Consider the following 48,516-nt stretch of genomic DNA (forward strand, 5'->3'; position numbering starts at 1 on the left):
CGAGAGCGCCCTGGACAAGGCCCTCGCCGCCGACCCCGGACTCCTCACCCACCTGCCGCTCACCGGACTCCCCGAGCGACTGGGCCGCGCCCTGCCCTCCTGGGCCGCCCTGTGGTGGCGGCAGGACCGCGGCCGCCTCGTCTCCCGGGCGGCACATGCCGGTGTGCCCCTGCTGGCCGTGGGCGGCCACCACGACCACTTCACCGAGGACACCGTCGCGCTGTGGCGCCACTGGGGAGGGCCCTCGGCCCGGCTGCTGCTGGGCCCCTGGGGGCACGGCCTCGTCACCGCCCCCGGACCCGACGCCGGCCCGGCCCACCGGCTGAACCTCGGCGACCTGTACGTGCGCTGGGCCCGGCGCGCCCTGGCCGGCGACCTCGCACCCGGCCGCCACGGCGCGGTCGCGCTCGGCGGTGCCGGACTGTGGCTGCCCGCGGGCACCGAGGGCGAACCGCGCACGCAACGGCTGCGGCTGCTGCACGGCGCCGCCTTCACCGCCGACCCCGGCCGCCCCGTCCGCTCCGACGACCTCACCGTCCCCGCCGACGGGCCCGCCGACCGCTGCCTGCTGCTCTCCCCGCCGCTGCCGCGTCCGCTCGACCTGGCCGGACCCGTGCGGGTCCGGCTGCGGGCCACCGCCCACACGCCGTCCGCCGACTGGGCCGCCCGGCTCGTCGCCCTGACGCCCCAGGGGACCGCCGAGCGACTCGCCGTCCGCGTCCTGCGGCGCGCGGACCCGGCGGGCCGGGACAGCGGGTTCACCGTCGAGCTCGGGCGGCTCGCGCGCCGGCTGCGGGCCGGCACCCGGCTGCGCCTGGAGATCGCCGGACACCACTTCCCGGCCCACGCCCGCAACCCCCACACCGGCGACGACCCGATCACGGCCGTCCGGCTGGACGCCTCGCGGCGCGAGGTCGACCCGGACAGCGTGACGCTGACCCTGCCCGTGCTCCCCTCCCGTCCCACCCCCACCGACCCCGCCGAGGAGACCCTGCGATGACGGCGCTGCCGCTGGAAGCACTCGTCGACCCCGTCTGCGGCATCGTCCGCAAGGTCAAGCCCGTCGAGCACCCCGCGGGCGCCCCGCCCCGCTACACCGCGCTCACCGCCGAGATATCCGACGCCCGCAGACTCGGACTGTGGCCCGCCGACCGGGTCTCCCTCGGCACGACCTTCGGCGACCCCGCACAAGCCCGCATCGCCGCGATAGCCGAGGGAGTCGAGCGGTACTGCGGCAACCGGGTGCCGCCGCCCGGCCACCCCGACGCCCCCCTGCGCGCCACCGCCGCCGAACTGGCCGAGAAGGGCCTGCGGCTCTACGGCCCCGGCGACCTGCCCGCGTACGCCGACTGGCAGTACGCCCGGGAGAAGTTCCCCTACCGCCCCCTCACCGAGACCACCCCGGCCCTGTGGACGCGCGGCACCGAACGGCTGCCCGGCGGACGGGAGGCGGAGGTCTGGGCGCCCGTCGCGCTCACCCACCTCAACTGGCGCCAGGGCGCCTTGCGCGAGCTGCCCCGCACCCACCACCTCAACTACGCCGGGATCGCCACCGGACAGGGCCTCGACGACGCCGTCGACCGCGGCCTGCTGGAGATCGTCGAACGCGACGCCCTGGAACTGTGGTGGCATCTCGACGGCCCGGCCCGCGGCATCGCCCCGGCGAGCGTGCCCGGCCTCGCCGACGACCTGGCCGGCTCCGCGCTCGACGTCCACATCGTCGAGATGCGCTCGGAGTTCGCCCCCTGCATGGCCGCGCTCGTCCACGACCCGCGCCTCGGCCTGTACGCCGCCGGGTTCGCCTGCAAGTACGACCCGGCCGAAGCCGCCCGCAAGGCCGTCCTGGAAGCCGTCCACACCTGGGTCTTCACCCAGGGCCTGACGGACCCCGACGGCTGGGTGTTCCAGGCCGTGGAGGCCGGGCTGCTCGCCCGCGGGCTCTACCTGGAGCACCGCGCCGACGGACGCTACCTCGACGCGTGCGGCGGGCAGTTCGAGCACGTCCGCGACCTGGGCGCGCACGTACAGGTGTGGCTGGACGAGCGTATGGCGCCCGAGGCCCGGCGGTTCACCGCGCCCGCGCTCGGGACCGTGCCCGTCGACGCGGTCGAGCCCGGCAGCCGGGAGCGGCTCCTGGGCGCGCTGCACGCGGGCGGCCACCGCGTGATGACCTTCGACCTCACCACCGAGGACGTGGCCGAGACGCCCCTGCGCGTCGCCCGGGTCCTCGTCTCCGCACTGCTGCCCAACGCCCCCGCCGCCTTCGGCTACTTCGGCTGCCCGCGCCTCGCCGAGGCCGCCGTCGCGCGCGGCTGGCGCACCACTCCGCCGAGCGCGCCGGAGGACTTCACGCTGGCGCCTCCGCCGCACATGTGAGGGCCGCAGTGGAACATCCCCACGAGGAAGGCCCGGTCGACCTCGTCGCCGCCCTCGCTCACGCCCGCTCCGCGCAGCGCCCCGACCCCGACACGTCCGCGGGAACTGCCGTCCGCGCCTGGCCCGGACCGCCGCTGCCCCTCCCCCAGTCCGGCCCGGCGGACCTCGACCTGGGGGCCCTGCTGCGCCTGTCCCTGGCGGCCTCGGACGACTCCGGACGCCTCAGGCCCGCGCCCTCGGCCGGGGCGCTGCACCCGGTCGACACCGAACTGGCCGTGGGCACCGGCTGCTCCCTGCCGCCCGGCCGCTACGGCTACGACCCGCTGCGCCACCGCGTCCACCACCTCGGCCCGCACCCCGACGGCACGCCACCGGGCGTGACCGCCCGGCTCACCGTCACCGCGCGGCGCACGGTCTCCCACTACGGCCACCGCGCCTGGCCCCTGCTGCTGCTGGACACCGGGCACGCCGCCGCCGCGCTGTACCTCGCCGCCCGCGCGCTCGGCACGGAGGAGCCGGACGTACGGCTCGACGGACTCGCCGAGAGCCCGCTGGCCACCGTGCACATCCCACCGCCCGGCGGCCAGGGCCCGGCGCACTCCGCCGACTGCGCCCGCCCCTCGGCGGCCGCCCGGCCGTCAGCGCGCGGAGCCGCCCCGGATCCCGCGTCGGCACTCCCGCGGTCGCCGGACACCCCGTCAGCTTCCGCGGAGCTGCCGGCACGCCGCACTGCCCGACCGCCGTCGGTGGACGACGCCCCCGCTCCTACCGAGGGATTCGTGCGCAGCACCGCCCGATCGCCGTTGCCGGGCGACGCCTCCGCTCCCGCCGATGCATTGGCTCGCAGCACCGCCCGATCGCCGTTGCCGGGCGGCCCGCCCGCTCCCGCCGAACTGCTGGCGCGCCGCAGTACCCCACCGCCGTTGCCGGGCCGCCCGCCCCAGGACGCGCTGCGGGCGGTCCTCAGCAGCGCCGTACGGGCGAGCACCGCGCTCTTTCCCCCGGCCGCCGCCGACGGCCTGCGCTGGAGCGTGGCCGTCGGCCCGCCGCGGCCCGGCCTGGCCGAACTCGCCCCGGACGGGGCGACGCTGCGGCGGTACGCGGCGGGCGAGGCCCGCCCGACGCTCGCCGCCTGGGCCGCGGGACAGGCGTGGATCGCCGACGCGGGAGCCGTCCTGCTCGCGCACGGCTGTCCCGCGGACGCCGACGCCGCGCACATCCGCCGCACCCACCTGGTGGCCGGCTTCGCCGTCCACCTGGCCCATGTCACCGCCCGGCGTCACGGGCTGGCCGCCCGGCCCGTCGGCTCCTGGCAGCAGGCGGACCTCGGCGCCGCGCTCGACGCCACCCCGGGCCGCGACTGGGTCGTCCACGCCCTGGCCCTCGGCACCCGCTCCGCCCACGAGGAGAACACCACGTGATCGTCCACCCCGAACTGCGCCGCGCCGCCGGACGCGCACGGCGCCCCCTGCTCGCGGCCACCCTCCTGCAGGGCGCCGTCACGCTCACCCACCTGGCGCAGGCCGCACTCCTCGCCCTGGCGCTCGCCGCCCTGGCACGCGGCGACACCGGCCGGCTCCCGTGGCTGCTGGCCGCGGTGCTCACCGTCGTCGCCGCCCGGGCCGGGCTCGCCGTGTGGCAGCGACGCACCGCCACCCGGGCCGGAGCCCGGGTCAGGGTGGCCCTGCGCGACGAACTCCTGTCCCACCTCGGCCGGTTGGGCCCCGCCCATCTGACCACCGCGAGGGCGGGAGCCGTCCGCACCACCCTCGTCGAGGGGGTGGAGGGCGTCGACGCCTATGTCTCCCGCTACCTGCCCCAGCTCCTGATCACCCTCACCGTGCCGCCCCTGGTCCTCGCCGCCCTGGCCCTGGTCGAGCCGCTCGCCCTCCTCGGCCTCGTCCCCGCCCTGCTCCTCGCCCTGGCCGGGCCGCGCGCCTGGGACCGGCTCCTCGCCGCCCGCGGCAAGGAACACTGGGACACCTACGAAGGACTGGGCGCCGACTACCTGGAGGCCCTCCAGGGCATGCCCGCGCTGCGCGCCGCGGGCGCGGTCGGCCGTACCCGGGCTCGCCTGGAGAAGCGGTCCGCGGCGCTGCACCGGGCGACCGTCGCCAAACTGCGGGTGTCGCTGGCCGACACCGGCATCACCGACCTCGCCATCCAGGGCGGCACCGTCGCCGCCGCGCTCCTGGCGTGCCGGTCGGCCGTCACCGGATCGACCACGGCGACCGGCACCTACCTGATGCTGCTGCTGGCCTCCGAGTGCTTCCGGCCGGTCCGCGACCTGGCCCGCGAATGGCACGCCGGATACCTGGGCGTGTCCGCAGCGGACGGACTCGCGGCCCTGCGCACCGCCGAACCGGCCGTCCCCGACACCGCAACGGCCCCCGCGCACTGGCAGGCCCCGCCCGAACTGCGCTTCGACGACGTCCACTTCACCTACGACGGAGCAGCGGCCCCCGCGCTGCACGGCGTCTCCTTCACCGCGCGGGCGGGCCGGACGACCGCGATCGTCGGCCCGTCCGGCGCCGGCAAGTCCACGCTCCTGGCCCTGCTCCTGCGTCACCACGACCCGCAGGAGGGCCGGATCACCCTCGACGGGCGCCCCACGACCGAGCACGCCCTCGACGCGCTGCGGCAGGGCATCGCCGTCGTCTCCCAGGAGACCTACCTGTTCCACGCCACCATCGCCGACAACCTGCGCCTGGCCCGGCCGGACGCCACGGACGAGGACCTGGCCCGGGCGGCGCGCGTCGCCGGTGTCCACGACGAGATCGCCGCCCTCCCCGACGGCTACGCCACCGTCCTCGGCGAACGCGGCGCCACCCTCTCGGGCGGACAGCGCCAGCGCCTCGCCCTCGCGCGGGCCCTGCTGGCTGACGCCCCGGTGCTCGTCCTCGACGAGGCCACCAGCTCCGTCGACGAACGCCGCGAGGCGGACATCGTCCGGGAACTGCTGCACGCCGCACGCGGCCGGACCGTTTTGGTCGTCGCACACCGGCTGGACGCCGTCCGGCACGCCGACCGCGTCGTCGTCCTCGACGAGGGACGGGTGGACGCCGTCGGCGAGCACGCCGAACTCGCCGGCGCCGGCGGCGTCTACACGCAACTCGTCGCGGCCGGCCGCGCCCACCGAGGAGAACTCGCCGCATGAGCACCGCCACCCCCACCACCACTCGACCCGCCACCACTCCACCCGCCGCCCCCACCACTCCAGCCGACACCACCGACGCTCCCCGTGCCCCGGACGCCCCCGCGCGGGGCGCGCTGCGCGCCCTCCTCCCCGCCCTCGCCGAGCACCGCGCCATGACGGCACGCACCTGCGCCGTCGCGCTCCTCGAACAGGGCTCCCTCCCCGCGCTGCTGACCCTGGCCGCGCACACCGTCGGCACCGCCGTCATCGAAGGACGCGCCCCTTCCACCGCCACCGTCACCGCGCTCGTCGCCCTCGTCCTCGTCCGCGCCCTGGCGACCTGGCGGGAGATGGACCTCTCGCACGACCTCGCCTACCGGGTGCTGGCCGCCCTGCGGATCCGCGTCTTCGACGGACTCGCCCGCAGCGCGCCCGCCCGGGTCGCGGGCCGGCGCAGCGGCGACCTCGCCGCCACCGCGATGGCCGACGTGGAGGCACTGGAGTTCTTCTACGCCCACACCACGGCCCAACTGCTGGCCGCGGGCACGGTGTTCACCGGTGGCTCCCTCGTCCTCGCCGCGGTGGAGCCGTGGCTGCTGACCGCCGTGCTGCCGGTCGCGGCCCTGCTCGCCGCGGCGCCCTTCGCCGACGCCCGGGCCCGTGCGGCGCGCGGAAGCCGCACGCGGACGGCCGTGGCGGGACTGTCGGCCGACACCGTGGAGACCGTCGACGGACTGCGCGAACTGCTCGCGTTCGGCGCTCTGGAACAGCGCCGCCGCCGACTGGCCGAACGGGGGTGGCAGGTGGGCGACGCCCAGCGCGCCGAGGCCACCTGGGAAGCCGTCGCCGCCGCGGTCCGCGACCTCCTCATCGTGGTCGCGGTCCTGGGCGTGGTCGCGGCGGCCGCCCAGTCCGTGACCTCCGGTCGACTGCACGGCGCGTGGGCCCCGGCGGCGATGACGCTGGCCCTGTCCGTCCTCGGCCCGGTCGCGGAGTCGGCCCGCGCCCTCAGCCAGGCCGTCGCCCTGCGCGCCGCAGCCGCCCGCGTCGGCGCGGCCGTCACGGCCCCCGCCCTCACGCCGCAGCCCGCCGCACCCCGCGTCCTGCCGCCGGGACCGCTGGGCGTCCGCCTGCACCGGGTCCGGTTCGACTACGGCGGCGGGCCCGTCCTGAACGGCGTCGAGCTGACCGTCCGTCCGGGGCAGACGCTCGCGCTGGTCGGCGCCTCGGGCGCGGGCAAGTCGACCTGCGCCCACCTGCTGGCCCGCTTCTGGGACCCGGCCGAGGGCGCGGTCGAGCTGGTGCCCGCCCACGGCGACCCCGTGGACGTGCGGGAGGTCAACGACGAGGAACTGCGGCGCGCGGTCGTCCTCGTGGGCCAGGAGACGCCCCTCTTCCACGGCACCCTCGCCGAGAACCTGCGGCTCGCGGCACCCGAGGCGGACGACGACCGCCTCACCGAGACGGCACGGCTGTGCGGCGTCGACCGCATCGCGCCGATGGACACCCTCGTCGGCGAGCGCGGCGCGACACTCTCGGGCGGCCAGCGGGCCCGCATCGCCCTCGCCCGCGCGCTGCTGGCAGGGCCGAGGGTCCTGGTCCTCGACGAGTCCACCGCCCACCTCGACAACGCCGGAGACGCCCAACTCGCCACCGCGCTGCGGGAGGAGGGCCGCACCACGATCGTCATCGCACACCGCCGCGCCACCATCCGCCGCGCCGACCGCGTGGCCGTCCTGGAGGAAGGCCGCATCACGGAGGAGGGCACCTGGGAGGAACTCACCGCCCGCCCGGGCAGTGCGCTCAACCGCGTACTGGCCACGGCTCCTTCGTGAGCGAGGGGCTCCGGGGACCACTGCGGATGTCCGGTGGCTCGAGGGGGCGGGGATGAGCCCACGGGGTGGGCCGCGGCGAGTACGTCGACGTCCTCGGCCTCGATGAGGACGGGCGCGGCGGCGGCATCGGCCAGGGCGTCACGCGCCTGTAGCGCGTCCAGGAGAGAACGGACGATGTTCGGTGTCGCGGTGGCGCGCTTGGTGGCGCGCCCCGGCCTGCCGGGCACCGGGCCCACCGGCTGCGACGACACGGCCGAGCCGTACACCCCCGCCCGGCAGGAGACGATCACCTCCGTCCCCGGCCGGGCAGGCGGCGCGGATCGCCCGGGAGTTCGCCCGCAACGCCGAACGCACCGACGGCCGTTCCATGATCTCCCTCGGCGCCGGCACCAACCACTGGTTCCACTCCGACACCATCTACCGCGCCTTCCTGGCGCTGACCACGCTGACCGGCTGCCAGGGCGTCAACGGCGGCGGCTGGGCGCACTACGTCGGCCAGGAGAAGGTCCGCCCCGTCACCGGGCAGCAGCACCTGTCCCTCGCCTTCGACTGACAGCGCCCACCCGGCACAGGGCGCGCACCTCCTACTGGTACCTGAAACTCCGACGAGGCCTTCGGGCCGGAGGAGCTGGCCTCCCCGCTCGGCAAGGGCGGTGCGCTGGCAAGGGGTTCGCGGACTGCCTGGGCAGGCCGTGCGGATGGGCTGGACACCCGGCCACCCCTGCTTCAACCGCAACCCGCTCGACCTGACCGACGAGGCGGAGCGCGCCGGCCGGCCCGTCGCGGAGCACGTCGTCGAGGAACTGAAGTCGGGACGGCTGCGGTTCGCGGTCGAGGACCCGGACGACCCGGCCAACTTCCCTCGTGCGCTGACCGTGTGGTGGGCCAACCCGCTGGGCTCCTCCGGCAAGGGCAACGAGTACTTCCTGCGGCGCCTGCTGGGCACGGACGCGGCGGTCCCCTCCGAGCAGACCCCGCCCGAGCGCCGGCACAGGGACGTTGTCTGGCGCGAGGAGGCACCCGAGGGCAAGCTCGACCTGCTGGTCACCATGGACTTCCGGATGACCGCCACCGGCCTGTTCTCCCACGTCGTCCTGCCCGCCGCCACCCGGTACGAGAAGGACGACCTGTCCAGCACGGACATGCACCCCTTCGTGCACGCCTTCACCCCGGCCATCGCCCCGCCCTGACAGGCCCGCACCGACTACGACACCTCCCTGACGGTGGCCGACCGGTTCAGCGAGCTGGCCGCCGAGCACCCGGGCACCCGCACCGACGTCCTCGCGGTGCCCCTGCTGCACGACACCCCCACGAACTCGCCCAGCCCGGCGGGGGTGGTACGGGACTGGAAGACCGGAGCGTGCGAGCCGGTCCCCGGGCGGACCATGCCGAAGCTGGCCGTCGTCGAACGGGACTACGCCGCGATCGGGCACGGGAGGGGCATCGCGGGGGATCGGTGCCCCTGCCTGCCTGCCTGCCTGCCTGCCGGCCTGCCCGCGTGCCGCAGCAGACTCCGCAGGTTCCCTTCCGCACCCCTCCGGCCCTCCTCGGCAGGGACCGTCGGCCGGGGCGCGGACGGTTCCGTGTGTTTGCGACGGGGTTTGTCGGGCCGGGGGCGCGGACGGTTCCGTGTGTTTGCGACGGGGCCTGTCGGCCAGGGCCGAGGCCGTCCCGTATGCCTGCGGCAGGGCCTGCCGGCCGGGACCGTGGTCGTCCCGTATGCCTGCGGCAGGGCCTGCCGGCCGGGACCGTGGCCGGTGCCGCATGCGTGCGGCAGGGCCTGCCGGCCGGGGACCGCCCCGGGGCAGCCTCCCGAAGCGGCGATGTGCCGGATTGTCGCAGCTCATGGTGTGAGGAGGGCCGGGGCTCCCGGTCCTGGTCGGCCCGTTCTCCTTCCCCGGTCCGGTCCGTGCGCGGCCCCGGGGCGGAAAACGGCCCCGACCGCGTTCGATTTCCCAGACGGCGCGGAAGGCGTGGATCCTGGAAGGTGGACGCCCGCCTGGGATCCTCCCCGCACCGCGGGAACGGCTCAGCCCCAGGTTGGTCCTTTCTGCAAGGGAGCCGTCCGGTGATCACATCAATCCGTCTGCCAGGCCGGCATCCGTCACGCTCGGCCAGACCCGGGCCTCCTCATGAGCCGCCCAAGCCGCCGGCGCCGTCACCGAGGCGGTCCTGGACGCGCTGGCTGCTGCCGGTCGCCGCGCTGATCCTGCTGTTCGTGGTGCTGCTGCGGGTCCCCTCCTCCCAGCAGGGCACCTCGCTGTCGTACAGCGACTTCGTCGGCAAGGTCGGCGGCGGCCAGGTCAAGACCGTCGACATCAACGACAAGGGCGCCGTCGAGGGAACCCTGAAGGACGGTACGAAGTTCACCACGCGGATCCCCACCGCCCTGGACAACAGCCGCCTCGAACAGCAGCTGCAGTCCAGGAACGTGGAGATCACCGCGTCCCGGAGCAGCGGCGGCAGCCCCTGGGGGACGCTGCTGGTGCTGTTCCTGCCGCTGCTGCTGATCGTTGGCCTGTTCGTGTGGAGCGGCCGCCGGGCTGCCCGGACCCTGGGCGGAGGGCTCAGCGCCATCGGGCGGGCCCGAGCCAAGATCATCGAGACCGAGCGGCCGACCACCCGCTTCGAGGACGTCGCCGGCTACGAGGGCGTCAAACAGGAGATCAGCGAGATCGTCGACTTCCTGCGCAACCCCGGGCGCTACGCGATCGCCGGAGCCAAGGGACCCCGTGGGGTGATCATGGTGGGGCCGCCGGGCACCGGCAAGACCCTCATCGCCCGCGCCGTGGCCGGCGAGGCGGAAGTGCCGTTCCTGTCGGTGACCGGCTCGGCGTTCGTGGAGATGTTCGTCGGTGTCGGCGCCTCCCGGGTACGGGACCTGTTCGACGAGGCACGCAAACGAGCGCCCTCGATCATCTTCATCGACGAGATCGACGCCGTCGGCAGCCGGCGCGGCGGTGGTGCCCGGCTGGGCGGCAACGACGAACGCGAGCAGACCCTCAACCAGCTCCTCGCCGAGATGGACGGCTTCGACCAGTCCAGCGGCATCGTCGTGCTGGCCGCCACCAACCGGCCCGAGACCCTCGACCCGGCCCTGCTGCGCCCGGGCCGTTTCGACCGGCATGTGACCGTGCCGCTGCCCAACCAGGCCGAGCGGGCGGCGATCCTGGGCGTGCACGCCCGCGGCAAGACCCTGGCACCGGACGTCGACTGGGACGCGGTCGCCCGGGCCACACCGGGCTTCTCCGGAGCGGACCTCGCCAACCTGGTCAACGAGGCCGCCATCAACGCCGTCCGGGCAGGCGGCCCCGTCATCGACGCCAAGGACCTCGACGACGCCCGCGACCGGCTGCTGCTCGGTCGGCGTGAGTCCACCAACGCGCTGCTCCCCGAGGAACGGCACTCCGTGGCCGTCCACGAATCCGGGCACGCGCTCGTGGCGGCGCTGTGCGAGCATGCCGACCCGGTCGCCAAGGTCACCATCCTGCCCTCCGGGCCCGCGCTGGGCGCCACCGAGCAACTGCCCGAAGCGGAGAGGCACCTGTACAGCGAGAGCTATCTGACCGACCTGCTCGCCGTGCGGCTCGGCGGCCGCGCGGCCGAGCTGGTCGTCTTCGGCGAGGGCTCGACCGGCGCCGCCGACGACCTGGCCGGCGCCACCCAGATCGCCGCCCGCATGATCCGCGAGTTCGGCCTGTCCCCGGCCCTCGGCCCCGTCGGATACGGCTCCGGCGCTCCCCGCCACCTCGGCGACGAGTCCACGGAGGAGACGCTGCACCGGCCCTACTCCGAGCAGACCCAGCGCATCGTCGACGAGGAGACGGCCCGGCTGGTGCGGCAGGCCGAGAAACGCGCGGTGGCCCTGCTGCGCGAACACCGCAAGGCGCTGGACGCCCTGGCCGGACTGCTCACCACCCGGGAGACCGTCGACGGATCCGTGGTCCTCGACGTGCTCCGGCGACAGGGACCGCGACCGGACGGCCGCCGTCCCGCCGCAGCGACGGCCGCCACCCCGCCGCAGCCGGGAAAACGACACCCTCCCCGTGAGGGGCGGTGACGCCCGCGGACACGGTGGAGGCGACAGCGGGCCCGCAGCCGAGCACCTCCCCGCTGAGTAGCGGATGCGAGCGGCAGGTCCCGGCGCGGACGGTCGCCGACGTCAGCGGACGGTCGCCGAGGCACACCGACGTAAGGCGCACCGTCACCGACCTGTCACCGGTCTCCGGTGCACGCCACCCCTCGCGGCGGCGAGGACGAGCCCGACGTTCCACCGTGTGCGGCACGCCGTCACCGTCCACCCCGGCTCGATGCGGACCGACGAGGTCCGGCTGCGGTCCGTGCGGGGTCCGGGGGCCGTGCCGAGCCGGCCGACACCTGTTCCTCGATGCCGTGCCGGACACGGACGGCGAGTGCCGCCAGTCGCTCGGAGGCCGTGGCGCGAGGCGCGACCGGCGCCCGGATGCGGCGTGCCGCGGGGGGCAGTTCGGCCAGGTCCGCGGCGAATCTCCCGCGGCACTCGCCGAGGGTGGACCTGCCGCGGGTGCGGTGCCCGTCCCGCATCACCGTCTCCAGCAACGGCCTGCCGTCGTCGGGCGGCGGCTCGCCGGCGAGGCCGATCACGTCGGTGTATCCGGGGCGGCGGAACACCTGCTTCGGGGCCGGTGCCGTCGCCTTGGCCGAGGAGAGCTTCATCACCGGCCGGCCGTCGTACTCCACCATCTTGTAGGCGGAGTCCAGGAAGGGCGCGTCGGCCGAGACCCCGACGCGGGTGCCGACGGCGTAGACGTCGATCGGTGCGCCCGAGCGGACCAGGTCGTCCACGGCGTACTCGTCGAGACTTCCGCTGGCGACGACCCGCACGTCCGGCAGGCCCGCGCCGTCGAGGACGGCCCGTGCCCGCGCCGCCAGGGCCCCGAGGTCGCCGCTGTCCAGCCGTACGGCCGAGCCGGGCCCGAGACCGAGTTCCCGAAGGACGCGCGCCGCGACACGGACGCCCTCCTCGGTGTCGTAGGTGTCCACCAGGAAGGTCACCGGGCCGGGGTGGCACCGTGCGAAGGCGCGGAAGGCGTCTTCCTCCGCGGTGAAAGCCTCCACGAAGGAGTGCGCCATGGTCCCGACGGCAGGGATGCCCACGGTGGTCGCCGCGGCCACGTTGCTGGTCCCGGCGAAGCCGACCATCGCACCGAGCCGGGCCGCCTGGAACCCGGACTGCGGGCCGTGGGCGCGCCGCAGCGAGAAGTCCACCACCGGATGCCCGGCCGCGGCGAGCACGCAGCGCGCGGCCTTCGAGGCGATCGTGGTCTGGTGGCTGAGCTGGTTGAGCACGTACGTCTCGGCCAGTTGCGCCTGCGGAAGGGGTGCCGTCACCTCCAGCAGGGGCTCTCCCGCGAGCACGATCCGCCCTTCCGGCACCGCCCGCACGCTGCCGGTGAACTCAAGGCCGAGCAGAGGCTCCAGATCTCGTGGCGGCCGGTGCAGCGCGGAGGCGAAGGCGTCCACGTCCTCCGGGCCGACCCGCAGACCGGACAGGTAGTCCAGCGCCGACTCCAGCCCGGCGGCCACCAGGAAGCCCCGCTCGGGAGGCAGATCGCGGACGAAGAGGCTGAAGGTGGCCGAGCCGGTCATGCCCTCCCGCACATAGGACATGGCCATCGTCACCTCGTACAGATCGGTGGTGGTCGCATCGGACATGGACGGCACCTCCTCGGCTCTCGCCCGGTCGCCCCCGTCGCCCCCGTCCGTCACCGGCGGCAGCGCGCGGACCGCGGAAGGAGGATCCGAACCTGTCGGACGTCGAACTCCAGGTCTCCGCCCACCAGGACACGTGCCCCCGACGCCACGGCGGCGGCCCTGACACGGCCGGCGAACCCTGTGCGCTCATGAGTCCGCCTCCAGCAGGTCGCCGGTCCTTACCCCGCCGCCTCGTCCCACCATCCAACGGCGGCCGATTCCGGGCACAGGGCCGAACGTCCCTGCGGGGGCCGGCGTCCGGCCTCGCGGTGCCGCCCGCCGACGGGTCCGCCGCCCGGCTGGGGGCCGCGCTCCGGGCGGGAGCCGCGCTCCGGCTGGAGACCGCGCTCCGGCTAGGCCGCGCTCCGGGTGGGGGCCGCGCTCCGGGCGGGGGCCGGTGCCGCCGAACTGCCGGGGAAGGTGATCGCCGAACTGCCCGAGAGGCCGGGTGGAGACGCCGGCCTGTCTGCGGGCCCCTCCGCGTACGGGCCGCCGCCCGCCTCACGCGACCATGTCGTCGACGGTGTAGTCGATCATCGGCCGGACGGTGACGACGCCGTCCACGCCTTTGGCGAGCCGTTCGGCGATCTGGGCGGTGCTGCGGTTCTCGACGTCGCCGCGCAGGGTCACGACACCCTCGACAACGTGGACCTGCACCTCGGTCCCGCCCAGCTGCAGCATCCCCTCGAGGACGTCCTGGCGGATCTCCTCGCGGATCTCCTCGTCGGGCCGCAGGAAGACGCGCAGCAGGTCCGAGCGACTGACGATTCCGATGATGCGGTCCTGATCGTCCACGACGAGCAGTCGCCTGACCCGGTGACGGTCCATCGTCCGGGCCGCCTGGGCGACCGGCCAGTCGGCGTGGGCGGTGACGACGGGGGTGGTCATCAGCCCGGCGGCGTACTCCGCGCGCGCTTTCGCCCTCTCCTGCGTCCAGCCTGGAGGAAGTGCCTGCTCGCCGGACTGCTCGGCCTGCTTGCGCAGCAGGTCGGTCTCGGACACCAGCCCGATCGGCGCACCGTGCTCGTCGGCCACGGGCACGGCGCTGAGGCCATGGGCGGACAAGACGGAGGTGATCTCCTTGAACGGTGTGTCCGGGCGGACGGTGACGACATCGCGTGTCATCACGTCGCTGACGGTGATGTGCTGGGCGCTCATCGTCGCGGCTCCTTCCCGCGTGCGCGCGTCGCGTGGACGCCGGCTCTCGTGCCCCCGTCTTCCACTGTGCGCCTTCCGCGTCCTGCCGCTTACGGGCCGATGGTCCCGAATGTCGAAGGCGTCCCAGGGAACTTCCCTCACCCATGGAACGACGGTCTGCGGTGCCCGCGAACCGCGCGGGCCCTCAGGGCCTCCGGTTGGCTCCCGGTCAGTGCGGCGGTTCGCCGCGGCGGACGGAGCCCGGGGCACGTGGACCGTGGCGGTCGGCCCGCGAGGAGGAGATGAGCTGCCAGGGCACGCTGATCACGATGACGCCGGGAGCGAAGCGCAGGCGTGCCTTGATGCGGAGTGCGGACTGGTTGTGCAGCAGGTTCTCCCACCAGCGGCCGACGACGTACTCGGGGATGTAGACGCCGACCATGTCGCGCGGGCTCTCGCGGCTGAGGGAGCGTACGTAGTCGACGACCGGCCTGGTGACCTCGCGGTACGGGGAGTCCAGGACCTTGAGGGGGACGTCGATGCCGAGTCGCTGCCACTGGGCTTCCAGCGCGCGTGCCTCGTCCTGGTCGACTGCGACGGTGAGCGCCTCCAGCCGGTCGGGCCTGGACGCGCGGGCATAGGCCAGTGCCCGGAGTGTCGGTTTGTGGACGTTGGAGACCAGCACGATCGCCAGGACACGGGAGGGGGAGGTGAGGTCGGTGTGCGGATCGGTGCTGGTCAGCTCGGCGGTGGTGCGGTCGTAGCGCCCGCGGATGGCGCGCATCAGCAGCCACAGCATTCCGGCGGCGAGTACGGCCAGCCAGGCGCCGTCGAGGAACTTCGTGAACAGGACCACCAGCAGGACCAGGCCGGTGAACACCGCGCCGACCGCGTTGATGACCCTGGCGGTGTGCCGGCGGCGGCGCAGCGCGGGGTCGTTCCCTGTGGCCAGGACCTGGTTCCAGTGCCGGACCATGCCGGTCTGCGAGAGTGTGAAGGAGGTGAAGACGCCCAGGATGTACAGGTGGATCAGGGCCGTGACGCTGGCTCTGAATCCCCACAGCAGCAGGCCCGCGGTGACAGCCAGTGCCACGATGCCGTTGGAGAAGGCGAGCCTGTCGCCGCGGTTGTGCAGCTGGCGGGGCAGGTAGCGGCGCTGGGCGAGGACCGACGAGAGCAGCGGGAAACCGTTGAACGCGGTGTTCGCGGCGAGGATCAGGACGAGCGCGGTGGCGGCCTGGACGTAGTAGAAGCCGGCGCTTCCCTCCCCTCCGAAGACCGCGGCGGCGATCTGGGCGATGACGGTGCGCTGCTGGTAGGCGGAACAGTCCTGGCCGAGGCCGGTGAGCCGGCAGGCGTCATCGGCGATGTGGACCTTGGAGACGATCGCCAGAGTGGTGACACCGACGAACATGGTGACGGCGATGAGGCCCATCACGGCCAGGGTGATCGCCGCGTTGCGCGCCTTGGGCCTGCGGAAGGCGGGAACGCCGTTGGAGATCGCCTCCACACCGGTCAACGCGGTGCAGCCGTTGGAGAACGCGCGCAGGACCAGCAGCACCAGCGCGACACCCGCGAGCTGTGCGTCGCCCTGCTGTGGCCGGATGCCGTACGAGGCGCTCTCCGCGACCGGCGCGTCCCCGGCCAGGTACCGGAAGAGCCCGGTGGCGATCATGAGGAACACGCCGCTGACGAACAGGTACGTCGGCGCGGCGAAGGCCCGCCCGGACTCGCGTACCCCCCGGAGGTTCACCACCGCGAGGAGAGCCACGAAACCCACGGCCATCGGCACTCGCTGTGCGTGCAACTGGGGGACCGCGGAGATGATGTTGTCCACGCCGGAAGCCACCGACACGGCCACCGTCATCACGTAGTCGACCAGCAGGGCAGCCCCCACCACCAGGCCGGCGTTCTCGCCGAGGTTCGCGGACACGACCTCGTACGAGCCCCCACCGCTCGGGTAGGCGCGCACGACCTGCTGGTACGACAGCACCACCACCGTCATCAGCGCGACGACCGCCGCCGCGATCCACGGCGTGAAACGCACATACGCCAGCCCGCCCAGCGTGAGCACCACCAGGATCTCCTGCGTCGCGTAGGCAACCGACGACAGTGGGTCCGAGGCGAAGATCGGCAGAGCCAGGCGCTTGGGAAGCAACGCCTGGCCCGCCTCGCTGCTGCGCAGGGCACGGCCGACCAAGAGCCGCTTCGCCACCTCAGAGATCCTGATCACATAAGCGAAGGTAGAGCGGAAGCCTGCCGATCAGAAGCACCGTCGCCCCGACGCCGCCCGCACTTCGTGTGCGGCCTCTGCCTGCCAGCGGTTGACGCCGATGTCCGTCAGCGAACCGCGCAAGCGCCATGGCCCCGGCCACCGCCCTCACCCAACCCGGCCATGCCGGCCACTGCGGACCTTCGCGAGACCGGTCGCCGAGCCACACCACGCCCACCAGAGCCGGGCCCACCCGTTACCGGACGGTCCGAAGCGAAGCCGATCATCGTCAGCCCCGCGCGGACAGCCGCGACGGCGCCGCACCGGGACCGGCTCACCGGATGCGGAGCAGTCGGACGGCGGCCACAGCCGTGACGGCGAGGCCGGCGGCGAGCGCCGCGCTCGCCGCGTGCAGCGGGAGGGACCGCAGCGCGAGGATCGCGGACCGTGCCAAGGGCTCCCGCAGCTCCTATCGTCACATCATGGAGTGGTTTCGGCCGGGCCGGCAGCCCAAGAGCAGTCTCGGGAGGCTCTCGCGGCGCTGCTACCTGTCGGCGGTCTGGTATCTGCGGACGGTGGCGTGCATCAACTTTCTCGCCGCGGTGTGGGTCTCCTTCGGCAACGACATCCGGCGCCACAACGACAACGAATTCTTCACGCCCTACCTGGTGACAGCCGGGTACTTCACCGGCTCCGTATCGCTCTTCCTGGCCATCACCATGCGGCGTCGCAAGCGCGCGGCGTGGATTCTCAATCTCGTGCTCGCCTGCCTGGTCATGGCCCTGTCCTCCGTGGCGTTGGGGCTGCCGGTTTACCGGCAGCATGCCCAGAACTGGGTCTCTGTGTTCCTCACCACGCTCTTCGTCGCCGCCCTCCTGGGCGGGCGACGCGAGTTCCACGCGAAGGGCGACCGGTCCAATCCGAAGCTGGCGGCGTCCGTCGCAGCGGGGGGCTTCCTGGCGTGCTCCCTGCTCGCCGCCGCCCTGGTCACGGTGTCCAACACGGACCCCGACGCCGGGAGCTCCACCTTCCTGCAGCGGTGGCACTACGGGGTGCTCCGCATGATCTCCCTCGCCTACGACGACGTTCACTTCGGGAACATCACCACGCCCGGGTGGACCAACGTCCTGATCAACATCCTGAGCACCGTGCTGGTTGTGCTGGTCCTGTACGCCGCCTTCCGCTCGCGTCGGGCCGTCGATGCCATGACGGACAACGACCTCGGAGGGCTGCGCACGCTGCTGGAGCAGCACGGGGAACGTGACTCCCTGGGTTATTTCGCGCTGCGGCGCGACAAGAGCGTCATGTGGTCACCGTCGGGCAAGTCCGCCATCACCTACCGGGTGGTGAGCGGGGTGTCGCTGGCGTCCGGCGACCCGATCGGCGACCCGGAGGCCTGGCCGGGCGCGATCGAACCGTGGCTGTCCCAGGCCCGGGAGCACGGATGGACTCCGGCCGTGATCGGCGCCGGCGAGACGGCGGGCATCATCTACACCCGCTGCGGTCTGAACGCCCTGGAACTGGGCGACGAAGCGATTGTCGATGTCGGTGAGTTCACCCTCGAAGGCCGTGCCATGCGCGGTGTCCGGCAGGCCTATCGCCGTATCGAACGGGCAGGCTTCACCGTCCGGATCCGTCGCCATGAGGACATCCCGCCCGAGGAGATGGACGAACTGATCCGGCTCGCGGACGACTGGCGCGACGGTGAGACGGAACGCGGTTTCTCCATGGCACTGGGGCGCCTCGGGGACCCGGAGGACGGCCGCTGCGTGATGGTCGTCTGTTACGACGGGAAACGTCCCTGCGGCCTGCTCAGCTTCGTGCCCTGGGGCGACGAAGGGCTGTCCCTGGACCTTATGCGCCGGGACCGCCACTCCGAGAACGGCCTGTTCGAGTTCATGGTCCTGAAGCTGATCGAGCACGCTGCGGGGATCGGCATCCGCCGGATCTCCCTCAACTTCGCGATGTTCCGCTCCGTCTTCGAGCGCGGCTCCCGGCTCGGCGCCGGCCCGGTCCTGCGCATGTGGCGCTCACTGCTCAGCTTCTTCTCCCGCTGGTGGCAGATCGAGTCGCTCTACCGTGCCAACGCCAAGTACCGGCCGGTCTGGGAACCGCGATTCCTGCTCTTCGAGAAGAGCACCGACCTGCTGCGCATCACCGTGGCAAGCGCCCGCGCCGAAGGGTTCCTGCAAGCCCCGGGCCTGCCCAAATGGCTCAACCGGCAGCACATGAGGAGTAGCGGGTGATCTTCTCGTGGAGCCCGTCGTCACACGTCACCTCCATTCCCTTCGCGAAGGCGATACGGGTGGTGGCGTCGTCGTACCAGGTCACGTGGAGCACTCCGGCCGCGACCGTCACCTTGATGATGGCCAGGTCCGCGGGAATGGCGGGTGGTTCCGCGCTGAGTGCGGCGACAGCGGCGTAGCTGCGGGTGCCCGCTGCAGCAGGCCTGGTCCGGGCGGGGCGCGGACCCGGTCGTGTCCTTCGCAGGGCAGCGGGGTTTCGGAAGCGGTCCACCAGGGGTGCTCGGCGTCGGCGAGCAGTGCCACGAACGCCTTTGACGCCCAGTAAGGGGAGGCAGGACCCGAGTATGCCTGCACGGCAGGAGCGTGCGGGCCGTACCAGCGCAGGGTCAGCAAGCCCTGTTCGTCTACGGCGCCACGTTCGAGGAAGTGCCGAAGGCAGCCGCTGATCAGGTGGCGCGAGGTTCCCGGTGTCAGCGGGGTGTGGCCGGTGACTGCGCCCAGAGCGACGGCGGAGGCCGCGGCGAAGCGGTAGGTGAGCGAACGGCCGAAGTGGATCGGGGAGCCGTCGGCGGCGAAGAGCAGGGCGAAGCTCTCCAGGTGTGCGCGCAGGCGTGGCCCGTAGACGTCGAGCAGTTCGGTGTCCCGGGTCAGGTGTGCCCTGGAGCATCGGGTACAGGTGCAGTGCCCAGCCCTTGTCGTGGTCGTAGGCGCGGCCGTCGCCGTCGCAGTACCAGCCGTCGCCGTGGTACCAGCTCTCCAGGAGTTCCCGGGCGCGGCGGCGGGCGTGCTCGGTCTCTCCGTCGCCGCGCCCGACCGCTTCGAGGAAGGAAGCGACCGTGAAGGGGAACAGGTACCAGTTGTTCGGTGAGGGCGTGTGGCGCAGCGCGTCGCGGAGCCAGCGCTCCGTGCGGGCCTGTACGGCCGGGTCCAGGTGGTCCCAGAGCCCGGGGCGGGTCAGCTGCAGGCCGAGTGCCATGGAGGCGGATTCCACCATGGGCTGGCCCTGGACATGGATGTCGCGGATGAGGGGCCAGGACTCGAGGTCGTCGCGCCCGGGCGTGCGGGTGCCGGCGGTCAGCCCGTCCGCGTACCGGCCCAGCCAGTCGTGCGGTCGGCGCCGCCGGCCCCGGCGATCCGGAAGGCGGCGGCCAGGAACGTCCGGGCGTAACCCTCCAGGCCGTCGGAGCGGGTCCCTGAAGACGGACCGGCGGCCGGGCAGATCGAGCAGGGCGCCGCCCGGGGTGGCCCGGCGTCACGCCGTGGCCAGCAGGCCGTCGGCCGTGGCCTGCCAGTGCGCCCGGGTGTACCCCGTGTGAGGGCTGAGGGCCTGGTCGGGTCCGGGCAGTCGCCGGGCGGAGGTCATGCCAGGAACGCCGCCCTCCCGGCGAGTACCGGGTGTGTGAAGGTCGCGCCTGCGGCCCATCGGACGATCTCCTCGGTGGCGAGCGTTGTCAGCCGGTGCCATTCGTTGCCCTGGGAACCCGCCAGATGGGGGGTGATCAGCGCGTTGTCGCAGGTCCACAGCGGGTGGTCGGCGGGAAGCACCTCGGGCTCGGTGACGTCCAGCACCGCGCGGACGCGTCCGGCGGTGACGGCATCGGTCAGGGCATGCTGGTCGACGATCGCCCCGCGGGCCGTGTTGAGCAGGACCGCGTCCGGGCGCATGGAGTCGATCAGTTCGCGCGTGACGAGGCCCCGCGTCTCGGGGAGCAGTGGCGTGTGGACGCTGACCAGATCGCTCTCGGTGAACAGCTCGGGCAGTGTGACCGGCCGCGTGCCGAGTGCCGCCGCCTCGGCGGCGTCGACGTGGGGATCGTGCAGCAGGATCGGGAGGTCGTAGGGGCGCAGCAGTTCGATGACGCGGCGGCCGACGAGCGAGGCGGACAGGATGCCGATGGTCCGCTGGTGGTTGCCCAGGTGGCCGGGGAGGCTCAGCCAGTCGTCGGCCGTGCGCGTCCTGCGGTAGTGGTGGGCGCGTTCCAGTACGCGTTTGCCGCTCAGCAGGATCATGGCGACGGTGTACTCGGCCACCGGCAGGGCATTGGCGGACGCGGCGGAGGAGACCGCGATGCCGCGTTCCCAGCAGGCGTCGGTCACCAGGCCGCGTATGGAGCCGGCGGTGTGCACGATGGCGCGCAGCCGGGGTGCCGCCCTCAGCGCGTCTTCGTCGACGGGCGGGCATCCCCAGCCGGTCAGGAGGACCTCGGCGGTGGCGAGGGCCTCGGCCGCTTCCGGTGTGGTGAAGTCGTCCAGAGGCGGCATCGGGTACAGGTCGCAGGCTTCGGTCAGACGGCGCCGGGTGGTGTCGTTCAGGAGGGCTGCTGCGGTGGCGGGGGCCATGGCGGTCACGACGCGCGGGCGGCGTCGGGTCGTGTGCCCGTGCCCGCGAGACGGTTCTGGCATGAACTACTCTCCGTGGGAGGCGGTCGGAAGACGAGGCTGGTGCACGGGTTCGGGTGACCGGGCCGGGGCCGGTCGGGGGCCCGGGGTCAGGCGGATTCCCTGATCACCAAGTGGGTGGGCAGGATCAGCGGCGTGGGGTTCTCGCCGTTGATGAGCCGAAGGAGCATGCGGGTCATCTCCCGGCCGAGGGCTTCGATGGGCTGGCGGACCGTGGTCAGGGCCGGGTGGGTGTGCTGCGCGGTCACGATGTCGTTGAAGCCGACGACGGCGACGTCCTCGGGCACGCCGCGGCCGCGCTCGCGCAGGATGCGCAGGGCGGCGGCCGCCATGGCGTCCGAGGCGACGAAGACCGCGTCCAGGTCGGGGTGCTCATCGAGCAGTCGCTCCATGGCCGCGGCACCGCCGGCCTCGCTGAAGTCCGCCTGCGCCACGCGCTGGTCCGAGAGCCCGGCCAGTGCCATGGCTTCGCGGAACCCCAGGTACCGCGAGACGCCCGCGTGCATGTCGAGGGGACCGGTGATGGTGCCGACGGCCCGGCGTCCGTCGGCGATGAGGTACTCCGTGGCCTCCCGGGCTCCGCCCCGGTTGTCGGCGTCGACGTAGTACCGCGGGGCCCGTTCCAGCGGCCGGCCGCCGTAGACGACGGGAAGGCCGCCGCCCTCGGCCACCTTGGCCAGGGGGTCGTTCTCCCGCAGGGCCAGCAGCATGACCCCGTCCGCGCCCCGGGACTGCAGGACACGGGCGAGGCGGTCACGGCCGCGTTCGGTGGCGGCCATGACCAGCAGCAGTTCCAGGTCGGTCTCCTCCATGACGGCGTTGACGCCGGCGATCACCTCGGCGAAGAACTGGTTCGCGAACAGCGCCGGGTCGTCACTGGAGATCGCCAGAACGACCGCGCCCCGTTTCTGGGTGGCCAGGGACCGGGCCGCGCCGCTGGGGACGTAGCCGAGTTCGTCGATGGCGGTGCGGACGGCTTCCAGGGCTTTCCGGCTGACGTGCGGGTGATGGTTGAGTACACGGGACACCGTCCCGCGGGAGACTCCGGCGCGCTCTGCCACCTCGTCGAGCGTGGGCTGCCGACTGCTCATGATGTACGACCCTCAATCCCCTGGTCTGCGGAAGCTAGCTGCACTGTCAGCGGTTCCAAAGTATCCGGCCGCGCCTGCCACCGGTCGCTCAACCGGTGCCGCCGCGGATCAGACGGGCGTACCAGTGGGCGCTGTCCTTGAGCGTGCGCTGCTGGGTGGTGTAGTCGACGTGGACGAGCCCGAAGCGGTGGCGGTAGCCGAAGGACCACTCGAAGTTGTCCAGGAGGGACCAGACGAAGTAGCCGCGCAGGTCGACGCCCTGTTCCAGCGCCCTGGCGCAGGCGTCGATGTGGCTGTCGAGGTAGTTCACACGGGTGATGTCCCGCAGGCCCTCGTCCACCGCGGCGCCGTTCTCGGTCACGTACAGGGGCAGGGAAGGGTGCTCGGCGTGCAGGCGGACCAGGAGCGCGAGCAGTCCGTCCGCATCGATCTCCCACCCCATGGCGGTCTTGGGGCGCCGGCCGTCGGCCGTCCGCACATGCCGCGAGCCCGGGTAGGCGTGGTTCTGGGCGGTGTCGGAGGCCGCGACGAGCAGGGGCGAGTAGTAGTTGATGCCCAGGAAGTCCAGGGGTGTGGAGATGGCGGCCAGATCGCCGTCGCGGACGGGGCCGGGCTCGCCCACCTCACGCAGGTCGTCCATGACGTCCTGGGGGTAGGCGCCGTGCAGGAGCGGGTCGAGGAAGAGACGGTTCTGCATGCCGTCGATGCGTCGCGCCGCGTCGACATCCTCGATCCGGGTGGTGAGGGCGCGCACGTCGGTGAGGTTGAGTGTGATGCCTGCCTTCGCCTCGGGCATGGCCTGGAGTGCCAGACCGTGCCCGAGCAGCAGGTGGTGGACGGCCCGCAGTGCCGCGGCCGGTTCGCGGCGGCCGGGGGCGTGGCGGCCCGTGGCGTAGCCGAGGAAGGCCGAGCACCACGGCTCGTTCAGGGTGGTCCAGTGCTCCACGCGGTCGCCGAGCGCGTCATGGACGGCGGAGGCGTAGTCCGCGAAGCGCAGTGCCGTGTCGCGGGCGGGCCAGCCGCCGGCGTCTTCCAACGCCTGGGGCAGGTCCCAGTGGTAGAGGGTCGGCCAGGGCTGGATGCCGTGCTCCAGCAAGCTGTCGGTCAGCCGGCGGTAGAAGTCCAGTCCGCGCTGGTTGACCGGCCCTGCGCCGTCCGGCTGGATACGGGGCCAGGCGAGAGAGAACCGGTAGGCGCCCAGGCCCATGCGGGCCATCAGGGCGACGTCGTCGCGGTAGCGGTGGTAGTGGTCGGCGGCGACGGCACCGGTGTCGCCGCCCTCGACGGCGCCCGGGGTCGCCGCGAAGGTGTCCCAGATGGAGGGGCCGCGTCCGTCCTCGGTGACGGCACCCTCGATCTGGTAGCTGGAGGTGGCCGCACCCCACACGAAGCGGGGCGGGAACGCCTTGGCTCCCTGGGGACGCTGGGACAGGCCGGGCTCGGTGACGTTGCTCACGCTTTCACGGCTCCTTCCATGATGCCGCCGATGATCTGGCGGCCGGAGACGGCGAAGACCACGAGCAGCGGCACAGTCGCGACAAGGGCTCCGGAGAACATCAGGGTGTAGTCGGTGTAGTAGCCGGTGGACAGCTGGTTGAGGGCGAACTGAACGGTGGGGTTGTCCTGTTCCAGAACGGCCAGGGGCCACAGGAACTCGTTCCACGCACCCATGAACGTGAACAGGGCGAGCACGCCGGCGCCGGGGCGCAGGGCGGGCAGGACGACCGTCCAGTAGATGCGGAAGGTGGTGCAGCCGTCCACGCGGGCCGCCTCGATGAGCTCGTCGGGCACGGCACGCTCGGCGTACTGGCGCATCAGGAACACGCCGAAGGCGGAGACGAGGAACGGGACGATGACGGCCTGGAGCCGGTTGGTCCAGCCGAAATCCACCATGATCATGTACAGCGGGATGATGCCCATCTGCACCGGGACCATCATGGTGCCCAGAATGGCGAGGAGCAGGAAGTTCTTGCCCCTGAAGCGCAGTTTGGCGAAGGCGAAGCCGGCGAGCGTGCTGAAGAAGACCACCGAGACGGTGATGGTCAGGGAGGCGATCGCCGAGTTCACCATGCCCTTGAGGAAGTGGGCGCCCTCGGTCTGGAAGAGCCGGGTGACGTTGTCGAGGAACTCGCCGCCGGGCACCAGCGGGGGCGGCCAGTCCCCCACGACGTCGTTGGAGCGGCTGGCGACGACGAAGAGCCAGTACAGGGGGAAGGCGGACAGTGCGATGGCGGCCAGGAGGGTTACGTAGACCAGGGGTGAGGAGGACTTGCGCACGGTCACTTCATCCTTCGTACGAGCAGGTAGTTGACGACCGTCAGCAGCATGATGATCAGGAAGATCATCCAGGCGACGGCGGAGCCGTATCCGTAGTCGTAGTTCTTGAAGGCCTTCTCGAACATGAACATGGACAGCGTCTGGAACTGCCGCAGGCTGCCGCCGGTGATCGCGTCGCCGCCCTGGCCGAAGATGAGCGGTTCGGTGAACAACTGCAGGCCGTGGATGGTGGAGGAGATCACCGTGAAGATCACCGCCGGGCGGATCATCGGGACGGTGATGCTCCACAGCTGCCGGCCGCGGCCGGCGCCGTCGAGGTCCGCGGCTTCGTACAGCTCGCGGGGGATCGACTGCATGGCGGCCAGGTAGATCAGCGCGTTGTAGCCGGTCCACCGCCAGTCGACCATGACCGAAACGGCCGTCCAGGACGACCACTTGTCGGCCCGCCAGTCCACCGGGGCGATGCCCAGCAGGTCCAGCAGACCGTTCACCATGCCGGCGTCGCGGTCGAAGATCTGGCTGAAGACGATGCCCACGGCCGCGACCGAGGTCACGATCGGCAGCAGGATGCCCAGGCGCAGCAGCGTCATGTGGCGCAGCTTCTGGTTGAGCAGGTTCGCGAGGACCAGTGCCAGCACCAGCTGGGGCATGGTGGCCAGGACGAGCATGCCCAGGGTGTTGACCGTGGCGTTCCAGAAGTCGGGGTCCGCGAACAGGTCCGCGTAGTTGTCGAACCCGATGAAGCCCCCCTGGCCGCTCATCTGCCAGTCGTGCAGGGAGACCCAGGCGGTGTAGCCCAGCGGGTAGAGACCGAAGACGGCGAACAGGACGAAGAAGGGGGCGATGAAGAGATAGGGCGAGCCGGTCTTGTCCAGACGGGACAGGATCCGTCTGCGGGAGTCGGGGGACGGGTCGGCTTGTGCCTCGTCCCGGATCGCGGGGCGTGGCCGGAGCTGGGTGGCCAAGGTGGTTCCTTCGGATGGGATGGGCCGGGCACGGCGGCGGCGGGACCCGTACGCGCGAGCCGGTCAGGTGACTCACCGCGATGTGGCCCCGCCGCAGCACCGCCGTGCCCGGCGTCGTGGCGGGGGTTATCGGACGAGGCGCTCGGCGTCCCCGACCGCCTTGTCCCATCCCTCGTCGGGCGAGAGCTTGCCCTGTTCCACGGCGGTGAGCGCGGCGACGACCGCGTCGTTGATCGGGATGTTCTGCGGCCCGAGGTGGACGGGCTTGAGCGCCTTGACGCTCTCACCGAAGATCTTGCCGACCGGGGCGTTCGAGAAGTACGGGGCGCTGTACCCCTTGACCGCGGGGCTGTCGATGGCCTTCAGAGCGGAGGGGAAGTTGCCCTTCGCCTTGAAGGCGGTGGTCTGCCCCTGGGCGTTGGTCAGGAACTTCACCAGGTCAGCGGCCTCTTCGGGGTGGTCGCTCTGCTGGGGGACGGCCAGGAACGAACCGCCGCGCACGGCGCCGTTGCCCGGCACCCTGGCGACATCCCACTTGCCCGCGTTCTCCTCGCCGGACTGCTGCTCGATCATGCCGAGCATCCAGGACGGGCACGGAATCGTGGCGAAGGTGCCCTTCTTGAAGCCCGCGTTCCACTGGGGACTCCACGGGGCGACGTTGCCCGACAGGCCGGCGTCGACCATCTCGGTGGTCTGGTCCCAGGCGGACCTCACCGCCGGGTTGGAGTCGATGACCAGCTTGTTGGCGGTGTCGTAATAGGTGTGGTCGCTCTGCTGCATCAGGATGTTCTGATAGACGCTGCCGGCGGAGTCGAAGAAGTGGGCGTCGGTCTTGGCCTTGGAGAACCTGACACCGGTGGCCAGGTAGTCGTCCCAGGTCGGCCACAGGGCGCCGACCTCGTCCCGGTCGGTGGGCAGCCCGGCCTTCTCGAACAGGTCGGTGCGGTAGCACATGCCCTGTGCGCCGACGTCGGTTCCCAGGCCCACGAGCTGCTTGCCGTCACGGGTCAGCGCCTGGCTCCACTTCCAGTCCAGGTACTCGCTCTTCAGCGAACCCGCGCCGTACTCCAGCAGGTTGACGAACTGGTCGGGAGCCGTCATGTACTGGCTGAGGTTGCCCTCCTCGATCGCGACGACGTCACCGGCACCACGCCCGGTGGCGATCCACTGCTGGAGCTTGGGCGCGTAGTCGCCGAGCTTGGCGATGTTCTCTTCCTTGATGTCGATGTTGGGGTGTGCGGCCTCGTACTTCTCGTAGAGGTCGTCGTAGCCGAACTGGGCGAACGTCTTGACCACCAGCGTGATCCTCCCGGATCCGCTGTCGCCGTCGCCGCTGCCGCAGGCCGCCAGTGAGGTCAGGGATGCAGCGGCCGTGAGGGCCGCCAGGGTTCGCGTGAGTCGTCTCATTGCACGTTTCCTCTTCTCGCGCCGGGCAGGATTCCGGGAGCGGTAACAGCTCGGCACGACGGGCACTTCGAGTGTTGCACCGTCATGCACCTGGGGAGACGCCACAGCTGCAGCCGGTACTGGAACCCGCTTCTGTGCAGAAACTGGAAGCGGTAACAGCCAGGAGAGTAGGTCATCGACATGGTGCAGGGAAGTGTCCGTCGGAAGAATTTCGTCGCGTCCCGGCCGTTGACAAACCCATCCGGCGGACCCACGATCGGCCGCAGACGCCACAGCAGGCCGGGTCGTCATCGATCAAGGACCCGGAATGTCACTCAGAACAAGACTCTGCGCCGTCGGCCTGCCCGCCGTCCTCGTCGTGGGACTCGTCGCGGCCGAAGCCCCCGCCGAGACGGCCGCCTACGAGCGGATCCTCAACGGCACGTTCGACAAGGGAAAGTCCCCGTGGTGGAGCGGCGGCAACACGCCGTCGCGCGTGGTGGACGGCCGCCTGTGCGCCGACGTCCCCGGAGGCACCACGAACGTGTGGGACTCGATGATCGGCCAGGACAACATCCCCCTGGAGGCCGGCCAGCCCTACACCCTGCGCTTCACCGCATCGGCCACGGCCGACACCAGCGTCCGTGCGGTGCTCCAGCTGGGCGTGGCCCCTCGCACCACCACCTTCAACAAGGCGATCGCACTCACCCCGACGCCCCAGACCTACACCATCACGGGCCAGTCGAACACCGCTGACCTGCACGGACAGCTGTCCTTCCAACAAGGCGGCGCCGCAAAGCCGTTCACCCTCTGCCTCGACGACATCTCCCTCACCGGCGGAGTGGTGCCGCCCGGTGGCGGCCGGGACTTCGGCTCCCCGGTGCGGGTCAACCACTACGGCTACGAGACCTCCGGCCCCAAGAAGGCATCCATCGCCGAGGGCTCGGCGGACCCCGTGCCGTGGCAGCTGGTCGACTCCTCCGGCACCGTCGTGCGCGACGGCCTCACGACCGTCGTGGGCGACGACCCGGGTTCCGCCGACCACGTGCACATCGCCGACTTCAGCTCGTACAACGAGACTGGGACCGGTTACAGTCTCGTCGTGGGCAGCCACTCCAGCCAGCCCTTCGACATCACGGCCAACCCGTACGCCGCCCTGCGCACCGACGCCCTCTCCTACTTCTACCCCGCCCGCAGCGGCACCCCGATCGAGGCCGCCTACGCCGGAGAGGCCTACGCCCGGCCGGCCGGTCACCTCGGCGTGGCACCGAACAAGGGGGACACCGACGTTCCCTGCCGGCCCGGCACCTGCACCTACTCGCTGGACGTCCAGGGCGGCTGGTACGACGCCGGGGACCAGGGCAAGTACGTCGTCAACGGCGCCCTCGCGGCCTGGCAGCTGATGGACACCTACGAACGCGCCCGCGCCAAGGACGACCGCGCGGCGACCGGCGACGGGCTGCTGAGCATCCCCGAGAACGACAACGGTGTTCCCGATGTGCTCGACGAAGCGCGCTGGGAGACGGAGTTCCTGCTCCGCATGCAGGTCCCCACAGGACAGCCGCTGGCCGGGATGGCCCACCACAAGATCCACGACGCCGCCTGGACAGCGCTGCCGACACTGCCGCACCAGGACGCCCAGGCCCGTTACCTGTCTCCCCCCTCCACAGCGGCGACCTTGAATCTGGCCGCCGCGGCCGCCCGGTCCGCCCGGGTGTGGAGGCCCTACGACAAGACCTTCGCCGCCCGCTGCCTGACCGCTGCCAAGACCGCGTGGAAGGCGGCACTCGCCCATCCCGACAGCTACGCACCGGACAGCGACGACATCGGTGGCGGCGCCTACGACGACACCCGCGTGACGGACGAGTTCTCCTGGGCGGCCACCGAGCTGTACGCCACCACCGGAGACCGGGACTACCTGCCGCACATCACCGCGCAGCTCACCGACGCCGGATTCTCCTGGCGGGACACCGACGGCCTCACGGACCTGACCATCGCCCGGCTGCCCCGGAAGTTCCCCGCCCGCATGGCGCGCGCCGCCGGCGAACGGGTGGTCGAGGTCGCGGACACCTTCGCCCGGGACCAGAAGTCCCAGGGCTACCCCAACCCCTACCTCCCCGCTGACGGACGGTACGTCTGGGGCTCCAACAGCGCCTCCGCCAACAACGCGGTGGTGCTCGCGACCGCGTACGACATCACCCGCCGCTCCTCCTACCGCAACGCGGTGCTCGAAACCCTGGACTACCTGCTCGGCCGCAACGCCCTCGACCAGTCCTTCGTCACCGGCTACGGCGAACGGGCCAGCCACAACCAGCACAGCCGTTGGTGGGCCCACCAGCTCAACCCCGCCCTGCCCAACCCCCCGGCCGGGTCCCTCGCCGGCGGCCCCAACTCTGCCCTGCAGGACCCCGTCGCCCAGCAGAATCTGCCTGGCTGCAAGCCCGCGACCTGCTACATCGACGACATCTTCTCGTACTCGACCAACGAGGTCGCGGTCAACTGGAACTCCGCCCTCTCCTGGGTGGCGACGTTCGCGGCCGCTCGCTGAGCCACCTCCACACCCGCAGCCGTGCGTGGCGACACCGCCGGCCAAGGACAGCCGCCACGCCATGGAACGGCACAACCGCCGCAGGGGCGCCCACCCGCGCAGGACGAGCGCGGGCGGGCGCCCGAGCCGGGGCCCCGCGGCAGCCCACCCCTCACAGAGAAGCGAAGAGGCACCATGAAAGCGCTCTGGAAGATCGCACCGGTTCTCGCCTGCGTCGTGGCCGTCCCCGGATGGTCCCTGCCCACCGCCGACGCCGCCTCCGCAGCCAATCCGACCACCCTCACCAGCGGCTTCTACGTCAACCCCAACTCCAGTCCCGCCGCCTGGGCGGCCGACCACCCCACCGACTCCCGTGCGGCGTCCATCCAGACGAACATCGCCTCTCGGCCCATCGCCCGCTGGTTCGGTACCGGCTCCACCGGAAATGCCGTCGCCAGTTACATCGGCCAGGCCGACAGCCGTGACAAGCTCCCCGTCGTCGTCGCGTACAACCTCCCCGGCCGGGACGCCTGTGGTGGCGAGTCCGCCGGCGGAGCGGGCAGCGTCGCGGAGTACAAGACCTGGATCTCCACCTTCGCCGCGGCCGTCGCCGACCGGCCCGCCGTGGTCGTCATCGAGCCCGATGCACTCGGCGACTTCAGCTGTATGACCAAAGCGGCCATCACCGAGCGCCTGGACATGCTGAACTACGCCACCCGCATGTTCCAGCAGAAGGCCCCGAACGCCTGGACGTATCTCGACGGTGGCAACGCGGGATGGACATCGGCGGCCACCATGGCTGACCGGCTGGCCGCGGCAGGCGTCGCGAACGTGCGGGGCTTTTCGGTCAACGTGTCCAACTACTACTCGACCAGCGCATCACTGACCTACGCCAAAGCCGTCGTCGCCGACCTCGGCGGCACCTCCCACTTCGTCATCGACACCAGCCGCAACGGCAAGGGTTCCAATGGCGAATGGTGCAATCCGGCCGGCCGGAAGCTCGGCACGCCCCCGCAGACCGGCGGCGGAGCCGACATGCTGCTCTGGATCAAGACCCCGGGCAACAGCGACGGCACGTGCGGGACCGCGCCGACCGTACCCGCCGGAACCTTCAGCCCCGACCTGGCCGTCCACCTGATCAACGGAACATGACGACCAGGGTGCTCCCGTAAGGCGAGGACCTCCGGCAGGCATCTGCCGCGACCAGGGCCCTCCGGTCCTGACACGACGTCAAGTCGGTCTGACCATGCCGGCCCGGCGGTGTCTGCGCCATGGCAGACACCGCCGGGCCGAACGAACCGGTGCAGCGCGTTCGGAGCCCTCTCGACGCGTTCCGCCGGCTGCACCGCTGCACTCCCGACGCCGGTCGCCTATCCCTGGCCCTGGCCCGCGGTCTGGGCTGAGCGCTGTCCCCGTTCCTGCCGCTGCCCCTGGCCGGCGCCCCTGTGCTTGCCCCCGGTACGGTCATGTGCCGGGGCATCGATCGGCGTGCCGCGGTAACAGCCCACGGTGTAGGGGAACTCCAGGGTGGCGCTGTAGTGGTACATCGTCGTCTCCTTGCCGTTCCACATCACCTTGCTGGTGCGCCCGTGGCAGCTGTCCAGGTCGGCGTTGGTGGGCAGGTTGCCGTTGTCGTCCCGTTCGACGTAGATACCGAAGCCGTCCAGCGCGTACCCGACGAGGGTCGAGCCCTTGTCCGCGGCGGCGGAGAGCAGACAGGACGGGATGTCGTGGTAGTGGTAGTGCTCCGCGCCGTCGGGATGGCCGTCGCACATGTCCTGGGTCTCGTGAGCCGCTGCGTCCCGTCCGGCGTCGTCGAGGGCGTTGTAGAGGTAGACGCCGTTCTTGAGGATGCCTATGGCTCCCATGGACAGGCAGCCGGCGGTGTCGGCGCGGCCCGGGTCGAGGGGCAAGGTGAGGTTGACGGTCTGCGAGGCGATGGCGTTCGGGTTGGTGTCGTACTGGTACGCCGGGTCCGACTGCTGGATGGGGAAGGTGCCGGTGCTCTGGTGCGTCGGCAGGTCCTTGGAGGTGATGATCCGGGAATCGCCCCGGACGGTCTCGTCGTACTCGGCGTCCGGCCAGCTGTGCCGGCCCCGCACCTGCACCTTCGAGGTCGAGTCCCACGTCCCGTTCGCGGTGTCCATCCAGGGACCGTCGTGGCGCGCCCCGCCGGGGCGGAACGAGGTCTGGCACGAGTAGACGTGCCCGGTCCGTGGTGCGGTCGATACGTTGTCGTCGCCGAGCGGGATCTTCGAGGGGTCGGTGACCCCGGACCAAGTGGCGGGGACGCCTACGCCGGCCATCGACGGCGCCGGGCTCACGGACTGCCCGGGCGAGGACTTCTGTTCGGAGAAGGAGGCCGCGGACGTGCAGGCCGCCAGCAGCGCCGCACTGCTCGCCACGGCCAGCGCTCGCAGCACCGACCTCCCGGATGTCACCCTTTTCGCTGTCACGGTCGTTCCTTCGCTCGGGGGGAGTGATCATGGGACGGGCTCGACCCCACGGCCGACGCGGCGGGGTCGTGCCGGTCCGTCGAGCGAGAACGCTGGCAGTCTCAGGGGCGCGATCCGCTGAGGTCGACCTGAAGATTGGCTGAGCACTCGCGTGCGGCTGGTACGCCAGGTGCGGGTGGCCGGGGCAGGCGCACCAGGAAGGTGGCGCCGCCGCCAGGGGTCTCCAGCGCGGTCACCGTTCCGTCGCAGCTGCTCACCAGCGCAGCCACGATGGAGAGCCCGAGACCCGACCCCGTTCCGGACGGCGTGCGTGCCCGGGACGTGCCGGGTCGGAAGAAGCGCTCGAAGACATACGGTCGGTCGGCGGCCGCGATGCCGGGGCCGTTGTCGATCACCCGGATCTCGACCACCGGCCCGTGTGCCTCGGCGGTGATCCGGGTGACGGTGCCGGGTGGGGTGTGGTTGCGGACGTTGGCCAGCAGATTCCCGATCACGTGCCGCAGCCGTAGTGCGTTCGCGCGGACGGAGACGGCCTGCCCGGCGACGAGGTCCAGTTCGACGGGGTGGTCGGGGCCGATGGAGCGGTGTTCCTCGACCGCCTCCCCGAGAACGCCTGCCACCTCCGCCTCCGTGTCCTCCTCCGGGTCCGCGGCTTCGTGGTCGAGCCGTGCGAGGAGGAGCAGATCCTCCACCAGACCGGTCATCCGCTCCGTCTCCGAGGCGATCCGGGACATCGCCCGATCGAGCGGCGGGCCGGGAGGGAGCCCGCCGCGACCGTGGAGTTCGGCGTAGCCGCGGATGAGCGCCAGCGGCGTGCGCAGTTCGTGGGAGGCGTCGGCCACGAACTGCTCCAGCTTGAGCCGGGCAGCCTCGCGGGAGGCGAGGGACGCGTCCAGTCGGACGAGCATGTGGTCGAAACTCGTGGTCAGCCGTCCGACCTCGTCCTTGGTGCCGCGGGCCCCGGTACGACGGGTGAGGTCACCGGCTGCCACGGCCTCCGTGGCGTCCACCAGGTCGTCCAGGGGACGCAGTTGCCGTCGTACCACCCACCAGCCCGCGCCGCCGCCGAGCAGCACTACGGCGCCGCCGCCCAGCGGTAGGCCCCACAGCAGCAGGCCGGTCGTCCGGTCCGCCTCCGCCAGGGACACGGCGAACACGGTCACGCCGCCGTCGGGCCGTCGGACCGCGGTCCAGTGGTACTCCAGCGTCCCGTCCACGCTCCCGGCACTCCTGATACGGCCGTCCGGGCCGCCGGCCAGTGCGGCCTTCCGGGAGACGTCCGGCAGCGGATCCAGATCCCCGGACATCTGCGAGGGCACCGCCTCCTCAAGGCGTCCCCGCGGGCCGAAGCGCAGCAGGGCGACCTGCCGGGCCGAAGACCGGTCCCCACTCGGCCGGACCCCGGACTGCGCCGACCGACCCGGCTGCGACGACTGCGGCTGGGCGCGGGCGCGGAGGAGCCATGCGTCGGCCTCGGCGACGAGATTCGACCGGGTCCACCACAGGATGCCGCCGCCCAGGACCGCCACGGAACCGGTGAGCAGCACAGCCACCAAGAGGGCCAGACGCGCGCGCAGCCGCACGCCTCACCTCCCCGACCGCAGCACGTAGCCGAATCCGCGCACCGTGTGGATCAGGGCCGGGCCGCGCGCGTCCACCTTCCTGCGCAGCTGGCTGATGTGCGCCTCCACCAGGTTGCCGTCACCGCGACCGACCTCGGCGTGACCCCAGACAGCCTCGATGATCTGCGCCTTCGACAGCACCTGGCCGCGCGCTCGGAGCAGGTGGCGCAGGATTCGGTACTCGGTGGGGGACAGGACGATCTCCCTGTCGCCCCGGCTCACCCGGTGGGCCCGGTCGTCGAGCACGAGGTCGCTGATCTGCAACGGCCGGTCCACCTGGCCGGTCCGCCCGCTGCGGCGCAGTACGGCGGCGATCCTGAGGGTCAGCTCCTCCAGACTGAAGGGCTTCGTCAGATAGTCGTCGCAGCCCCGGGCGAATCCCGTGCGGAGATCCGCCCGGCTGTCGCGGGCGGTGAGGAAGATGACCGGCAGCTCGCAGCCGGCGCTGCGCAGCCGCCCGCACACCTCGAACCCGTCGAGGTCGGGCAGGGTGACGTCCAGAATCAGCAGATCGCAGTCCGGACCCGGACCGACGGAGAGGCACTCACGGCCGCTGCCGACGGTGGCGGTGTCGTACCCCTCGTGCCGCAGCGCGGCCTCCAGCAGTTCGGCCATCGGCTCGTCGTCCTCGACGAGGAGGATCCGGGCACGTGTCCGCCGGGCGTTCGCTCCCGAGGTCGTCACAGTCATGCGCGGGATATTAGAGCAGCGAACTGTGGGCGCCGGCGGACCCTGGGCAGGCGGTCGGCGCGGTGATCCGCATCTGACGTGCCATCTACCGGCGCGCCCACCGGTCCGTCCGGCAGGGGCAGACGAGCGGGGACGGGCCGCCACGCGCCCGCAAACGTCATCTCGGAGAGGACCTGGAGCCGGTCGGTCGAGAGCGTCTCGGCGCCGTGCGACGCGCCCTCGGCCATCTTGCGGTGGACCCCACGACCGCTGCGCAGCCCTCGGTCGAAGAGCCGGACGGCGCGCGCACTCCGGCGCGGCGGGTGGGCCACACGACGATGAGGAGCCCGAGGACGATCATCAGCAGCGGCTTGCCCGCCACCGTGCCCGGCCGCGACAGCCCGTACGCCAGGGCCACCGTGCGGAGCAGGCTGAGCGCCGTGCCGACCGGGGGTGATGACGACGCTGACCAACGCGGCCCGCGTGACCACGCCGCCTGGAGAGGACCACGTTGTGGGACGCGAAGGTCGGACTGGTCGGGAGGAGCACACGGCCGCCGCTGGCCGCGAGCTCCTCCCTGGCCGCCAGGCGGGTGCCCAGGCAGAGCAGCAACACAAGCGGAACAGGGCTTACCCATCTCGCAAACGTCTCAATTTGCTCTCCATCGCACCTTGGGGACCATCCCCACGTCTGCTAACTTCCCGGTTCGATTCCGAACTGCACTGACACGACAGCGGCTTCGGGACGACAGGCATGTCTTCAGACATGGCTTCAGACATGGGAGGGCCCATGAACAGAAGCGCCGCCGTGCCCCTCGGCGCGGCCTTACTCCTTCTCCTCGGCACGGCCGTGCCCGCCGCCGCGGGAAACCCCGGCGACGGCGCGGCCACCGACGGGGCGACGCTCTACCGCGACGACACGGTCGACGTCTCCTACCGCCAGGTCGCCCCCGGCGACCCGGCGTGGAGCCAGGTTCCGGCCGCCCTCCGCGGCAGAGCGACGCAGGGCTCGTACGTCGCCCGGCTCCAGCTCGAGAACGTCTCCGACCACCCCGTCTCCACATGGTCGCTGACCTTCGAGCTCTCTGACCGCATCACGGTCACCTCCGCCGCGAAGCTCGCCGCCCCCCAGGGCGCGCGCACGACGCTCCAGGGCGTCGGCCCCACGAACACCCTTCAGCCGGGCAGGACCGAGACCGTCTGGTACCGCGCCGAGCCCGGCGCCGAGGCCGACACCCCGACCTGGGCGTCCTTCGCCAAGCACGGCATCTCGCCGACGGAGGACACCGACGGCGACCGGCTCCCCGACGACCTGGAGGTGCGCGCCGGGCTCGACCCCAAGTCCGAGGACACCGACGGCGACGGCCTCTCCGACTTCGCCGAGCTCGGCTACCGCATCAGCACCCCGCTCAAGGCCGACACCGACGGCGACGGCATCAAGGACGGCGCCGAGGACCCCGACCAGGACGGCCTCACGGCCGCCCGCGAGCTCAAGCTCCGCACCACGCCCACCCGCGCCGACACCGACCAGGACGGCCTCGCGGACGCCCGCGAGCTGAAGCTCCGTACGGACCCCACCAAGGCCGACACCGACGGCGACGGCGTCCAGGACGGCGAGGAGACGAGGCTCAACGCCTCCCCCCGGGCCAAGAACTCCGCCTTCGACGTGACCCGCCGCGCGGACGGCGGCGCCACCTCCGCCGAGGCCACGCTCAAAGGCCTGCGCGCCGAGCAGGTCGGCGGCTTCCAGGTCACCAGGCTCCCTGCCGAGCAGCGGGAGTTCCCGGAGTCGACTCCGGGCCACCTCGGCAACGGCTTCCAGGTCTCCGCCCCCGCGGACCGCGCCGCAAGGCTCGTCTTCCGCCTCGACCCCGACCGTACGGAGGGCACCGCACCGGCCCTCTACCGCTACGACGAGAAGGCCCGCCACCTCGTCAAGCAGTCGGGCCAGCAGCGCAGCGGCAGCACGATCACGGCCACCGCCACGGCCGACGGCTCCGCCAAGTACGTCGTCCTCGACAGCCACGCCTTCGACACGGCAGGCCCCGAGGCACCTGGCAAGCGAATCCTCTCCGACGACCCCGGCGACGGCGGAGACCCGGGTGACCCGCCCCCGACCGACATGCTGATCCACCAGTCGTCCTTCCGCGAGGGCCGCCGCAAGGCCCCCGACCCCCAGCACCCCCCCGTCCCGGCCGACCCGCGCGTCGCCGACGACCTCACCTTCAACGACTACGACTTCGACGAACTCACCGACCTCGGCTGGGAGTTCTGGGTCGCCCGCATCACGCCCGAGTCCTTGATGTGGGCCGAGTTCAACGACATCATGAACTTCGGCAAGCTCGGCGCCGACGCCGACCACGCCCAGTCCGTCGACGACCTCCGCAACGCCTTCCGCTACGGCCGCGGCGGCCAGGGCGCGGGCACGGTCACCGTCGACGACAACTTCGACCCCGGCCGCTACCTCTACCGCGGCTCCGGCACGGCCCTCTCCCGCGCCGTCGGCGCCTCACCACAGGAGAAGGCGTACACCGACAAGGCCGGCCAGATCATCAAACAGTCCCTCATCGACAACAAGGGCCGCACCGATCAGCTCCAGGTCCAGGAGGACCTCTCCAAGAACTTCCTCTTCCAGGAGTTCCTCCGCCAGGACGTGAAGTACCCGGTGTACGACTTCTCGCTCTGGGACGCCGGCCAGCGCGCCCTCTCCATCGCGATCCACCAGTTCCACGGCCACACGATCGCGCTGAAGGACTACAAGGTCGAGGGCAACTCCTTCTCCGGCAAGCTCGTCTTCCACTCCTACGACCACTTCGGTCTCGACCCGGACGACGAGATCACGGAGTACGGCTTCATCGACTGGTTTACGCTCCAGCACTATGACCGGTTCGACGGGAAGTACCCCCCGGCGATCGCGCAGGCGGACATCGAGATCCCCATCAGCGGCACGTTCTGACCTCGCCGACCTGATGCCCCCCAGGCGCTCGCCGGGCCGGGTCCTGGTCGTCACGCTGCTCGTCGTGACGGCCGGTTACCTGGCCTGGCGGGTCGCCGTCCTCGCGGGCCTGGAGGCCCACTTCGGCAGCGGCTTGGACGAGCAGCGCTTGAACCGGCTGCAGCAGGAGTACGACCGCCGCGAGGACGCCTTCGCCCGGGCCGACGCCCGGATGCGGAAGCTGATCGCGGAGCACCCCCGCGCCGAACGCATCGACTGGAGCGGGTACCGCACGTGCGTCCGCGAGCCCGGCCGCCCCTCCGACACGTGCACGACGACGCCCCCGCGCGACCAGAAGGTGTACGACGCCCTCTGGGGCGTCAGCGTGATCCTCTACCAGTCCAAGGACGAGGGCCGCACGTTCTACCGCTTCTACCACGAGGACCCCCCGCGCTACACGATCATGCGCGCCCCCGAGGACACCGCGGAGGAGGCCGAGGAGTACGCGGACGCCCACGGCTTCCGCTCCACCCGCACCCTCGGGCCCGGCTGGACGATCCTCGGCCCGATCGACGACATCGGCCGCGAGGAGGAGCAGTTCCCGTAGGAGGGCTCGCGGAACGCCTCGCCGTGAAGCAGCAGGGAAGCAGCAGGCACGAGAGGAGACCCCCACCCCCGTGACACGTCACGGATCACCGTCGACCGTGTCGTCGCAGGCCCCGCGGGCCGGGTGACCGCCGACGGCGCCGTGCTCGTCGAGCCCAGGACATGCGCCACGGGTGCCGTGCTTCGAGCTTGCCACCCGCCGTGCGGCGCGCGGCACTCGGACCACACCGAAAGCACTCGGTGATGAGTATCGGGTCTGTTCGAATTTCGTACCACGTGGGTGTTTCGTTCACCCCCCGCTTTGATGCCGGGGAACTTGGTGAATGGTTCCGTGTGTGGATTACGGCGCGCGCGACCGTCACTCTGGAATCGCGGAAGGGGGGTGGCCGGAAAACATCGGCCGAAACCTTTCGGGCATTCCTGCTCTGGTTTCTGGGGGAAATGATGAAGTCTGCCCGTGTGTTCGCAGTCGCCGTTCTCTGTGCGCTGATGTTCGGCACTCTCGCCGGTACCGCTGCCGCCGAGACCGGCGGGGCCGACACCCCGGCGTCTTCCTCCATCCTGCCCGGCGACGGCAGCGGTTGACGCTGTGTCCCGCGATGACCCGTGCGTACCCGGGGGCGACCCGGCCCGTGGGGAGTTCCGGAGACGGCGGTCCACCGGAATCCGGAACTCGGGAATCCTGCGGAGAGGATACGTCGACTGCTTGATCCACGGGCTGCGGGAAGTGGTCCGTACCGGTCAGCAGCCGGGAAAGGGAAGTGCTCGGACACATCCCGCGCGGAGCCGCGTACCGGGAGATCGTCCGCCGCATGGATGTCAGTCTGCATACCGTTGACCCCTACATACGCCGGATACGCGCGAAAGGCGGAGCCCGCAACCGCATGCACCTGCTGCTCCTGGCTCCGTCGGTCGAGGACTCCCTCGTGAGCGCGATCGAGGACATGGGGCCGTCGCCCGTGCCGGAGCCTCCCGGCCGGTCTCCGGGCTGACCGGACTCGGACTCGGCCGCCCTGACGCGGCCGCCGGCCGAATGCCACGTGAACACGTGACTGTCGGAGCCGGTCCGGGTGCGGCAGTATTCCAGGGCGGCGTCGGTGCCGCTCGGGTATTCCCTCCCCCTTTCCCGCAGTGTGTCCGGGCGTCGTGGCGCCCCGGCACACCTCCTTCCTGTGGCATCGCCCGAACGTGCGCGAGATCGGAGAACTGTGCCTGAACGGCGAGCTCTGAGCCAGCCGCTGCGGTCCTTCGTCGAAGAGCTGGTCCTGTGCGCCGCGGCCAACGGCGGCCGAGGTCCCGCCCTGCTGTGGCCCGAGGATCCGATGGCCTTGCCGGCCCTGCTGGAGCTGCCCCGCCCGGCCCGTCCGGCGCCGGACGCCGACGCGACCGTGCCGGGCGGACCGGGCGCGGAGGAACTGGCGGCCGAGCTGGGCCGCAGGCTGCAGTTGCGGGTGCGCCCCTACTTCCGCTTCCTGTTTCCGGACTCTCCCGTCGTGGAGGGCGCACCCGGCGGTGCCGAGTCCGCGTTCACGGTCCTGGAAGGAGCCTGCCGCTGCGTTCTGGCGCGTGTCGGTGAGGACCCGGCACCGGGCCCCTCGCATCCACTCGGCATGCGGCTGCGTTCCGGCGGCACTCTCTTCGTGCCCCAGGCCCACACCTACCGGCTGTCGGAGATCCACGTTCCCACCACACTGCTCAGGCTCGACCTGGAGGCTCCGGGCTGACGGGGTACGCCCTCGGGGCCGTACACACCCGAGGCGTACGCCGGATCAGGCCAGGGCCGTCGAGGGTCCCGCTTCCGGCTCTCCGTCGTCGTCGAGCAGCCCCCTCGCGGACACCGCGACGCCGGCCTGGAAACGGCTCTCGGCGCCGAGGGCCTGCATCATGTCGGCTATGTGCTTGCGGGTGGTGCGCAAGGACATCCCGAGCCGCCGCGCGATCGTCTCGTCCTTCAGTCCTGACGACAGCAGCCGCAGGATGGTGCGGTCCAGATCCTTGGCGACCGCTTCCAGGCCGTCGGTGGCCGCGTCGGAGAACGGCTGGGCCTGCGACCACAGTTGCTCGAACAGCTCGTACAGGAAGTGCACGACCGACGGCTCCCGGACCACCACCGCGCCCTGCCGGTCGTTGCGCCGGGTCATGAACGCGAGCTCCCGGTCGAAGATGATCATCCGGCCGACGAGCTGGTGGGCCGTCCGGTACTCGCCGCCCAGCGCACTCGCCGTGGCGACGTACGCCTGGCTGGGGCTGTTGAATCGGGCGGTGTGGTGGTACACGGTCCGCATCCGCACCCCCCGGGCGAGCATCTGGCTGTCCCGGAGCAGCGCGTCCTGGAGCACCTCGGGCGGACGGGTGCCGCCGGGCTGCACGGTGACCATGTCCTCGCGGCACTGCTCGGCCGCCCGGTTCAGCGCGGCCCGCACATGGGGGAGACTGGGAATGGTCTCCAGGTCCGCGGAGGCGCCGTGCCTTCCCTCGTTGTAGTCGACCGCGAGCTGGGTGAACTGGTCCTGGAAGAGGCGCAGTCGCGTCTGCTGCTCCGCGATGGCCCGCTCCACCGGTGCGGTGGCCACGGCCGCGACCAGGTGCGGGTCGACGGCCCGGAGGCGGTCGTCGCCCTCCTCGCCCCTGTGCGCCAGGCCGATCCGGACGAGGCGGTCCACCGCGCCGCTCACGGCGCTCGCGTCGAGCCCGGTCTCCTTGGCCATCGAGACGGGGTCTAACCGACCGTGCAGAGCCAACCAGCGGTAGACGGCCACCTCCTCGGCACGGAGTGTGTCGCCCACCGTGAAAACGTTGTCATCGGTCTGCTGTTCCACCATCAGTCCTTCGTCTTGACACCCGTATGGGCACGCGCCCCACCCTCGTCGCGCTCAACGTCTCCCGGCTGCCGTGTACCGGCTGCCCACCGGTCGGTCCGCATGTGGTGCGGATCGCATCGGTAAGGACGGGCAACCGTGAGAGCGGGTTCATCGCTCGAAATCTAGTTGCTGGAAGACGCCAGGTCGACCAGATCCCGGGAGTGAGGGGCCGGTCGGTCGCTGCGGGGCGGACGGTAGCCGTCCGGATGGCGAAACCCGTCCGTATTATCTCCTTTTGCTGCTTCATGGCCTCTTCGTCCACCCCCCGCTTTGGTGCCGGAGAACTAGGTGAATGGCTCCGTCTGTGGCTTCCGGCACGGGGGGGCCGTCAGTCTGGAACAGCGGAAGGGGAACGGCCGCAAAACGCCGGCCGGGAATTTTCCAGCATTCCTCACCCTGATTCCTTGGAGAAATCATGCAGTCTTTCCGTGTGTTCCTGGTCGCCGTCCTCCGCGTACTGACGATCGGCGCCGTCGGCGGTACCGCCGCCGCCGAGAGCGGCTGCGCCGGCATCCTGGCGACGTCCGCCACCGGGCCCGGCGACGACGGCGGTTGGGGGCCGCGTAGTCGGATGACCTGCGGGTGAGCGCGGGGAGGTCGACCCGTGGTCGGTTCCGGAGCCGGTGGTCCACCAGCGCCGGAACGCGGGAATCAGAGAGAGAAAGGCGCTCGTATCTGTGAGCAACAGGCTACGGAATACTGTCCGGGGAATCGGTGACCGGGAAAGAGAAGCACGCGGACGCATGGCGCGCGGGGACACCTGCGGCGAGATCGACCGGCGCGTGAACGCCAGTCCGCACACCGTCGGAAAGAACGCGGCGACCGGACTTTCGCTACGCGAACGCGCAGTAAGCGGCCCGCGCCAGAGATCGCTGCCGACTCCGTCGGAGGGCCCCCGCCAACCGGCTTCCTTCGCCGAGTTGCTGAAGAGGCACCGGGGCCGCTGCGGGCTGACCCAGCAACAACTGGCGGACTTCGCGACGTTGAGCGTACGGGCGATCCGGGACCTGGAGAGCGGACGGGTCCGACGGCCCCGCCGGGAGAGCGTGGGGCTGCTGGCCGACGCGTTGCGGCTGAGCGGTCCCGAGCGACAGCAACTGCACACCGCCGGTGGAAGCCCGGCGGACCTGCGGGACACACTGCCCGCCCCGGCCGCTCCGCCCGCCCTGGCCGAGCCGCCCGCTCCGCCGGGCGCACTGGTGGGCCGGGAAGCGGAGCTGCAGGTACTGCTCGATCAGGTGACCGTCTACGGCCACCGCCTGGTGAGCGTGGTCGGCATCAGCGGCATCGGGAAGACGCATCTGGTGCTGGAGGCGGCCCGCGTGCTGCGGGCCAGGGGCTGGCGGGTCGGGTGGTACGCCTCGGGCGGGGGTCCCCACTGCTGCGGTGCGCCTCCCGCGGCCGGCCCCGGCGGACCGCAGCCGAGCACCGCCGACCCGACCGACGACCTCGTCGCGGCGATCGGCGAGAGGCATGACCTGCTGGTGATCGACGCCGGCGGCGCCTCGGGTCCCGGCGGGCCGGACGTGGGGGAGCTGCTGCGGCGGTGCCCGGGGCTGCGCGTCGTGGTGACCGGTCTGACGCCGCGCTACCTGCCGGGTGAGCGCGTACTGCCGCTCACCGCCATGTCCGTGCCGGACGAGGCGCCGCACTACGACCACGTCCGGTTGAGCGAGGTCGAGTCCGTGGCGCTGTTCCTCTCCCACATGCGCCGGTCGCAGCCGGGGTTCCGGCTCCGGGAGGACAACGCGCACGCGGTGGTGCGGTTGTGCGGCTGGCTCGACGGTGTGCCCCGGGCACTCGAGTACGCGGCGGGCTGGTGCCTGGTGTACCCGCCCGAGCTGCTGCTGGCCCGGGCCGGCCGGGACTTCTCCCTCCTCTCCTCCCCGGCGGGCTGCGGCTGCCAGGACCTGCTGGCGTCCGTGGCGCGCAGCGTCGACGTCGTGGCCGAGTGCTATCGACTGGTGCTGGCCGAGGTCGCGGACCGTCCGCACTGGACGGTCGGGGACCTCGGCCATCTGGTGCCGGATCCGGCCGCCGCCCTGCACGCGCTGCTGGTCCACGGCCTGGTGCGGCCCGCGGGCCCCCATCTGCCGGAGCGGTTCACGGCGCTGCATCTGGTACGGCTCCTGCATGTGCGGGGCCGGACTCCGGCGGGGGTGGCGCGGGCCGGCTGAGACTGCCGCTGATTCTGCCTACCGGCGCCCACAGCGGCCATTACGTTTACCCGTGCCTCGCAGCGGCCGACGAAAGGGCCTGACCATGGTTACCTGTCCTGAATGTGAGAACTCGGTGGTTCCCGCCGGAACACCGGTGATCGGCGAGATAGTGGAATGCGGTGAATGCGCCAGCGAATTGGAGATTCTCACGCTCGATCCGATACGGGCCGCGCTCGCGCCGGAGATCGAAGAGGACTGGGGCGAGTGAGCCGCGCAGAGCCGTTCGCGGTTCTCGCGTCCCGCGTGCGGGCCAGCGAGAAGAGAATCCTCGAAGCGCTCACCCGCAGGGGGATCGCCCACCGCCACATCGACAGCCGTGCGTGGTGGCACCCCCTCGGCGAGCGCGGCCCGCACCCGGTCGTGCTGAACCGGGAGATCGGGCTAGCCAGGGCGCTCTACGCGGCGGAGGCCCTGGAGGCGGCGGGGGCGGTCGTCGTCAACTCCGCCCGCGCGACCGCGCTGTGCGGGGACAAGTGGCGTACGTCCGCGGCGCTCGTCGAAGCCGGACTCCCGACACCGCGCACAGCTCTCGGGCTGACCCCGGAAGCGGCGCTGACGGCTCTGGAAAGCATCGGCTATCCGGCCGTGGTGAAGCCCCTGCAGGGCTCGTGGGGCCGTCTGGTCTCCGCCCTGCCGGACCGGCAGACCGCGGAGACCGTGCTGGAGTACGTCGCCGCGCTGCCCTCACCGCAGGCGCGAATCGTCTACCTGCAGGAATGGATCGCCAAGCCGGGCCGCGACATCCGGGTGATCGTGATCGGCGGCGAGGCAGTGGCCGCGACCTACCGGCGCAGCGAGCACTGGCGGACCAATGTGGCGCGGGGCGCGGTGAGTGAACTGTGCCCCATGACACCGGACATCGCGAAACTAGCGGTCATGGCCGCGCAGGCCGTGGAGGCCGAGATCGCCGGCGTCGATCTGATCGAGGACGGCGCCGGAGAGCTGCTGGTCCTGGAGGTCAATCACGGAGTCGAGTTCTCCGGCCTCCAGCAGGCCCTCGGCGACGCGGTCTGCGTCGCCGACCGAATCGTCGACCACCTCCTGGAGAAGTCATCCTCATGCTCCGAGTAGCGATCGTCGGCGCATCCGGCTACATCGGCGGCGAACTGCTGCGTCTTCTGCTCGGCCATCCACGGGTCACGGTCGTGGCCGCGACCTCCGACCGCCTCGCCGGGCGCCGCGTCGACGGCCCCCACCCCAACCTGCGCGGCCACACGGACCTAGGCTTCGTCGGCCACGACACCCTGGCGAACCTCGAATGCGACGTCCTCTTCCTGGCCGCACCGCACCGGGAGACCATGGGAAGGATGGCGGAATTCCTCGGACTCGCCGGGACCGTCATCGACCTGTCCGGCGATTTCCGCCTGCGGGACCCCGAGGTCTACGCGTGCTATTACGGGGTCGAGCACGCAGCCCCGCAGCTCATACCCGAATTCACCACCGGGCTGCCGGAATGGCACCGCGCCCGAATTGCCACGAGCGACCGGATCGCGGTTCCCGGGTGCATGGCCACCGCGGGCATCCTCGCGGTCCGGCCGCTGGCCCTGGAGGGGCTGATCGAGGGCACGGTCCGGGTGGACGCCCGAACGGGCTCCAGCGGGTCGGGCGTCTCCAGCGGAGCCGCCGGCGCCCATGCCGAACGCAGCGGCGCCCTCCGCGTGTTCGCCCCCTCTGGGCACCGGCACGAGGCCGAGATCGCACAGGCCACGGATCACACCGTGCGGATGACCGCCACCGGCGTCGAGGCGGTCCGCGGTGTGCAGGTGCTGTGCCATGTGGACCTGGTGTCCGGGGTGTCGCAGAGAGAGGTCCGGTCCGCGTTCCGCGCGGCGTACGGGAACGAGCCCTTCGTCCGGGTCATCGCCCAGCGGCAGGGCCTCTACCGGCTCCCGGAACCGAAGATCCTGACCGGATCGAACTTCTGCGACGTCGGGTTCGCGATGTCCGCGGACGGCGCTACCGCGGTCCTCGTCGGCGCGCTGGACAACCTGGTCAAGGGCGGCGCGGGCGGCGCCGTGCAGTGCATGAACGTCCGCTTCGGCTGGCCGGAGCGGACCGGGCTCGAATTCTTCGGACTGCATCCGAACTGACATGAGGCTGATGAAGCGAATGCGGGACATACTTGTTGTCAAATGCGGCGGGAACGCCGCTGTGCGGTCGCAGGCGGTCTGTGCGGACGTCGCCGCCGTGCACCGCGGCGGCAGACCGGTGATCCTCGCCCACGGCGGCTCGGCCGACATCGACGGGCTCGCCGCACGCCTCGGAGTGCCTTCCAGACGGCTCGTCGCCCCCGACGGGGTGTCGACCCGCTACACCGACGCGCGCACGCTCGAAGTGGTGCAGCTGGCGCTGGCCGGCTCCGTCAAACCCCGTCTGCTGGCCGCCCTGCGCGCCTGCGGCGCGGACGCGGTCGGGCTGACCGGTCTGGACGCCGGACTCCTCGTGGCCGCGCGCAGAACGGCGCACCGGGCGGTCGTCGACGGACGCCGGGTGGTGGTCAGGGACGACCACAGTGGACGGATCACCGCGGTCAACGGCGACCTGGTCGCCACGCTGCTCGCGTCGGGTCTGCTGCCCGTGGTGTCGCCGCCGGCCGTGGCCGAGGACGGCCGGGTGGTCAACACGGACGCGGACCGCGCCGCCGCGGCCGTCGCGGGCGCCGTCGGTGCGGGCACCCTGCTGCTGCTCACCGGGGCGGGAGGGGTGCTGGCCGACCGGCACGACGAACGGTCGGTGCTCCCCGTCTGCCGGGTCCCCCGCGAGGGCGCGCCTCCGGTGGTCACCGGCGGCATGGGGATCAAGCTGGTCGCGGCCCGGGAGGCACTGCTGTCCGGTGTGCGGCGCGTCCTGATCGCGGACGGCCGCCGGCCGCGTCCGGTCCAGGAGGCCCTGGCGGGCTCCTGCACCGAAGTGCTGCTGGAGGAGGAGTGACGATCTTTTCGGACACGGCCGCGATCGAACTGCTCCACGGCATGCTGGAGATCCCCTCGCCGTCCTTCGCCGAGGCGGAACTGGCCGCCCACGTGGTGGACGCCATGCGCCGAGCCGGTCTCACCGCGCGGATCGACGCGGCGGGAAACGCGGTCGGAGAGATCCGGCGCGGACCGGGGCCGACGGTGATGCTGCTCGGGCACATGGACACCGTGCCGGGGGACATCCCGGTGCGGAGGGAGGGCGACCTCCTGTACGGCAGGGGCGCGGTCGACGCCAAGGGGCCGCTCGCCACCATGATCCGCGCAGCCGCCGACAGCACCGGGTTCCGGGGCCGGATCGTGGTCGTGGGGGCGGTGGAGGAGGAGACCACGATGTCCCGGGGCGCGCTGGAGATCCGCCGTACGCACGAGCCGCCCGACGCACTGGTCATCGGCGAGCCCAGCGGCTGTGACACGGTCGTCCTCGGGTACAAGGGGAAGCTCGACCTCCGCTACCGGGTGCGGTGCGAGGCGACCCACCCCAGCAACGTCGTGCCCAAGGCGTCCGAACGGGCGGCGCGGGCCTGGAGCGAGCTGCTGGACCTGCTCGGCCCGGAGGCGAGCCACGCCCGGTTCGACAGCCCCGGGCCGACCCTGACGTCGATCAGCGGCGGACTGGCCTCCGCCACCGCGGAGTTCAGCATCCGCATCCCCCCGGGCTTCGACGCCGAGAAACTGGTGGCCGCGCTGTCCGAGCGGCTGGACCCGGACACGCTGGAGGTCCTCAACACGGTGCGCGCCTGCCGTGTCGGCCGCAACGACCCCGTGGTGCGGGCGCTGACGGTCGCGATCCGCGCCGAGGGCGGCAGCCCGAGGGCCAAGGTGAAGACCGGTACCTCCGACATGAACACCCTGGCCGAGCGGTGGACCGTGCCGATGGCCACCTACGGGCCGGGGGACAGCACCCTGGACCACTCCGACCACGAACACATCAGACTGTCCGAGTACCTGTTCGGCATCGGAGTGCTGACCCGTGCCCTGGCCGAACTGGGCGAGCACCTCACCGGAGAGAACCGATGAGCGACGACCACGCGCGTACGGCACGGGAACTCATCGTGCGGATGTGCGCCAACCCGGAGGGCGGACACCTCGGCGGATCGATGTCCATCGTCGAGATCCTGGTGACCCTCTACCGCGACGCACTGAGGATCGACCCGCGGAGGCCGCAGGCCCCGGACCGGGACATCCTGCTGCTGAGCAAGGGGCACGGCGCGATCGGGCTGTACGCGGTCCTGGCGGAGCGGGGCTTCTTCCCCGTCGAGCAGCTGGCCGGCTACGGCACCCCGGACAGCGTGTTCACCGCCCACCCGAACCCCGCCGTCCCCGGGGTCGAGATGCCGACCGGGTCGCTCGGACACGGGCTGCCGCTCGGGGTCGGCTTCGCGCTCGCCGCACGGCTGGACGGGAGCGGCCGGCGCTGCTTCGTCGTCCTCGGCGACGGCGAACTGCAGGAGGGCTCGGTCTGGGAGGCCGCGATGGCCGCCGGCGCCCAGGGACTGGACCGGCTGGTGGCGATCGTGGACCGCAACGGGCTGCAGATCAGCGGTGACACGGAGGAGACCCTGGGCCTGGAACCGCTCGGGGACCGCTGGCGCAGTTTCGGGTGGACGGTCCTGGAGGTCGACGGCCACGACCCGGAGCAGTTGCGTACGGCTCTGGCGCGTATCCCGCACACCCCCGGCAGACCGACCGTGCTGCTGGCCCGCACGGTCAAGGGCAAAGGACTGCCCTATATCGAGGGCCAGGCCCGCAGCCACTACGTCCGGCTCACCGAGCGCGGGCACCGGCGTGCCCGTGCCGCGGTGATGCGCGGCGAACGAACGGAGACGACATGTCCGTCGTGACAGCCGAACCCACCGTGTCGGACGAGGCCCGCTCGGCCCGGGAGGTGTACCGGGACGTGCTCGTCGAGTTGCTCGGCGAGGACGAACGCCATGTCTGCCTGGACAGCGACACCGGCCTGTTCTCCGCCACCTCGTGGGGCGAGGGGGCGCGGCGCTACCTCAACCTCGGGATCGCGGAGCAGAACCTGATGGGCGTGGCGGCGGGGCTGGCCAGGTCCGGCCGCATTCCCTTCGTCAACACCATGGCGGCCTTCGCCGCCACCCGGGCGCTGGAAGCGGTCAAGCTCGACATCGCCTGGAACGATCTGCCGGTGCGGATCGTCGCCACCCACGGCGGGCTCTCGGCCGGCCACCTCGGCTCCACCCACCATGCGCTGGAAGACCTCGGCGTCATGCGGATGCTGCCGAACATGACCGTGCTGGTGCCCGCGGACGGCCCCGCCACCGAGACCCTGGTCCGGGCCGCCGCCGAGCTGCCGGGGCCGGTGTACCTGCGCCTCGGGCGCGGCGCGACGCCCAGCCTCCCGCCGGGCGCGGAGCCGCCGCGGATCGGGGTCGCGCAGACCCTGCGCCGGGGCTCCGACGTGACGCTGATCGCCACCGGCCCGCACCCCGTGCTCACCGCGGTCGAGACCGCCGAGGAACTGGCCCGCGACGGGATCGACGCGGCCGTGCTCAACATGCACACCGTCAAACCGCTCGACCGGGAGGCGATCGTCGCGGCCGCGACCGGCACCCGCGGCATCGTCACCGTCGAGGAGCACTGGGCCGCCGGGGGCCTCGGGTCCGCCGTGGCCGAGGTGGTGGCCGACCTGGGCGTCGCCTGCCCCGTACGGCGGGTGGCGGTCGCCGACCGGTTCGCCGCCGGCACCGGGGGACACCGGCATCTGCTCGCGCGCAACGGGATCACCGCCGCGACGGTGACCGAGCAGGTGCGGCGGCTGCCGGCCTGACCCTCGCCGCGGCGTCCCTGCGACTGGCTGCGCCCCATGACCAGGACCTGGTCATGGGG

At 72.0% G+C, this 48,516-nt stretch carries 37 protein-coding genes and 2 pseudogenes (1 of these 39 cut by a window edge); 24 read left to right on the forward strand and 15 right to left on the reverse strand.

The features are described from left to right. The 7 genes and pseudogenes from ACFW6P_RS13840 to ftsH all read left to right on the forward strand — a co-directional run. Positions 1-1,000: the 3' portion of a CocE/NonD family hydrolase gene (locus tag ACFW6P_RS13840; protein ID WP_386354681.1), read on the forward strand. It extends 464 nt beyond the left edge of the window; only the last 1,000 of its 1,464 coding nucleotides appear in the window; its start codon lies off the left edge, out of view; its stop codon occupies positions 998-1,000. Beyond that, positions 997-2,376 carry a YcaO-like family protein gene (locus tag ACFW6P_RS13845; RefSeq protein ID WP_386354559.1) on the forward strand — a complete coding sequence of 460 codons (1,380 nt, stop codon included), beginning with the start codon at positions 997-999 and terminating at the stop codon, positions 2,374-2,376. Before ACFW6P_RS13840 ends, ACFW6P_RS13845 begins: the two co-directional genes overlap by 4 nt. An 8-nt stretch (positions 2,377-2,384) precedes the next feature. After that, the gene (locus tag ACFW6P_RS13850) at positions 2,385-3,797 is read left to right on the forward strand and encodes a SagB/ThcOx family dehydrogenase (protein WP_386423737.1); all 1,413 of its coding nucleotides are present in this window, start codon (positions 2,385-2,387) and stop codon (positions 3,795-3,797) included. Next, positions 3,794-5,533, forward strand: a complete 1,740-nt coding sequence (locus ACFW6P_RS13855; protein WP_386354553.1) for an ABC transporter ATP-binding protein/permease — start codon at positions 3,794-3,796, stop codon at positions 5,531-5,533. Before ACFW6P_RS13850 ends, ACFW6P_RS13855 begins: the two co-directional genes overlap by 4 nt. Further along, positions 5,530-7,347, forward strand: coding sequence for an ABC transporter ATP-binding protein (locus tag ACFW6P_RS13860; protein WP_386354550.1), 1,818 nt, complete (start codon positions 5,530-5,532; stop codon positions 7,345-7,347). Before ACFW6P_RS13855 ends, ACFW6P_RS13860 begins: the two co-directional genes overlap by 4 nt. Before the next feature lie 201 nt (positions 7,348-7,548). After that, positions 7,549-8,774 (forward strand): annotated as a pseudogene (locus ACFW6P_RS13865) (molybdopterin-dependent oxidoreductase); the annotation flags it as partial. 641 nt (positions 8,775-9,415) lie between these two features. Beyond that, entirely contained in the window at positions 9,416-11,407 is a 1,992-nt protein-coding gene (gene ftsH, locus ACFW6P_RS13870) for an ATP-dependent zinc metalloprotease FtsH (RefSeq protein WP_386423739.1), read from the forward strand. Positions 11,408-11,637: 230 nt separating this feature from the next. Here ftsH and ACFW6P_RS13875 read toward each other — a convergent pair whose 3' ends face one another. The 3 genes from ACFW6P_RS13875 to ACFW6P_RS13885 form a co-directional block, all read right to left on the reverse strand. Further along, complete coding sequence (locus ACFW6P_RS13875; RefSeq protein WP_386423741.1) at positions 11,638-13,041, reverse strand: nicotinate phosphoribosyltransferase; 1,404 nt, start codon at positions 13,039-13,041, stop codon at positions 11,638-11,640. A gap of 540 nt (positions 13,042-13,581) precedes the next feature. Then, positions 13,582-14,238 carry a CBS domain-containing protein gene (locus tag ACFW6P_RS13880; protein WP_386354544.1) on the reverse strand — a complete coding sequence of 219 codons (657 nt, stop codon included), beginning with the start codon at positions 14,236-14,238 and terminating at the stop codon, positions 13,582-13,584. A gap of 208 nt (positions 14,239-14,446) precedes the next feature. Further along, positions 14,447-16,450: an APC family permease gene (locus tag ACFW6P_RS13885; RefSeq protein WP_386354542.1), complete on the reverse strand. Its 2,004-nt coding sequence runs from the start codon at positions 16,448-16,450 to the stop codon at positions 14,447-14,449. Positions 16,451-16,911: 461 nt separating this feature from the next. Between ACFW6P_RS13885 and ACFW6P_RS13890 the strand changes: the two genes are divergently transcribed. After that, positions 16,912-18,675 carry a phosphatidylglycerol lysyltransferase domain-containing protein gene (locus ACFW6P_RS13890; RefSeq protein WP_386354539.1) on the forward strand — a complete coding sequence of 588 codons (1,764 nt, stop codon included), beginning with the start codon at positions 16,912-16,914 and terminating at the stop codon, positions 18,673-18,675. Here ACFW6P_RS13890 and ACFW6P_RS13895 read toward each other — a convergent pair. From ACFW6P_RS13895 to ACFW6P_RS13930, 8 genes and pseudogenes are all read right to left on the reverse strand, one after another. Continuing rightward, a complete protein-coding gene (locus ACFW6P_RS13895) occupies positions 18,644-18,787 on the reverse strand; it encodes a hypothetical protein (RefSeq protein WP_386354536.1) in 144 nt (47 codons plus the stop codon). The genes ACFW6P_RS13890 and ACFW6P_RS13895 overlap by 32 nt on opposite strands. A gap of 65 nt (positions 18,788-18,852) precedes the next feature. After that, a pseudogene (locus tag ACFW6P_RS13900) lies at positions 18,853-20,038 on the reverse strand (DUF2264 domain-containing protein); the annotation flags it as partial. Beyond that, positions 20,035-21,078 carry a hydroxyacid dehydrogenase gene (locus ACFW6P_RS13905; RefSeq protein WP_386354533.1) on the reverse strand — a complete coding sequence of 348 codons (1,044 nt, stop codon included), beginning with the start codon at positions 21,076-21,078 and terminating at the stop codon, positions 20,035-20,037. The gene ACFW6P_RS13905 and the pseudogene ACFW6P_RS13900, both read right to left, overlap by 4 nt. A gap of 86 nt (positions 21,079-21,164) precedes the next feature. Continuing rightward, positions 21,165-22,166, reverse strand: a complete 1,002-nt coding sequence (locus ACFW6P_RS13910; protein ID WP_386354530.1) for a LacI family DNA-binding transcriptional regulator — start codon at positions 22,164-22,166, stop codon at positions 21,165-21,167. Between the two features lie 88 nt (positions 22,167-22,254). After that, the gene (locus ACFW6P_RS13915; protein ID WP_386354527.1) at positions 22,255-23,622 is read right to left on the reverse strand and encodes a GH1 family beta-glucosidase; all 1,368 of its coding nucleotides are present in this window, start codon (positions 23,620-23,622) and stop codon (positions 22,255-22,257) included. Continuing rightward, positions 23,619-24,449, reverse strand: coding sequence for a carbohydrate ABC transporter permease (locus ACFW6P_RS13920; RefSeq protein ID WP_386354524.1), 831 nt, complete (start codon positions 24,447-24,449; stop codon positions 23,619-23,621). Before ACFW6P_RS13920 ends, ACFW6P_RS13915 begins: the two co-directional genes overlap by 4 nt. Further along, positions 24,446-25,408: a carbohydrate ABC transporter permease gene (locus tag ACFW6P_RS13925; RefSeq protein ID WP_386354521.1), complete on the reverse strand. Its 963-nt coding sequence runs from the start codon at positions 25,406-25,408 to the stop codon at positions 24,446-24,448. The genes ACFW6P_RS13920 and ACFW6P_RS13925 overlap by 4 nt, the downstream gene beginning before the upstream one ends. Before the next feature lie 126 nt (positions 25,409-25,534). After that, complete coding sequence (locus tag ACFW6P_RS13930; RefSeq protein WP_386354518.1) at positions 25,535-26,815, reverse strand: ABC transporter substrate-binding protein; 1,281 nt, start codon at positions 26,813-26,815, stop codon at positions 25,535-25,537. 307 nt (positions 26,816-27,122) lie between these two features. On the opposite strand from ACFW6P_RS13930, the gene ACFW6P_RS13935 reads away from it, so the two are divergent. After that, the gene (locus tag ACFW6P_RS13935) at positions 27,123-29,342 is read left to right on the forward strand and encodes a glycoside hydrolase family 9 protein (protein WP_386354515.1); all 2,220 of its coding nucleotides are present in this window, start codon (positions 27,123-27,125) and stop codon (positions 29,340-29,342) included. A 174-nt stretch (positions 29,343-29,516) separates the two neighbouring features. Beyond that, entirely contained in the window at positions 29,517-30,473 is a 957-nt protein-coding gene (locus tag ACFW6P_RS13940; RefSeq protein WP_386354512.1) for a glycoside hydrolase family 6 protein, read from the forward strand. 218 nt (positions 30,474-30,691) lie between these two features. Here ACFW6P_RS13940 and ACFW6P_RS13945 read toward each other — a convergent pair whose 3' ends face one another. The 3 genes from ACFW6P_RS13945 to ACFW6P_RS13955 form a co-directional block, all read right to left on the reverse strand. After that, complete coding sequence (locus tag ACFW6P_RS13945; protein WP_386423744.1) at positions 30,692-31,777, reverse strand: YHYH protein; 1,086 nt, start codon at positions 31,775-31,777, stop codon at positions 30,692-30,694. 101 nt (positions 31,778-31,878) lie between these two features. Then, the gene (locus ACFW6P_RS13950) at positions 31,879-33,360 is read right to left on the reverse strand and encodes a sensor histidine kinase (protein ID WP_386354507.1); all 1,482 of its coding nucleotides are present in this window, start codon (positions 33,358-33,360) and stop codon (positions 31,879-31,881) included. 3 nt (positions 33,361-33,363) lie between these two features. Further along, positions 33,364-34,089: a response regulator transcription factor gene (locus ACFW6P_RS13955; protein WP_386354504.1), complete on the reverse strand. Its 726-nt coding sequence runs from the start codon at positions 34,087-34,089 to the stop codon at positions 33,364-33,366. Between the two features lie 768 nt (positions 34,090-34,857). Between ACFW6P_RS13955 and ACFW6P_RS13960 the strand changes: the two genes are divergently transcribed. From ACFW6P_RS13960 to ACFW6P_RS13980, 5 genes are all read left to right on the forward strand, one after another. Beyond that, on the forward strand, positions 34,858-37,023 hold the full coding sequence (locus ACFW6P_RS13960) for a DUF3289 family protein (protein ID WP_386423746.1): 2,166 nt from the start codon (positions 34,858-34,860) through the stop codon (positions 37,021-37,023). Positions 37,024-37,036: 13 nt separating this feature from the next. Next, a complete protein-coding gene (locus tag ACFW6P_RS13965) occupies positions 37,037-37,609 on the forward strand; it encodes a hypothetical protein (protein WP_386423748.1) in 573 nt (190 codons plus the stop codon). A 242-nt stretch (positions 37,610-37,851) separates the two neighbouring features. Next, on the forward strand, positions 37,852-38,193 hold the full coding sequence (locus tag ACFW6P_RS13970; RefSeq protein ID WP_386354494.1) for a hypothetical protein: 342 nt from the start codon (positions 37,852-37,854) through the stop codon (positions 38,191-38,193). 176 nt (positions 38,194-38,369) lie between these two features. Further along, a complete protein-coding gene (locus tag ACFW6P_RS13975) occupies positions 38,370-38,600 on the forward strand; it encodes a LuxR family transcriptional regulator (protein ID WP_386354491.1) in 231 nt (76 codons plus the stop codon). 216 nt (positions 38,601-38,816) lie between these two features. Next, the gene (locus ACFW6P_RS13980) at positions 38,817-39,332 is read left to right on the forward strand and encodes a hypothetical protein (protein WP_386354488.1); all 516 of its coding nucleotides are present in this window, start codon (positions 38,817-38,819) and stop codon (positions 39,330-39,332) included. A 45-nt stretch (positions 39,333-39,377) separates the two neighbouring features. On the opposite strand, the gene ACFW6P_RS13985 is transcribed toward ACFW6P_RS13980, so the two are convergent. Further along, positions 39,378-40,394: a LuxR C-terminal-related transcriptional regulator gene (locus tag ACFW6P_RS13985; protein ID WP_386423749.1), complete on the reverse strand. Its 1,017-nt coding sequence runs from the start codon at positions 40,392-40,394 to the stop codon at positions 39,378-39,380. A gap of 490 nt (positions 40,395-40,884) precedes the next feature. Here ACFW6P_RS13985 and ACFW6P_RS13990 point away from each other — a divergent pair, with 490 nt between their 5' ends. From ACFW6P_RS13990 to ACFW6P_RS14030, 9 genes are all read left to right on the forward strand, one after another. Then, complete coding sequence (locus ACFW6P_RS13990) at positions 40,885-41,055, forward strand: hypothetical protein (protein WP_386354482.1); 171 nt, start codon at positions 40,885-40,887, stop codon at positions 41,053-41,055. A 334-nt stretch (positions 41,056-41,389) separates the two neighbouring features. Continuing rightward, positions 41,390-42,646, forward strand: a complete 1,257-nt coding sequence (locus tag ACFW6P_RS13995; RefSeq protein WP_386354479.1) for a helix-turn-helix domain-containing protein — start codon at positions 41,390-41,392, stop codon at positions 42,644-42,646. An 85-nt stretch (positions 42,647-42,731) separates the two neighbouring features. Further along, entirely contained in the window at positions 42,732-42,896 is a 165-nt protein-coding gene (locus tag ACFW6P_RS14000; protein WP_073720752.1) for a lysine biosynthesis protein LysW, read from the forward strand. Continuing rightward, complete coding sequence (locus tag ACFW6P_RS14005) at positions 42,893-43,759, forward strand: RimK family alpha-L-glutamate ligase (protein ID WP_386354474.1); 867 nt, start codon at positions 42,893-42,895, stop codon at positions 43,757-43,759. The genes ACFW6P_RS14000 and ACFW6P_RS14005 overlap by 4 nt, the downstream gene beginning before the upstream one ends. Continuing rightward, positions 43,747-44,778, forward strand: coding sequence for an N-acetyl-gamma-glutamyl-phosphate reductase (gene argC, locus ACFW6P_RS14010; protein ID WP_386354471.1), 1,032 nt, complete (start codon positions 43,747-43,749; stop codon positions 44,776-44,778). The genes ACFW6P_RS14005 and argC overlap by 13 nt, the downstream gene beginning before the upstream one ends. Positions 44,779-44,797: 19 nt before the next feature. After that, positions 44,798-45,619, forward strand: coding sequence for a [LysW]-aminoadipate kinase (locus ACFW6P_RS14015; RefSeq protein ID WP_386423760.1), 822 nt, complete (start codon positions 44,798-44,800; stop codon positions 45,617-45,619). Further along, a complete protein-coding gene (locus ACFW6P_RS14020; RefSeq protein ID WP_386354465.1) occupies positions 45,616-46,680 on the forward strand; it encodes a M20/M25/M40 family metallo-hydrolase in 1,065 nt (354 codons plus the stop codon). Before ACFW6P_RS14015 ends, ACFW6P_RS14020 begins: the two co-directional genes overlap by 4 nt. Next, positions 46,677-47,504, forward strand: coding sequence for a transketolase (locus ACFW6P_RS14025; RefSeq protein WP_386354462.1), 828 nt, complete (start codon positions 46,677-46,679; stop codon positions 47,502-47,504). Before ACFW6P_RS14020 ends, ACFW6P_RS14025 begins: the two co-directional genes overlap by 4 nt. Continuing rightward, positions 47,492-48,457 (forward strand): transketolase family protein, encoded by a 966-nt coding sequence (locus tag ACFW6P_RS14030; protein ID WP_386354459.1) that lies wholly within the window; start codon positions 47,492-47,494, stop codon positions 48,455-48,457. Before ACFW6P_RS14025 ends, ACFW6P_RS14030 begins: the two co-directional genes overlap by 13 nt. Positions 48,458-48,516 lie beyond the last annotated feature (59 nt).

It is taken from the genome of Streptomyces sp. NPDC058741 (genome assembly GCF_042746715.1).
GTDB lineage: Bacteria > Actinomycetota > Actinomycetes > Streptomycetales > Streptomycetaceae > Streptomyces.

Excerpts from the sequence above, each read along its gene's own strand:
- ACFW6P_RS13845 (WP_386354559.1), top strand. The coding sequence starts at position 997 with ATGACGGCGCTGCCGCTGGAAGCACTCGTCGACCCCGTCTGCGGCATC.
- ACFW6P_RS13860 (WP_386354550.1), top strand. The coding sequence starts at position 5,530 with ATGAGCACCGCCACCCCCACCACCACTCGACCCGCCACCACTCCACCC.
- ACFW6P_RS13875 (WP_386423741.1), bottom strand. The coding sequence starts at position 13,041 with ATGTCCGATGCGACCACCACCGATCTGTACGAGGTGACGATGGCCATG.
- ACFW6P_RS13880 (WP_386354544.1), bottom strand. The coding sequence starts at position 14,238 with ATGAGCGCCCAGCACATCACCGTCAGCGACGTGATGACACGCGATGTC.
- ACFW6P_RS13890 (WP_386354539.1), top strand. The coding sequence starts at position 16,912 with ATGGAGTGGTTTCGGCCGGGCCGGCAGCCCAAGAGCAGTCTCGGGAGG.
- ACFW6P_RS13905 (WP_386354533.1), bottom strand. The coding sequence starts at position 21,078 with ATGCCAGAACCGTCTCGCGGGCACGGGCACACGACCCGACGCCGCCCG.
- ACFW6P_RS13910 (WP_386354530.1), bottom strand. The coding sequence starts at position 22,166 with ATGAGCAGTCGGCAGCCCACGCTCGACGAGGTGGCAGAGCGCGCCGGA.
- ACFW6P_RS13930 (WP_386354518.1), bottom strand. The coding sequence starts at position 26,815 with ATGAGACGACTCACGCGAACCCTGGCGGCCCTCACGGCCGCTGCATCC.
- ACFW6P_RS13935 (WP_386354515.1), top strand. The coding sequence starts at position 27,123 with ATGTCACTCAGAACAAGACTCTGCGCCGTCGGCCTGCCCGCCGTCCTC.
- ACFW6P_RS13940 (WP_386354512.1), top strand. The coding sequence starts at position 29,517 with ATGAAAGCGCTCTGGAAGATCGCACCGGTTCTCGCCTGCGTCGTGGCC.
- ACFW6P_RS13955 (WP_386354504.1), bottom strand. The coding sequence starts at position 34,089 with ATGACTGTGACGACCTCGGGAGCGAACGCCCGGCGGACACGTGCCCGG.
- ACFW6P_RS13960 (WP_386423746.1), top strand. The coding sequence starts at position 34,858 with ATGAACAGAAGCGCCGCCGTGCCCCTCGGCGCGGCCTTACTCCTTCTC.
- ACFW6P_RS13965 (WP_386423748.1), top strand. The coding sequence starts at position 37,037 with ATGCCCCCCAGGCGCTCGCCGGGCCGGGTCCTGGTCGTCACGCTGCTC.
- ACFW6P_RS13970 (WP_386354494.1), top strand. The coding sequence starts at position 37,852 with ATGAGTATCGGGTCTGTTCGAATTTCGTACCACGTGGGTGTTTCGTTC.
- ACFW6P_RS13990 (WP_386354482.1), top strand. The coding sequence starts at position 40,885 with ATGCAGTCTTTCCGTGTGTTCCTGGTCGCCGTCCTCCGCGTACTGACG.
- ACFW6P_RS14000 (WP_073720752.1), top strand. The coding sequence starts at position 42,732 with ATGGTTACCTGTCCTGAATGTGAGAACTCGGTGGTTCCCGCCGGAACA.
- argC (WP_386354471.1), top strand. The coding sequence starts at position 43,747 with ATGCTCCGAGTAGCGATCGTCGGCGCATCCGGCTACATCGGCGGCGAA.
- ACFW6P_RS14015 (WP_386423760.1), top strand. The coding sequence starts at position 44,798 with ATGCGGGACATACTTGTTGTCAAATGCGGCGGGAACGCCGCTGTGCGG.
- ACFW6P_RS14025 (WP_386354462.1), top strand. The coding sequence starts at position 46,677 with ATGAGCGACGACCACGCGCGTACGGCACGGGAACTCATCGTGCGGATG.
- ACFW6P_RS14030 (WP_386354459.1), top strand. The coding sequence starts at position 47,492 with ATGTCCGTCGTGACAGCCGAACCCACCGTGTCGGACGAGGCCCGCTCG.